Source organism: Aeromicrobium sp. Leaf272, assembly GCF_001422865.1.
Classification (GTDB): Bacteria; Actinomycetota; Actinomycetes; order Propionibacteriales; family Nocardioidaceae; genus Aeromicrobium.
Genome location: NZ_LMMY01000013.1, coordinates 703,196 through 758,195 on the forward strand (window position 1 = coordinate 703,196; position 55,000 = coordinate 758,195).

General features: G+C 72.3%; 47 protein-coding genes. 20 read left to right on the top strand and 27 right to left on the bottom strand.

Features of this window, described 5'->3' with window-relative positions; all coding sequences use genetic code 11:
- Positions 1-250: 250 nt before the first annotated feature.
- A complete protein-coding gene (polA, locus tag ASF38_RS12645; protein ID WP_055965877.1) occupies positions 251-2,914 on the top strand; it encodes a DNA polymerase I in 2,664 nt (887 codons plus the stop codon).
- A gap of 33 nt (positions 2,915-2,947) precedes the next feature.
- Here polA and ASF38_RS12650 read toward each other — a convergent pair whose 3' ends face one another.
- Entirely contained in the window at positions 2,948-4,150 is a 1,203-nt protein-coding gene (locus tag ASF38_RS12650; protein ID WP_055965879.1) for a hypothetical protein, read from the bottom strand.
- 95 nt (positions 4,151-4,245) lie between these two features.
- Between ASF38_RS12650 and ASF38_RS12655 the strand changes: the two genes are divergently transcribed.
- On the top strand, positions 4,246-5,973 hold the full coding sequence (locus ASF38_RS12655) for a hypothetical protein (protein WP_056576418.1): 1,728 nt from the start codon (positions 4,246-4,248) through the stop codon (positions 5,971-5,973).
- Here the strand turns inward: ASF38_RS12655 and ASF38_RS12660 are convergent.
- From ASF38_RS12660 to ASF38_RS12670, 3 genes are read right to left on the bottom strand one after another with little or no spacing between them, the layout of a single operon-like run.
- Entirely contained in the window at positions 5,923-6,675 is a 753-nt protein-coding gene (locus ASF38_RS12660) for a decaprenylphospho-beta-D-erythro-pentofuranosid-2-ulose 2-reductase (RefSeq protein ID WP_055965883.1), read from the bottom strand. The genes ASF38_RS12655 and ASF38_RS12660 overlap by 51 nt on opposite strands.
- A gap of 7 nt (positions 6,676-6,682) precedes the next feature.
- The gene (locus tag ASF38_RS12665) at positions 6,683-8,032 is read right to left on the bottom strand and encodes an FAD-binding oxidoreductase (RefSeq protein ID WP_235493023.1); all 1,350 of its coding nucleotides are present in this window, start codon (positions 8,030-8,032) and stop codon (positions 6,683-6,685) included.
- Positions 8,029-8,907 carry a decaprenyl-phosphate phosphoribosyltransferase gene (locus ASF38_RS12670; protein WP_056576421.1) on the bottom strand — a complete coding sequence of 293 codons (879 nt, stop codon included), beginning with the start codon at positions 8,905-8,907 and terminating at the stop codon, positions 8,029-8,031. Before ASF38_RS12670 ends, ASF38_RS12665 begins: the two co-directional genes overlap by 4 nt.
- 87 nt (positions 8,908-8,994) lie before the next feature.
- Between ASF38_RS12670 and ASF38_RS17615 the strand changes: the two genes are divergently transcribed.
- Entirely contained in the window at positions 8,995-9,141 is a 147-nt protein-coding gene (locus tag ASF38_RS17615) for a hypothetical protein (protein ID WP_156364839.1), read from the top strand.
- 84 nt (positions 9,142-9,225) lie between these two features.
- Here the strand turns inward: ASF38_RS17615 and ASF38_RS12675 are convergent, their stop codons facing one another.
- Positions 9,226-10,311, bottom strand: a complete 1,086-nt coding sequence (locus ASF38_RS12675) for a glycosyltransferase family 4 protein (RefSeq protein ID WP_056576426.1) — start codon at positions 10,309-10,311, stop codon at positions 9,226-9,228.
- Between the two features lie 141 nt (positions 10,312-10,452).
- Here ASF38_RS12675 and ASF38_RS12680 point away from each other — a divergent pair, with 141 nt between their 5' ends.
- Positions 10,453-11,184, top strand: a complete 732-nt coding sequence (locus ASF38_RS12680; RefSeq protein ID WP_235493025.1) for a class I SAM-dependent methyltransferase — start codon at positions 10,453-10,455, stop codon at positions 11,182-11,184.
- Positions 11,181-15,191 carry an alpha-(1->3)-arabinofuranosyltransferase family protein gene (locus tag ASF38_RS12685; RefSeq protein ID WP_162237356.1) on the top strand — a complete coding sequence of 1,337 codons (4,011 nt, stop codon included), beginning with the start codon at positions 11,181-11,183 and terminating at the stop codon, positions 15,189-15,191. Before ASF38_RS12680 ends, ASF38_RS12685 begins: the two co-directional genes overlap by 4 nt.
- Here the strand turns inward: ASF38_RS12685 and ASF38_RS17265 are convergent.
- From ASF38_RS17265 to ASF38_RS12710, 4 genes are read right to left on the bottom strand one after another with little or no spacing between them, the layout of a single operon-like run.
- Positions 15,092-16,261, bottom strand: a complete 1,170-nt coding sequence (locus ASF38_RS17265; protein WP_255353830.1) for an acyltransferase — start codon at positions 16,259-16,261, stop codon at positions 15,092-15,094. The genes ASF38_RS12685 and ASF38_RS17265 overlap by 100 nt on opposite strands.
- Complete coding sequence (locus tag ASF38_RS12700) at positions 16,254-18,080, bottom strand: hypothetical protein (protein ID WP_056555706.1); 1,827 nt, start codon at positions 18,078-18,080, stop codon at positions 16,254-16,256. Before ASF38_RS12700 ends, ASF38_RS17265 begins: the two co-directional genes overlap by 8 nt.
- Positions 18,077-20,059 (bottom strand): hypothetical protein, encoded by a 1,983-nt coding sequence (locus tag ASF38_RS12705; protein WP_056576431.1) that lies wholly within the window; start codon positions 20,057-20,059, stop codon positions 18,077-18,079. Before ASF38_RS12705 ends, ASF38_RS12700 begins: the two co-directional genes overlap by 4 nt.
- Positions 20,056-21,822 (bottom strand): hypothetical protein, encoded by a 1,767-nt coding sequence (locus ASF38_RS12710; RefSeq protein ID WP_156366913.1) that lies wholly within the window; start codon positions 21,820-21,822, stop codon positions 20,056-20,058. The genes ASF38_RS12705 and ASF38_RS12710 overlap by 4 nt, the downstream gene beginning before the upstream one ends.
- Positions 21,823-21,955: 133 nt before the next feature.
- Between ASF38_RS12710 and ASF38_RS12715 the strand changes: the two genes are divergently transcribed.
- The 3 genes from ASF38_RS12715 (at position 21,956) to rpsA (ending at position 25,982) form a co-directional block, all read left to right on the top strand.
- Positions 21,956-22,948: a DUF3068 domain-containing protein gene (locus ASF38_RS12715; protein WP_055965900.1), complete on the top strand. Its 993-nt coding sequence runs from the start codon at positions 21,956-21,958 to the stop codon at positions 22,946-22,948.
- Positions 22,949-23,061: 113 nt separating this feature from the next.
- On the top strand, positions 23,062-24,327 hold the full coding sequence (locus ASF38_RS12720) for a M18 family aminopeptidase (RefSeq protein ID WP_056576437.1): 1,266 nt from the start codon (positions 23,062-23,064) through the stop codon (positions 24,325-24,327).
- 209 nt (positions 24,328-24,536) lie between these two features.
- The gene (rpsA, locus tag ASF38_RS12725; RefSeq protein WP_055965904.1) at positions 24,537-25,982 is read left to right on the top strand and encodes a 30S ribosomal protein S1; all 1,446 of its coding nucleotides are present in this window, start codon (positions 24,537-24,539) and stop codon (positions 25,980-25,982) included.
- A gap of 92 nt (positions 25,983-26,074) precedes the next feature.
- On the opposite strand, the gene ASF38_RS17620 is transcribed toward rpsA, so the two are convergent.
- The gene (locus ASF38_RS17620) at positions 26,075-26,224 is read right to left on the bottom strand and encodes a hypothetical protein (protein ID WP_156364841.1); all 150 of its coding nucleotides are present in this window, start codon (positions 26,222-26,224) and stop codon (positions 26,075-26,077) included.
- Between the two features lie 93 nt (positions 26,225-26,317).
- Between ASF38_RS17620 and ASF38_RS12730 the strand changes: the two genes are divergently transcribed.
- Positions 26,318-27,271, top strand: a complete 954-nt coding sequence (locus tag ASF38_RS12730; RefSeq protein ID WP_056555716.1) for a GlxA family transcriptional regulator — start codon at positions 26,318-26,320, stop codon at positions 27,269-27,271.
- A gap of 22 nt (positions 27,272-27,293) precedes the next feature.
- Here the strand turns inward: ASF38_RS12730 and ASF38_RS12735 are convergent, their stop codons facing one another.
- Positions 27,294-28,601, bottom strand: coding sequence for a class I adenylate-forming enzyme family protein (locus tag ASF38_RS12735; RefSeq protein WP_082480748.1), 1,308 nt, complete (start codon positions 28,599-28,601; stop codon positions 27,294-27,296).
- 288 nt (positions 28,602-28,889) lie between these two features.
- Here ASF38_RS12735 and ASF38_RS12740 point away from each other — a divergent pair, with 288 nt between their 5' ends.
- Entirely contained in the window at positions 28,890-29,651 is a 762-nt protein-coding gene (locus ASF38_RS12740; protein WP_055965908.1) for an SH3 domain-containing protein, read from the top strand.
- Between the two features lie 17 nt (positions 29,652-29,668).
- Positions 29,669-30,259: a dephospho-CoA kinase gene (gene coaE, locus ASF38_RS12745; protein WP_056576440.1), complete on the top strand. Its 591-nt coding sequence runs from the start codon at positions 29,669-29,671 to the stop codon at positions 30,257-30,259.
- A 117-nt stretch (positions 30,260-30,376) separates the two neighbouring features.
- Here the strand turns inward: coaE and ASF38_RS12750 are convergent, their stop codons facing one another.
- On the bottom strand, positions 30,377-31,321 hold the full coding sequence (locus ASF38_RS12750; RefSeq protein ID WP_056576443.1) for an RNA polymerase sigma factor RpoD/SigA: 945 nt from the start codon (positions 31,319-31,321) through the stop codon (positions 30,377-30,379).
- Positions 31,322-31,519: 198 nt separating this feature from the next.
- On the opposite strand from ASF38_RS12750, the gene ASF38_RS12755 reads away from it, so the two are divergent.
- The gene (locus tag ASF38_RS12755) at positions 31,520-32,023 is read left to right on the top strand and encodes a hypothetical protein (protein WP_055965913.1); all 504 of its coding nucleotides are present in this window, start codon (positions 31,520-31,522) and stop codon (positions 32,021-32,023) included.
- A 12-nt stretch (positions 32,024-32,035) separates the two neighbouring features.
- On the opposite strand, the gene ASF38_RS12760 is transcribed toward ASF38_RS12755, so the two are convergent.
- Entirely contained in the window at positions 32,036-33,334 is a 1,299-nt protein-coding gene (locus ASF38_RS12760) for a geranylgeranyl reductase family protein (RefSeq protein ID WP_304438622.1), read from the bottom strand.
- Here ASF38_RS12760 and ASF38_RS12765 point away from each other — a divergent pair.
- The gene (locus ASF38_RS12765) at positions 33,333-34,055 is read left to right on the top strand and encodes a queuosine precursor transporter (RefSeq protein ID WP_056576447.1); all 723 of its coding nucleotides are present in this window, start codon (positions 33,333-33,335) and stop codon (positions 34,053-34,055) included. The two genes, ASF38_RS12760 and ASF38_RS12765, sit on opposite strands and share 2 nt — an antisense overlap.
- A 12-nt stretch (positions 34,056-34,067) precedes the next feature.
- On the opposite strand, the gene tgt is transcribed toward ASF38_RS12765, so the two are convergent.
- From tgt to ASF38_RS17625, 4 genes are all read right to left on the bottom strand, one after another.
- On the bottom strand, positions 34,068-35,324 hold the full coding sequence (gene tgt / locus ASF38_RS12770) for a tRNA guanosine(34) transglycosylase Tgt (protein WP_056576560.1): 1,257 nt from the start codon (positions 35,322-35,324) through the stop codon (positions 34,068-34,070).
- A gap of 49 nt (positions 35,325-35,373) precedes the next feature.
- A complete protein-coding gene (locus ASF38_RS12775) occupies positions 35,374-36,033 on the bottom strand; it encodes a M50 family metallopeptidase (RefSeq protein ID WP_235497683.1) in 660 nt (219 codons plus the stop codon).
- A 38-nt stretch (positions 36,034-36,071) separates the two neighbouring features.
- Complete coding sequence (locus ASF38_RS12780) at positions 36,072-36,476, bottom strand: tetratricopeptide repeat protein (protein WP_056576449.1); 405 nt, start codon at positions 36,474-36,476, stop codon at positions 36,072-36,074.
- A 63-nt stretch (positions 36,477-36,539) separates the two neighbouring features.
- Positions 36,540-37,217, bottom strand: coding sequence for a hypothetical protein (locus tag ASF38_RS17625; RefSeq protein WP_055965917.1), 678 nt, complete (start codon positions 37,215-37,217; stop codon positions 36,540-36,542).
- 133 nt (positions 37,218-37,350) lie between these two features.
- Between ASF38_RS17625 and rmuC the strand changes: the two genes are divergently transcribed.
- Positions 37,351-38,865: a DNA recombination protein RmuC gene (gene rmuC / locus ASF38_RS12790; RefSeq protein WP_056576452.1), complete on the top strand. Its 1,515-nt coding sequence runs from the start codon at positions 37,351-37,353 to the stop codon at positions 38,863-38,865.
- Positions 38,866-38,883: 18 nt separating this feature from the next.
- Here the strand turns inward: rmuC and ASF38_RS12795 are convergent, their stop codons facing one another.
- From ASF38_RS12795 to ASF38_RS12810, 4 genes are all read right to left on the bottom strand, one after another.
- The gene (locus tag ASF38_RS12795; protein WP_055965920.1) at positions 38,884-40,053 is read right to left on the bottom strand and encodes a cystathionine gamma-synthase; all 1,170 of its coding nucleotides are present in this window, start codon (positions 40,051-40,053) and stop codon (positions 38,884-38,886) included.
- Positions 40,050-41,426, bottom strand: a complete 1,377-nt coding sequence (locus ASF38_RS12800) for a cystathionine beta-synthase (protein ID WP_055965922.1) — start codon at positions 41,424-41,426, stop codon at positions 40,050-40,052. The genes ASF38_RS12795 and ASF38_RS12800 overlap by 4 nt, the downstream gene beginning before the upstream one ends.
- A gap of 93 nt (positions 41,427-41,519) precedes the next feature.
- Positions 41,520-43,811 carry a protein translocase subunit SecD gene (secD, locus tag ASF38_RS12805; protein ID WP_055965925.1) on the bottom strand — a complete coding sequence of 764 codons (2,292 nt, stop codon included), beginning with the start codon at positions 43,809-43,811 and terminating at the stop codon, positions 41,520-41,522.
- A gap of 42 nt (positions 43,812-43,853) precedes the next feature.
- Complete coding sequence (locus tag ASF38_RS12810; protein ID WP_056576454.1) at positions 43,854-44,177, bottom strand: hypothetical protein; 324 nt, start codon at positions 44,175-44,177, stop codon at positions 43,854-43,856.
- A gap of 87 nt (positions 44,178-44,264) precedes the next feature.
- On the opposite strand from ASF38_RS12810, the gene ASF38_RS12815 reads away from it, so the two are divergent.
- Positions 44,265-45,236 carry an aldo/keto reductase gene (locus ASF38_RS12815; RefSeq protein ID WP_056576457.1) on the top strand — a complete coding sequence of 324 codons (972 nt, stop codon included), beginning with the start codon at positions 44,265-44,267 and terminating at the stop codon, positions 45,234-45,236.
- Between the two features lie 198 nt (positions 45,237-45,434).
- Here the strand turns inward: ASF38_RS12815 and ASF38_RS12820 are convergent, their stop codons facing one another.
- The 4 genes from ASF38_RS12820 to ASF38_RS12835 are packed head-to-tail and all read right to left on the bottom strand — an operon-like array spanning position 45,435 to position 48,773.
- On the bottom strand, positions 45,435-46,025 hold the full coding sequence (locus tag ASF38_RS12820) for a hypothetical protein (RefSeq protein ID WP_055965930.1): 591 nt from the start codon (positions 46,023-46,025) through the stop codon (positions 45,435-45,437).
- A gap of 60 nt (positions 46,026-46,085) precedes the next feature.
- The gene (gene efeU, locus ASF38_RS12825) at positions 46,086-46,907 is read right to left on the bottom strand and encodes an iron uptake transporter permease EfeU (RefSeq protein ID WP_055965932.1); all 822 of its coding nucleotides are present in this window, start codon (positions 46,905-46,907) and stop codon (positions 46,086-46,088) included.
- Between the two features lie 55 nt (positions 46,908-46,962).
- Positions 46,963-48,198, bottom strand: coding sequence for an HRDC domain-containing protein (locus ASF38_RS12830; RefSeq protein WP_055965935.1), 1,236 nt, complete (start codon positions 48,196-48,198; stop codon positions 46,963-46,965).
- A complete protein-coding gene (locus ASF38_RS12835) occupies positions 48,195-48,773 on the bottom strand; it encodes a DUF3000 domain-containing protein (protein WP_055965937.1) in 579 nt (192 codons plus the stop codon). The genes ASF38_RS12830 and ASF38_RS12835 overlap by 4 nt, the downstream gene beginning before the upstream one ends.
- A 99-nt stretch (positions 48,774-48,872) precedes the next feature.
- Between ASF38_RS12835 and hemE the strand changes: the two genes are divergently transcribed.
- Genes hemE through hemQ form a run of 3 tightly spaced genes read left to right on the top strand, consistent with a single transcriptional unit; the run spans position 48,873 to position 51,977 of the window.
- Positions 48,873-49,922: a uroporphyrinogen decarboxylase gene (hemE, locus tag ASF38_RS12840; protein WP_055965939.1), complete on the top strand. Its 1,050-nt coding sequence runs from the start codon at positions 48,873-48,875 to the stop codon at positions 49,920-49,922.
- Positions 49,922-51,244 (top strand): protoporphyrinogen oxidase, encoded by a 1,323-nt coding sequence (gene hemG, locus ASF38_RS12845; protein ID WP_056576461.1) that lies wholly within the window; start codon positions 49,922-49,924, stop codon positions 51,242-51,244. Before hemE ends, hemG begins: the two co-directional genes overlap by 1 nt.
- 22 nt (positions 51,245-51,266) lie before the next feature.
- Positions 51,267-51,977, top strand: coding sequence for a hydrogen peroxide-dependent heme synthase (gene hemQ, locus ASF38_RS12850; protein WP_055965944.1), 711 nt, complete (start codon positions 51,267-51,269; stop codon positions 51,975-51,977).
- Between the two features lie 116 nt (positions 51,978-52,093).
- On the opposite strand, the gene msrB is transcribed toward hemQ, so the two are convergent.
- Entirely contained in the window at positions 52,094-52,516 is a 423-nt protein-coding gene (gene msrB / locus ASF38_RS12855) for a peptide-methionine (R)-S-oxide reductase MsrB (protein WP_056576463.1), read from the bottom strand.
- Positions 52,517-52,580: 64 nt separating this feature from the next.
- Here msrB and ASF38_RS12860 point away from each other — a divergent pair, with 64 nt between their 5' ends.
- Complete coding sequence (locus ASF38_RS12860; RefSeq protein WP_235497685.1) at positions 52,581-53,435, top strand: SGNH/GDSL hydrolase family protein; 855 nt, start codon at positions 52,581-52,583, stop codon at positions 53,433-53,435.
- Here the strand turns inward: ASF38_RS12860 and ASF38_RS12865 are convergent.
- Positions 53,410-54,060, bottom strand: a complete 651-nt coding sequence (locus ASF38_RS12865; RefSeq protein WP_056555731.1) for a dihydrofolate reductase family protein — start codon at positions 54,058-54,060, stop codon at positions 53,410-53,412. The two genes, ASF38_RS12860 and ASF38_RS12865, sit on opposite strands and share 26 nt — an antisense overlap.
- 27 nt (positions 54,061-54,087) lie before the next feature.
- Between ASF38_RS12865 and ASF38_RS12870 the strand changes: the two genes are divergently transcribed.
- Complete coding sequence (locus tag ASF38_RS12870; protein WP_056555733.1) at positions 54,088-54,915, top strand: PPK2 family polyphosphate kinase; 828 nt, start codon at positions 54,088-54,090, stop codon at positions 54,913-54,915.
- Positions 54,916-55,000 lie beyond the last annotated feature (85 nt).

Here is a 55,000-nt window from a genome sequence, read left to right on the forward strand (position 1 = left end):
AGACCGATCGGGGCGCGAGCCGCGGCAGCGCAGCAGCGAGCCGAAGCTCCGGCGGGCGACGCGGCAGCGAGCCGAGGCCCTCGCAGGCACCGCAGCAGCTCACCGAAGCCCCGCAGGTGCTGCACCGAGCAGCTGCGCGATGACCGCGACCGGCGCCGCAGCAGGCCCGAGACGCGCGCACCACCGGTGGCCGCCATCGCCCGCCCCCGCACCCCGAGCCGTGTCGGTCCGAGCGTCTAGAGTCGAGCGCGTGGATCGACTGCTGCTGATCGACGGTCACTCCGTCGCCTACCGTGCCTTCTTCGCCCTCCCCGTGGAGAACTTCTCCACCACCACGGGCCAGCACACCAACGCGGTGTTCGGGTTCACCTCGATGCTCATCAACGTGCTGCGCGACGAGCAGCCCACGCACGTCGGCGTGGCGTTCGACGTCTCGCGCCGGACGTTCCGCACCGAGGAGTACGCCGAGTACAAGGGCAACCGCGCCAAGAGCCCCGACGAGTTCAAGGGGCAGGTCACGCTCATCAAGGACGTGGTCGCCGCCCTCGGGATCACGAGCTTCGAGAAGGACGGCTTCGAGGCCGACGACATCATCGGCACCCTCGCCACCCAGGCGCAGGCCGCCGGCATGGAGGTGCTGATCTGCACCGGCGACCGCGACGCCCTCCAGCTGGTCACCGACACCACCACGGTGCTGTACCCGCGCAAGGGTGTCTCCGACCTCGCCCGCATGACCCCGGCGGCTGTCGAGGAGAAGTACGGCGTCACGCCCGAGCACTACCCCGAGATCGCCGCCCTGGTGGGCGAGACGAGCGACAACCTCCCCGGCGTCCCCGGCGTGGGTCCCAAGACCGCCGCCAAGTGGATCAACCAGCACGGCTCCCTCGAGGCGCTCGTCGCCGACGTGGACGCGGTGCCCGGCAAGGCGGGGGAGTCGCTGCGCGAGCACCTCGACTCCGTCCTGCGCAACCGGCGCATCAACGCGCTCGTCCGCGACCTCGAACTCCCGGCCAAGCCGGCCGATTTGGCGTTCAGCACCGAGTGGAACCGCGACGCCATCCACCAGGTCTTCGACGCGCTCGAGTTCGCCGCGCTGCGCACGCGACTCTTCGAGTACCTCGGTGGCGGCGACGAGGCCACCACCGACGCGGCCTCGGTCGAGGTCGAGGTCGACCTGCCGGGCGAGGGCGGGCTCGCGGCCTGGATCGACGAGCACCTGGGCGAGGAGGCCGTCGGCGTCGAGGTGGCGGGAGTCCTGCGACCCGTCGGCCCCCGCGTCGACACCGTCACGATCGCCACGCCCGGCGGCCGCGCCGTCTCGTTGTCCCCGGAGTCCCTCGGACCCGACGACGACGCCGCCCTCCAGGGCTGGCTGGCCGACCCGGCCCGGCCCAAGGTCATGCACGACGCGAAGGGGCAGCTGCACGCGCTCGCCGCGCAGGGCTGGACGATGCAGGGCCTCGTCGCCGACACGGCGCTCGCGGCCTACCTGGTGCGTCCGGACCAGCGCTCCTACGACCTCGCCGACCTCGCCCTGCGCTCGCTCAAGCGCGACATCGCGGTGAGCGACGACTCCGGGCAGCTCGCGTTCGACGACGACACGGCCGGCGCCGAGGGTGCCGCGCAGCGGGCACGCGCCACCCTCGACCTCTGGACCGTGCTGCGCGAGGAGCTGGAGCAGCAGGAGTCCCTCGGCCTGCTCGACGACCTGGAGCTGCCGCTCGTCGACGTGCTCGCGCGGGCCGAGACCGCCGGCATCGCGGTCGACACCGACCACCTCGACGCGCTGCACGCCGAGTTCACCGAGCGCATGGTGGCCGCGGCCGACGAGGCCTACGCAGCGATCGGCCGTGAGGTGAACCTCGGCTCGCCGAAGCAGCTGCAGGAGGTGCTCTTCGACCAGCTCGACATGCCCAAGACCAAGCGCACCAAGACCGGCTACACCACCGACGCAGAGGCGCTGCAGCAGCTGTTCGTCAAGACCGAGCACCCGTTCCTCGAGCACCTGCTCGCGCACCGCGACGTCACCCGGCTGCGGCAGACCGTCGAGGGTCTGCAGAAGACCGTGCAGCCGGACGGGCGCATCCACACGACCTACTTCCAGACCATCGCGGCCACGGGCCGGCTCAGCTCGGCCGACCCGAACCTGCAGAACATCCCGATCCGCACCGAGTCGGGCCGACGCATCCGCGAGGCCTTCACCGTCGGCGAGGGCTACGAGACGCTCCTGACCGCCGACTACAGCCAGATCGAGATGCGGATCATGGCCGACCTGTCCGAGGACGCCGACCTCATCGAGGCGTTTCGGTCGGGCCACGACTTCCACACCGTCATGGCGGCCAAGGTCTTCGAGCGCGAGCCCACCGACATCGACGGTGGGCTGCGGGCCCGCATCAAGGCCATGAACTACGGCCTGGCCTACGGGCTCTCGGCCTACGGGCTGAGCCAGCAGCTGCAGATCTCCACTGGTGAGGCGCAGGGCCTCATGGACGACTACTTCGAGACCTTCGGCGGGGTGCGCGACTACCTGCACGGCGTCGTCGAGGAGGCCCGCCAGACCGGCTTCACCGCGACGATCCTCGGCCGACGCCGCTACCTGCCCGACCTGGTGAGCGACAACCGCCAACGGCGGGAGATGGCCGAGCGCATGGCCCTCAATGCTCCCATCCAGGGGTCCGCGGCCGACATCATCAAGGTCGCCATGCTCGGCGTCGACGCCGCCCTGCGCGAGCAGGGCCTGCGGTCGCGGCTGCTGCTGCAGGTCCACGACGAGCTCGTGCTCGAGGTCGCCGCCGGGGAGCGCGACACGCTCGAGGCGCTGGTCCGTGAGCAGATGGCCGCGGCGGCCGACCTGTCCGTCCCGCTCGACGTGTCGGTCGGCACCGGACGCACGTGGCACGAGGCCGCGCACTGAACCCTGCGTGGCCCCTCGCGGGGTGGAGGACCGTCAGTGGTCCTGGGTGGTCGTCCGCCCCGGGACGAACCAGACGATGACCGCCAGGACGGCCGAGACCGAGGCCACGGTGGTCACCAGCCCGGTCAGGTGCACGTCGAGCCCGTAGGCGACGCCCACCACCACGGCGGCGCCGGCCCACACGAGCACGACCACTCCGTGCGCGTGGCGGGCGAGAGCGTCGAAGACCAGCAGGTGCACGACGGCCAGGCAGGACCCGGCGAGGGCGAAGAGCCACAGGCGGCCGGCGATCTCCTCGTACTGCTCGCCGCCGACGAGCACGAGCGCGAGTCGTGGCAGCAGTGCCGTCGCGGCGACGGCCACGGCTCCGAGGCCCGCCACGGCCAGCACCGCCTGGGTCCGGGCCCGGCGGGTCTCGTCGCGCGCGAGGTCGGGGAACAGGACCACGCTGACGAACTGCGGGGCGAACAGGGCGGCCTTCGAGAGGATGAGCCCGGCCGCGTAGAGCCCGGCCTCGCCGGCCTCGAACCGGTTGCGGGCCACCAGGGCGTCCAGGCTGCTCAGCACGAAGTAGGCGAGCAGCGCGTGCGAGCCGAGGACGGCCTCGCGCACGAGCGGGCGGCGGCTGATCCCGCGCGGGTGCAGCACGTGGCCGCGCAGGAGCGGGGCGCCCACCAGGACGGGCACCCACGCACCGAGGGCGATGCCCACCATCGCCGACGTCGCCGAGGGCTCCACGAGGAGGGCCGCCGTCCCGAGGACGAGGCGGCCGAGCCCGTTCGCGAGGTAGATCGCCGTGAGCGACCCCCACCGCTCCGAGCCCTGCGCGACCCCGGCCTGCGCGCCCATCACGGTGAGGGGCACGAGGGTCAGCCCGGCGAGGACGATCGGCCACGGCGAGTCGAGGCGCAGCAACGGCACCAGCACCACCGAAAGCAGCGCCACGACGGCGCCCACCGCGAGCGCTGCGGCGGCCGTCACCCGCACCACGACGCCGACGACGTCGGCGCGATCGTCGGGGGCCACGGCGATGCGCCGCGCCGTGACGGCCTGGATGCCGAGCGACACCACGTTGCCCATGAGCAGGATGCCGAGGAGGGCCACCAGGGCGCCGAGCTCGGCAGGCACCAGGTTGCGGGCGGCCGCGACGGTGAACCCGTAGATCGCGACGTTCATCCCCATCATGCCGAGCGCCACCGTCGATCCGCTCGAGAGGCGGTGGCTGGTGCTCGTCACCGGGCAACCCTAGCGACGGCCTGGTTCCCGCGCCTCGCCGAATCGTCCGGCGGGGGGAGGTTGCTCACCTAGTCTGTCCTCGACAAGGGAGGCACATGGCCGCGTGGCGCCGCACGATCGTCCTGCAGTGGAGCCTGCTGCTGGCGGTGCTCGTGGGGCTGCCCTGGTTCCGGCCGGGCTTCGTGCTGTCCTACGACATGGTCTGGGTCCCGCGTCTGGACCTGGGGCGTCCGGACCTGTGGGGGCTCGGTTCGGCCCTGCCGCGCGCCGTGCCCTCCGACGCCGTGGTGGCCGTGCTCGGGGCGGTGGTGGACCCTCAGCTCGTCCAGAGACTGGTCCTGCTCGGTGCCCTGTTCCTCGCTGGGGTGGGCGGCGCCCGGCTGGTCGCGACGGCGGGCCTCGCCGGGCGCACGGCCGCGGCGACGATCGCGATCTGGAACCCGTACGTGCTGGAGCGGCTGGCCATCGGCCAGTGGCCCATGCTGCTCGGCTACGCGGCGATCCTGTGGCTCGTGGCCGAGCTGCGCCGCGACGACCCACGGCTGCGCACGGTCGTCCTGGCGCTGGCCGGGACCGCGCTCACGCCCGCAGGCGGGCTCATGGGTCTCGCGGTCGCCGTCCTCGCCGGTGCGCGGTTCGGTCTGGTGCGGATCACCGTGCTGGCGGCGCTGCTCAACGCACCGTGGCTGGTCTCGTCGTTCCTGCGCGGATCGGTGCGGGCGGACCCCGGCGGCGTCGAGGCCTTCGCGCTGCGCTCGGAAGGACTGCTCGGCCACGTCGGCACGGCGTTCTCGCTCGGGGGCATCTGGAACGCCGACGTCGTGCCCGAGGGCCGGGGATCGACCCTCGTGGTGGTCCTGACGGTGACGGTGTGGGCCCTGGCCCTGCTCGGGCTGGGTGTGCTGGCCCGGACCGCTCGTCCCGACCTCGTCGCCGTGCTCCTGGTGGCGGTGGCCGGTCTCGCCGTCGCGTTCACCGGGTGGCTCGCGCCGACGGCCCTGGCGGACCTGGTGGCTGCGTTCGGGCCGGCGGCGGTGCTCCGCGACGGGGCCCGCTACCTCGCACTCGTGGCCCCCGCACTGGTGGTCGGCTTCGGCCTCGGCGCCGACCGGCTCGTGGCCCTGTCCCGGCCGCGCGGGCTCGCGGCGGCACCGGCCGTCGCAGGCCTGCTGCTGCCGCTGGCCGTCGTCCCCGCGCTGGCCGACGGGATCGGGGGCCGCCTGGAGCCCGTGCAGTACCCCAGGTCGTGGGAGACCGCACGGCTGGTCGTCGAGCGGTCGACGGTGCAGGGCGACCTCGCGGTGCTGCCCTTCACCGCCTACCGTGCGCCCTCGTGGAACGCGGGCCGCCCGGTGCTCGACCCGGCGGGTCGCTTCTTCGACCGGCCGACGGTGACCGACGACCGGCTCGTCGTGTCCGGCCGCACGGTCGCGGGGGAGGACCCGCGGGCCGCCGCCGTGCGACGCGCCCTGGCGTCCGACGACGTGCCCCGCGCGCTGGCGCGGCTCGGCATCGGGCTCGTCGTGCTCGACACCACGGCTCCCGACGCCGATCGTGCCGCCCGGTCGGTGCGGGGCCTGGAGCTCCTGGGTGGCACCGACCTGCGGGTGTACGCGGTCGAGGGTGCGAAGGAGGTCGGGGTCGACGACACGGACCGGGCCGTGATGACCGCGGTCTGGGTGGTGTGGGCCGTGGTGGTGGGCGCAGCCCTCGCGGGCAGCGCCACCGGCGCGGCCCGTCGCCTGGGGGGCCTCCTGACGTCGAGCCGCGGCTCAGAGGGGCAGCCGGCGGAACAGCGGCCGCGGCACGTGCCGGAGCCCTGACATGACGCCTCGGAGCGGCTTGGGCACCCACACCTGCTCCCGACCATCCCGGACCGCGTCGACGATCGCCGCAGCCACGGCCTCCGGCGTCGTGGCCAGGGGAGCCGGCTCGAGTCCGTGCGTCATCGTCGAGTGCACGAATCCCGGACGCACCACGACGACCCGCCCGCCGTGCTCGCGCACGGCCTCCCCGAGGCCCGTGTAGAACGTGTCCATCCCGGCCTTGCTCGAGCCGTAGACGAAGTTCGAGCGGCGTGCCCGCTCACCGGCGACGCTGGACAGCGCCACCACCACACCGTGTCCCTGACGCCGGATCCGTGCCCCGAGCGCCACCCCGACCGTCACGGCGGCGACGTAGTTCACGGTCGCGATCTCGTGCGCGAGACCGACGTCCGTCCAGGCGCGCTCCTGGTCACCGAGCACCCCGAAGGCCACCAGGGCGACGTCGACGTCGCCGGGGACCGCGTCGACCACGGCAGCGTGGCTCGAGGTGTCGGCCGCCTCGAAGTCGACCGGGGTCACCACGCACCCGCGGGCGCGGAGCCGCTCGACCGCGTCGTCGCGCCGCTCACCTGGTCGGGCGGCGAGCGTCACCTCGAGACCGGGCGAGGTACGCGCCCACGCCTCGGCCGTGGCCATCGCGATGTCGGACGTGCCTCCGAGCAGCAGGACGGAGGTGGGGATGCCGAGGGCGTTGATCACGAGGGCCTCACAGGTCGAGTCGGCGGGACAGGTCCGAGCGCAGGACGCGTCGGGGGTCGACGGTGTCACGCACGGCGCGGAACTCGTCGAGCCGGGGGTACATCCGAGACAGCGTGGCCGCCGAGGTGCGCGAGTCCTTCGCCAGGTACAGGCGTCCTCCGGCGTCGACGACGATCCCGTCGAGCCGGTCCAGGAGGGGCTGGAGACCTCGTCGGACGGGCAGGTCCACCGCGACCGTCCATCCCGGGGTCGGGAACGACAGCGGGGCCGGGTCGGCAGCGCCGAACCGCTTCAGGACGTTGAGGAAGGAGGCGTGACCGGACGCCGCGAGCGTCGTGACCATGTCCCGCAGCGCCGACTCGGCGCCGAACGGCACGACGAACTGGTACTGGGCGAAGCCTCGGGGCCCGTAGACCCGGTTCCAGTCGGCGACCACGTCGAGCGGGTGGAAGAACTGGGTCACGTCCTGCAGCTCGTCGACCCGGTGCCGCGGCGCCTTGCGGAACCAGAGCTCGTTGAAGACGCGGACCGTCACCGGGTTCACCAGGCTCGTGGGGGGCACGAGCGGGAAACGGCCCAGCTGGGGAGCGGCCAGCTCGAGACGGCCCGCGGATCGGGCGGCGTCGAGGTCCTCTCGCCGTGCGGCGCGGCCACGGGTGATGACGGAACGGCCCGTCGCCGACCCTCGGGCAGCGGCGTCGAACCACGCGACGGAGTACGGGTACGCGGCGTCGCGCTCGGCCAGTGAGGCCAGCAGGGTCCGGAGGTCGTCGGTGCGCTCGGTGTCGACCACGAACCATGACGTCTCGGCGCGGTGCAGGGCGATCGTGGCCTGCGTGACGATGCCGGTGAGACCCATGCCGCCGACCGTCGCCCAGAACAGCCGGGGATCGGCGTCGTCGGGACGCACGGTCAGCACGTCGCCGGAGGGCAGCACCAGCTCGAGCTCGGTGACGTGCCTGCCGAAGCTGCCGTCGCGGTGGTGGTTCTTCCCGTGGACGTCCGCGGCGATGGCGCCACCCACGGTGACCTGTCGGGTCCCGGGGACGACCGGGAGCCACAGACCGAGCGGCAGGAGCAGTCTCATGAGGCGGTCGAGACTGCACCCGGCCTCCACCGTCACGGTCGCCGCGGCGACGTCGACGTCCAGGACGCGGTCCATGCCGGTGAGGTCCAGGACCGTGCCGCCGGCGTTCTGCGCCGGGTCGCCGTAGCTGCGTCCGAGCCCACGGGCGATCGCGCCGCGTGGACCGCCGGCCCCGAGGGCGGACCGGACGTCGGCGACCGACCGGCACGTCTCGACGGTCGAGACCGTCGGCATGGTCCGGCCCCAGCCGGTCAGGCTGCGCGGCGTCACGAGACGTAGACCCCGACGGCGAAGAGCACGATCCAGGCCGCGGCCAGGACGAGCAGCACGGGATCGCGCATCACCGCGTCCTCGGGCTCCCCGGCGAGGCCACGGTCGATGTCCACCGCGTAGCGCAGCATGCCCAGCACGAAGGGCGCGATGGAGAGGGCCTGCCAGTTCACCGTGGCGTCGGAGGGGATCTCGAAGGCCCACAACGAGTACGCCGTGACGGCGACGGCCGCGGCCGTGCTCCACACGAAGCGCAGGTAGGACTCCGAGTAGAGCGCGAGCGACGGCCGGGTGCCCCCCTCGGCGCCGACACCGAGCAGCTCGGAGTACCGCTTGCCCGCGACCATGAAGAGCGATCCGAACGAGGCGACGAGGAGGAACCACTGCGACAGGGGCACGTCGGCGGCGACGCCCCCTGCGATCGCCCTCAGCAGGAACCCCGAGGAGACGACGGCGAGGTCGAGGACCGGCTGGTCCTTGAGCCAGTAGGCGTACGCCACCTGGACGACGAGGTAGACGAGAAGGACCACGGCCAGCATGGGTCGCACGGCGACGGCGAGTCCCACTCCTGCCACGGCGAGCACGGCCGCGGAGACGACGGCCGTCGACCTCGACAGCTCCCCGGACGCCACCGGACGGTGACGCTTGCGGGGGTGACGACGGTCGTCCTCGACGTCCACCACGTCGTTGAGCAGGTACACGGCCGCGGCGCACGCCGTGAAGGCCACCAGGGCCGTCGAGACCGATCGGAGCACGGTTCCGTCGGTCAGCACCCCGGCAGCGAGGGGTGCCGCGAGCACGAGGAGGTTCTTGGTCCACTGGCGCGGACGGGTCGCGCGCAGGAGGGGCGCTCGCCGGCGCGTGGAGGTCGTCATGGCACCGCCCAGGGTAGGCGCAGCGAGGTTCGCGCCCTGACCCCGACCGGCTGGTAACATGGTGACGTCTTGAGGGAGGACATCACTGTGGGAACTTCAGCCATCGGCGGCATCGTCGCCTTCTTCGTCGGGTGCGGTCTGGCAGCGGCCACCGCTGTCGGCGTCGTCCAGTCTCAGCAGAGTGCCGGCACCGAGCCGGTGGAGACGTCGAACGTCAACTACGGCAACAACTGACGAACTTCCGACGGGACGGCCTTCGCCGCTCGTCCGACAGGGTCCGGTCCGTGAGGATCGGGCCCTCTTCGTCGTGGTGGGTGCTCAGCCGTCCAGCACGTCGGCGAAGCGCTGTTGCGCCCCCGGCCAGGTGAAGGTCGCCGACTTCGCCCGCGCACCCTCGCCGAGGAAGGTCCGCCACTGGACGTCGCCCACGACCTCGCACGTCGCCGCGACCAGCTCGTCGTGGTCGTCGACGAGAAGTCCGGAGTCCTTGTGGTCGATCGACTCGGTCGTCCCGCCGGCCGACCGGTAGGCGATGGTGGGGGTGCCGTGGGCCCCGGCCTCGCCGACGACCAGGCCCCAGCCCTCCTTGAGCGAGGGGAGCAGCATCACCCAGGCCTCGGCGAGGAGCTCGTGCTTGCGGAGGTCGTCGACGTGGCCGTGGAACGTGACGGCGTCGGTGAGCCCACGTCGTGCGACGTAGTCGTGCAGCTCCTCGGACCACCATCCGTCGCCGACGACGTCGAGCGTGGCGCCGGGATGACTCGTCCGCACGGCCTCGAGGGCGTCGACGGCGTGCTCGACCTGCTTGTGCGGGACCAGCCGTCCGAGGACGCAGAGCCGGGCGAGCTCGCTGCGGCCGGCACGAACCTGCGGCGGCGCGGCGGTGCCGTTGTGGACGACCGTGATCCGGTCGTCGTCGACACCCAGCTCGACGAGCTCACGTCGGCTGGCCTCGGACACCGTGACGTACCGGCTGCGCCGGTACAGCCGCGGCGAGAGTCGGCTCTCGATCCACCAGCCCAGGCGGCCGACGACCCCCGGGTACACGACGGGCCACTGCTCGCGGTGCACGTGGTGCACGAGCACCACGACCGGTCGGCGGGTGGCCAGGCGGGTGAAGAACGGCAGGCCGTTCTGCACGTCGACCACGAGGTCGACCCGACCGTAGCGACGCAGGAGCAGGCGCAGCACCGTGACGAGGTAGATGTCGAGCTTGGTGCCCCGACGGACGTAGCGCACACCGTCGACGACCTCGTCGTCCGCCGCCGCGGGGTGCTTGGCGCAGGCGATGGTGACGTGGTGCCCGCGCGCGACGAGGCCACGGGCCATCTGCTCGACATAGAGCTCCGACCCGCCGCCCTCGGGGTTGCGGGTGTCTCGCCAGTTGCAGATCAGGATGTGCACGTCATGCCCGGCCGGGGCCGGTCCTCCCTCGACGCCGACCGAGGTCGGCGCTTCGACGACGCCGAACGGCGCCCCGCGTCCCTCACGCGGTCTCCCGAGTGTACTCGGCCGCTGGTCCAGGGGCTGGGCTATCGTGCCCGGGTGCCTGCGCCGTTCCGACCGTCGACGAGACGATCCTGGAGGCTGTTCCAGGCGTTCCGCGTCGAGCAGACCGATCCCGACCGGTTCTACGGGGCACTCGCCGCCGACTCCGTCGCCCACGTGGCGCACCACACCGACCTCGACGGTGCGTGGGTGCTCGACGTGGGAGGAGGACCGGGCTACTTCGCCCGGGAGTTCCGGGCGGCCGGCGCCCGCTACACCCCCCTCGACGCAGACCTCGGAGAGCTCAGCGGACTCGGGGCGCCCGAGCCGGGGACCGTGCTGGGCAGCGGCATGCAGCTGCCTTTCGCCGACGGCAGCTTCGACGTCACCTACTCCTCCAACGTGCTCGAGCACGTGCCGCAGCCATGGCTCATGGCCGACGAGATGGTCCGTGTGACCCGGCCGGGCGGCCTCGTGTTCTGCTCCTACACGCTCTGGTGGGGGCCGTGGGGCGGTCACGAGACGGCGCCGTGGCACTACCTCGGCGGTCGTCGTGCCGCCCGGCGCTACACGAGGCGGCACGGACGGCCGCCGAAGAACGTCTTCGGCACCTCCCTGTTCGCCGTGACCGCCGCCGCCGGGCTGCGCTGGGCCCGGGGGCGTGACGACGTCGAGGTCGTGGCCCTCCAGCCTCGTTACCTCCCGCGATGGGCCTACGGGGTGCTGCGCGTCCCGCTGCTGCGCGAGGTCGTCACGTGGAACCTCGCGATCGTCCTGAGACGGCGATGACCACACCACTCACCGCGGTCCAGCGGTGGCGCATGGTGGCCGTCTCGGGAGCGCTCGTCGCGCTGGCGTTCGTGCAGGCCCCGGACCGGATCCTCAACGACACCAAGATCGACCTGGCCCTCGCGCCGGGGCGCTTCCTCGAGCGAGCGCTGAGCCTCTGGGACCCGGCCGGCTCGTTCGGGCAGGTGCAGAACCAGGCGTACGGCTACCTGTTCCCGATGGGACCGTTCTTCTGGCTCGGCGACCTGCTGGCGGCACCACCCTGGGTCGTCCAGCGAGCCTGGTGGGCCCTCCTGCTCGTCCTGGGGTTCTGGGGCGTCGTCACGCTGGCGCGGGTCCTCGGCATCGGGACGCACGGGACCCAGATGCTCGGTGCCCTGGCGTACGTGCTGTCGCCCCGCATCCTCACGGTCATCGGGCCCAGTTCGGTCGAGGTGTGGCCGATGGCCACCGCGCCCTGGGTCCTCGTGGCGCTCGCGATCGGGTTGACGCGCGGTGACCCACGTCGGTGGGCCGCGGCGGCGGCCCTCGCGGTCGCGGCGACCGGCGGGGTGAACGCCGCCGCCACGGCCGCGGTCCTGCCCCTGGGCGTCCTGCTCGTCCTGCTGGCCGATCCGGGCCCTCGGCGCCGAGCTCTCATGCTGTGGTGGCCGGCGCTGACGATCGTGGCCACGGCCTGGTGGTGGATCCCGCTGATCCTGCTCGGAAGGGTGAGTCCCCCCTTCCTGGACTTCATCGAGAGCGCGACGACCACGACGTTCGCGGCTCACCCCTTCGACGCGTTGCGGGGCACCACCAACTGGTTGCCTTACCTGGACGGGACGCAGGTCGCCGGCAACGCGCTGGTCACCGAGCCGCTGCTCATCCTCAACGGCACCCTGGTGCTCGCGCTCGGCGTGTGGGGCCTTGCCCGTCGCGACGTGCCGCATCGATCCTGGCTCGTCGGCGGCACCCTCCTCGGCCTGGTGCTGGTGACGGCAGGCCAGGGCGACGGCGGCTGGGGGAGCGGGACGGTGGCGGGGTGGCTCGACGGCGCCCTCGCACCCCTGAGGAACACGCACAAGTTCGACCTCGTCCTGAGGATCCCGCTGGTCCTGGGCCTCGTGCACCTGGTCGCCCGGGCCCAGCCGGTCACGGTGCGAGGTCTCCGTGTCTCGGGAGTCGCGGTCCTCGCAGTCGCCTCCCTGGCGTCGGCGACCACCCCTGCCTGGACGGCCGAGCTGCCGCGGACCGGTGGCTTCGTCTCCGTGCCGGGCTACTGGGACGACGCGACGCGGTGGATGACGGCCAACACGTCGGGGGAGAACACGCTGGTCCTGCCGGGTTCGGCGTTCGGCGACTACCTGTGGGGCAGGCCGCGGGACGAGCTGGTGCAGGCGCTCGGCACGACGCCCTGGAGCCTGCGCAACGCGGTGCCGCTCGTGCCGCCCGGAGCCATCCGCTCGCTCGACGCGCTCGAGGAGGCCTTCGCCTCCGGGCGCGGTTCCCCGGCCCTCGCCGACCTGCTGAGACGCTCCGGCATCCGGTTCCTCCTCGTCCGCAACGACCTCGCCGCGACCGGCGCCACCGATCCGGAGCTGGTCTACTCCACCTTGTCCTCCACACCGGGCGTGCAACGACGGGCCGGGTTCGGTCCCCGGGTCGGCAGTCCTGCCAGCCAGGAGACCGACGAGGGGGAGACGGTGTTCGTGAACGGTGGACGCCAGTCACGCCACCGTGCCGTCGAGGTCTTCGAGGTCGCCGAGACCTCGGCGTCGACGGCCCGCAGCCAGCAGGCGGACGCGACACCCGTCGTGGTCGGGAGTCCTGCGGCACAGCTGTTGGGCCTGCTGCCGACGGGTGTCGACGTGCTGATGGCCCGCGACGTCCCCGACACCCTCACCCCGCGGCAGGTGGTCCTGACCGACACGGACCGGCGGCAGGAGGTGGCGTTCGGCCGTGTCGTGGACAACCGCTCCGCCTCGCTGGCTCGAACCGATCCCTACCGGATCGAGCGGCCCGTGCACGACTACGTCACCGGCGACGACGAGGCCTGGCAGACCGTGCCCGAGCTCGAAGGTGCCCGGGACGTCGCGGTCTCCTCGTCGGCCTCGGACGTCACCCAGGGTCGGATCGACCAGACGGCTGCGCCGTGGGCGGCGCTCGACGGGGACCCGAGCACGGCCTGGACCGCCGGCGACCTCGACGGGTGGCTGGAGGTGCGTTACGGCCGCGCCGTCTCCACGGAGGGCGCGACGGTCACCCTGCCCAGAGGGGCTGAGCCGAGGACGGTCGAGGTCCGCACCGACCGTGGCGTCCAGACGCTCAGGCTGCGGCCCGGTCGTCCCGCCTCGATCGACGCGGGGACGACACGGACGCTGCGCATCGGGCTGCCCCGACCGGACCTCGATCCGTTGTCCCTCGCCGAGGTCGACGTGCCGCGTGCTCCGCTGTCGCGCCCCCTTCGGCTGCCCGACCTGCCCAAGGCATGGGGCACGCCCACCGACGTGGTGCTCACCGCCGACCCCGGTGACGCCTCGTGCTGGCGCGTCGAAGGTGTCACCCGGTGCGTCCCGGGCCGCGACGGCCGCGGCGAGGACGCATCGATGCTCGACCGCGTGGTGCCGATGGGGGCGGGAGCGGTGTTCGCCTCGGGCATGAGCGTGCTGCCCGTGAACGGCACGGACCTCCAGAGGCTCCTCGCCGGTCCGGTGGAGCCGACGACGAGCTCGTCGGCCTCGTCGGATCCCGCGGCCGGGCCGTTGGCGATGGTCGACGGTGATCCGCAGACCGGCTGGGTGGCCTCGCTCGGCGACAGCGACCCGACGATCACCCTGCGTCTGGACGAGGACGCCGAGGTCTCGCGGGTCAGGTTGCGCACCGATCCGACGCTGGCGGCCTCTGCGCCGCGGCGAGGGGTGGTCGAGCTGGACGACGGCGCCCGACAGCGCGTGCGGTTCGACGTCGACGGGCTGGCCGAGCTCGAGCGCCCGGGCGACGCACGACTGGTGAAGGTGACGGTCACCGACGTGTACGTCCGGTCCACCCTCGGTTTCGACGGATCGGGCAGCGGTCTGCCCGTCGGCGTCAGCGAGGTGTCACTGCCCGGCAGCGGGATCGATCCCGCCGAGGGAGCCGCCACCACGGTCGACCTTCCGTGCGGCTCCGGTCCCGACCTCCGGGTGAACGGTGCCCGGTACCCCACCTCCGTCCGAGGGTCGCGCGCCGCCGTCGCGGCGCGAGCCGAGCTCCCCGCCACCGTGTGCGAGGACGGCGGTTCGATCGCGCTGCAGGAGGGTGACAACCGGATCGTGGTCCGGGGCGGCGAGGCCTTCCGACCCACCCTGCTGCGCCTGTCGCAGGGGCCGCGTGCCGACGCTGCCGGCTCCGAGAGCGCCATCGGGCGCAACGGCAGCGGCACCCTGCGGGTCGACGACCTCGGGGAGGGGACGGAGCGCCTCGTCGCCGTCCCCCAGACGGCGAACCCGGGCTGGACGGCCGACGACGCCACGGCCGTGACCGTCAACGGCTGGATGCAGGGGTGGATCACGGACCGGGGAAGCGTCCAGGCGTCGTTCGGCGCCGGCACGGTGTACCGCCTCGGCCTGGCCCTGGGCGCCGTCTCCGTGCTCGGCCTGGTCCTCTGGTGGTGGCGCTCGAGCCCTCGAGGCGCGCCGGGATCCGCGGCGCGACCGCGACCACGGCAGCGCCTGCGCGCGACGGTCCTGGGCCTCGCGACCGTGGTGTCGGTCGGACTCCTCGGGGGATGGACGGGGCTGGCCGCGGCTGGCGTCGGTGCCGTCGTGACCGGACTGCTGCGGGCGCGAGGGACCTGGGTCGCGCCGCTGGCGGTGACGGCGGCGGGGACGGGGTACGTGCTGGCGCCGTGGGGCTCGGCGGGCGGCTGGGCCGGGGCAGAGGCGTGGCCTCAGCTCCTGGTGCTGCTGGCGGTGGGCGCGCTCGTGGGGACGGTCGTGCCGCGTCCCCGGTCCTTGAGCCGCATCGCGGGCCTCTCCACCAGCCGGTAGGCGACCTCTGCCGCGACGACGCTGCCGAGGACCGTCAGGCCGAACAGGGTCCAGCCGTTGCCCTGGTAGAGCGGCAGGTCGAGGGCGGCGGCCACGCCGTGCACGACCAGCAGGTGCAGGCAGAAGATGCCGTACGAGATGTGTCCCAGGTGCCGCAGTGGCCTCCAGGCCATCGCGCGGGCGTACCGGGTGTCGGTCGGACCGAGGACCGACGGCAGGACGAGGAGCCCCGACGCGGTGGCGTACAGGACGCTCTTGACGACCGCCTGGCCCGCCGTCGGCTGCTCGAGCAGCGTCGGCCCCGCCAGCGGCGTCGCCGAGACGGCGAAGGCGGCGGCGGCGAGGGTCCAGCAGACTCCGGGCTGACCGGCGAGTCCTGCGAGGGTCGCGAACCGAGGAGCAGTGCGGCGCTCGAGGTCCACGACCGCGAGCGCGAGCCCCACGGCGAACCAGCCGAGGAACGCCGGGAGCCAGAGGTTCGAGCCGTCCACGCGCGGGGCGACCAGCCCGAGCCAGCACCAGGACGCGAGGCCCGCCCCCGCCAGCACCAGGAGCACGGCCCTCGGGTTCCAGCCACGACGGGCGGACCAGCGGTGCAGGGGCCACAGGAGCAGGGGGAGGGCGAGGTAGAACGCGACCTCGACGCAGAGGCTCCACATGTGCGTCAGGCCGGCCACGAGGTCGGCGGGTGGGTAGACCTGCGTGAGGGTGAGCTGGCGGATCCAGGTGCCCGGCCCGGCGGCGTCGTTCTCCGGCAGTGCGAGGAGCGCCACGACCACGGTGACGACATAGAGGGGGACGATCCGCAGGAAGCGTTTCCAGAGGTAGCGTCCCGCGCGCGGCGAGGAGGTGCCGTCGGCCATGGCGGCGAGGAACGGCTGGCCCAGGAGGAAGCCCGAGAGCACGAAGAAGATGGCGACGCCGATGTCGAGCCGTGCGGTCATCGCCCCGAGCAGACCCTGGGGGTAGAAGCCTGCCCAGAAGCTGGTGTGGGTGGCCAGGACCGCGAGAGCCGCCATGGCCCGGACGGTGTCGAGTCCTGGATAGGTTCGACGCGTGGTCTCAGGCACCGGGCACCACCAAGGGCTCGATGCCGCCGACCGACACGGTGTCGATGCACAGGGCGGCGGTCCCGTCGTTGCGGACGACGAGCTCGTCGAACGCGCCGGCCGACGGCAGGAAGGCGGTGTGGGCTCCCCGGGCGAGATCGAGCTCGCGCGTCACCGTCCCTGCGCGGACCGTGACGTCCAGGTCGGCGCCGGCGAGGTAGCCGAAGGACAGCATGAACGGGAAGTCGAGCACGGGCTGCAGGGGCACCCGACCGGTGGAGCCGGGCTGGATCAGGTACCCGCATCCCTCCCGGGGTCCGGGCAGACTCCTGGGGCCGCCGCCCACGGCCGCGTCGACGACCCGTCCTGCGGGATCGATCATCTCCAGGTCCACGCCCTGGTCGACGAAGTCCAGACGGTCACCCAGCGGCGCCAGCACGTGGGACGCGAGGTTCTTCGGGAACGCCGCCGACCACAGCACGACGTCCGGCACGCCGGTGTCCAGGACCTGACGCGGGGTCGTCGGCGACGTCTGGGACTCGACCGTGGCCAGGTACTCCCGCTGCGGCATGGTGGCCTCCTCGTGCCACGGTCGCACGTAGAGCACGGAGCTGACCAGACCGGAGACCAGCACCACTGCTGCCGTGGCGACGACCCAGCGTCGACGCAGCGGGACGACCAGCACCGCGGGCTCCCGCGGCTCGAGGGACTGGTGCGCTCCCCGGACCGGCATGGTCGCCAGGCCGACGCCGAGTGCGGCCACGGCAGCCAGGTCCGCGAAGTACCGGAGCTCCAGCGCCGCCGACTCCGGACCGAAGGCCGTCGCGCGACCGATCGCGATGATCACGGCGCCGAGGACGGCGTAGCCGAGGACGATCAGCACCGGCCACCAGGCGCGGCGATGCCGCAGACCCTGCCAGACGGTCAGGCCGCCCAGGACGAGCCAGGCCAGCACGGTGAGCAGCAGCGGCGTGTCGACGAAGAGCCTGGGGCCCACGCCACCGGGCTGGCCGAGAGTCGTCCACCACCAGGGACCTCCGAGGAGCGAGGGGACGGCTGATCGGACGAGTGACAGGTCGATGGTGTCCAGCACGACCGACGGTGAGGGAGCAGGCGAGCTCGGCGCGACCGTGAGGTAGATCCACAGGTAGGTCACGGTGAGTCCGCCGGTCACCAGCCAGGCGTGCCAGTAGCGTCCCACCGTCTCGCGGAGTCGCGGGACGAGTCGACGGCTCGAGGCGAAGTAGCAGAACGTGACGACGAGCAGCAGGACCGGGATGAGGACCGACTTGGTGTAGCTCGCGTAGCCGAGGGCGAGGAATGCGCCCGTGAGGACGGCCCGAGACGGCGTCCGGTGCCGCAGGTAGCCGACGTGTGCCGCCACCGCACCCATGAGGGCGACCTGGTGGGGGAGCTGGTTGATGGCCGCGGCCCACCACACCGTGGTGGGGACGGTGGCCGGCGAGAACAGGTAGAGGGCCAGGGGCAGGAGGATGCCGGGTCGGTCGCCGAAGAGCGTCCGGAGCATCCACCAGCAGCTCCCTGCGGCCGCGAGCTGCAGGGTCATGACCTGGACGACGACCGCCCACCACGGGAAGGTCCCGCTGTGACCGACGAGGGTCGTCAGCCATCGGCTGAACGGCATGAAGTGGACGTTGTGGGGCTCCAGGTACCAACCACCTCGATCGATCCCGGTCGCCGTGTCACCGAGGAAGATGAAGTCGTCGGAGTAGAACCAGCTCCCGGTGACGGCCCAGAGACGGAACAGCAGCGCGACGAGCACGAGGGCGAGCGAGGCGATGACCACCCATTCCTCGCGGTCGAACGGACGGCGCCTCATGCCGGGGGCTCCTGGCCGCGGGGGGTGACGAAGCCGACGCGGACGTTGTCGATGCAGACGCTGAGGTTCGCGGAGGCGACCAGCTCGACCTCGGAGAAGTCGCCGTCGCTCAGGAAGAGCATCGTGTGCAGCCCGGACTCGACCTCGACGCGTCGGAACATGTCGCCGACCGTGACGTCGACGAACCCGTCGGCGTTCGCGAGGTAGTCGAGTCGTACCCAGAAGCCACCGGGGACCACCTCCGCCACCTCGATCGTGCGCCGGGCCTGCTGGACCAGGTATCCGCAGTTCTCGACCTCGCCCGGGGCGGCTCGCGGGCCGGCCTCGACGGTGGCGGGGCGGAGCCGGCCCTGCTGGTCGAGGACCTCCAGGTCCGTGCCCTGCGTGACGGCACGCAGCTTCGGTGCCAGAGGAGCCAGCTTCCGCGAGGGAAGGTTGTAGGGCGCGATGACCGGGTTGGCGACCTTGGGCGGGAACGGGACGTCGGCCACCGTGACCGTGCCCTCACGTTGGGCGAGTGAGCGCTCGACCTGTGCGACGAACGCACGCTCGGGGAACGCCGTCTCGTCGTCGCGAGCGTGCCACGGCAGCACGTAGGTGACGGTCGAGACGAGCGAGCCGGCGACGAAGAGCACGCCGAGCGTGCGCACGAGGCCCGTCGGGAGCGGAAGCGTGATGCGAGGCACCTCGCGCGGCTCGGGTCCGGTGCGGGCGCCACGGATCGTCAGGAACGCCGCAGCGATGCCGAACGCCCCCACGGCGGCGAGGTCGGCGAAGTAGCGGACCTCGCGGGCGCCCACCTGGCTGCCGAAGGTGGCGGCGCGGCCGGCGAAGACCAGGACGACCGAGGCGAGGCCGTAGGGAACCAGGATCCACAGCACGAGCAGCGCGTTGCGGTGTCGGGCCCACCGGTGCACGACGAGCAGGACGATCACGACCCACGACAGGGCCACGAGCGCGAGTGGCGCCGTCGCGAGGGACTGCGGCGCGCCGCCGACGACGAGGTCAGGGCTGCCACGGTAGGCCAGCGGCGCGCAGTCGGAGGCGGCGATGAACGGGTCGATGCCGCCGGTCCACAGGCGCCATGACCAGGGCCCTCCGGCCAGTCCGCTGCCGATGGTCTCGAGGACGGACGTCTCGACCAGTCGAGGTGCTTCGCAGGCTTGTCGAGGCGGAGCCGCGGTCTGCCGGGAGAGCCAGAGTGCGACATAGCCCGCGAGCAGGAGGCCGAGACCGAGCCAGGCGGGCCACTGCCGCCCGAGATCGCGGAGCCGCTCGCGCCACGGACCCGCGGTGAACCACAGCAGCGAGATGCCGACCAGCACGGGAACCAGCAGAGGTGCCTTGATGTAGGAGCCCAGGGCGAGCGCCGTGAAGGCGAAGGTTCCGAGCAGTGCGGGCGGGCGTCGTCTGCGGAGCCACACCACGTGGCAGGTGACGGCGCCGAACAGCCCGATGTGGAAGGGGTACTGGTAGATGGCCACGGACCACCAGACCGAGCCGGGCACGGTGAAGGGACTGGCCAGGTAGAAGGTCAGCGGCACCAGCAGGAGTCGTCGGTCGCCGAACAGCACCCGCAGCATCACCCAGCACGCCACCGAGGCCGCGACCTGCATGAGGAGGATGTGGGTGGCGTAGGCCCACCACGCGAAGCCGGCCTTTCCGACGAGCAGAGCCATGGCGAAGCCGACGGGCTGCAGAAGGCTGAAGTGGCTGCGGAAGAGCCAACCCACGCCGGTCTCCCCCCGAACGACGTCGGCGATGAAGATGTAGTCGTCCCACATGAACCAGCTGCGTGAGGTCGCCCAGCCCCGCAGCAGCGCCTGAGCGCCGATGAGTGCGACCGCGAGCCACGTGGTGGTGCCCACGCGGGGGAGCCGCCGTGCCACGCGACTGCGAGCCGGACGGCTGGCTGCGACGCGCTCGCGTGCTCGTCCCAGCAGGCGGGCCACCGGGTCCGCGGGCAGTGGTTCGTTCATGACGGCGCCACCAGTCCGTACTCGACCCGGGTGACGCACAGAGACGTCCCGGCCGACGCGGTGACCACGACCCGGTCCAGCGGGCGCGGTGCGGCCGCCAGGATCCTGTGCCGCCCGGCGGGTGCCGCGATGCCCACCCTCGTGACCCCGATCCCACCCACGGACACCGTTCCGGGTCGGGCCGAGACGTAGTCGACCGCCACCCACGGACCCAGGACCGTCGGCGGCGTCAGCCTGAAGTCTCGACCCGTCGTGCCCACGGGACGACATCCGCGGACGGCCGGCGCGGCGACGGCCCCCTCGACGGGGACCACGTCCGCGGGGCGGAGGCGACCCGCGTCGTCGAAGGTCTGGAGGTCGGCTCCGGCGAGGGAGGTCGTGTACCGGTCGTCGAGCAGGGCGAAGTAGTTCCTCAGGAGCGCCTTGTCGCCGAGCACCGGCGCCACCACGGTGGACGGGGCGAACACGTCGGCGAGTCGGGTCGCGGAGTGGGACCTCAGGTCCGCGATGGCCCGCTGGTTGACGGAGCGTTCGTCGAACGTCCGCCACCCGTCGGCGTACACCGCCGAGCTGATCAGTCCCAGGAGCACGACGAGACCGACGAGCGTCGCGCGCACCGGGACGGCCGGGACGAGGTCGACCAGGGGGACCGGCCGTCGGCGCGGCGGGTCGGCGACGTCGACGGGGCTGCGCACCAGCGACACGCCGGCGAGCAGCAGCAGCGGCGCTGCGTCGGAGAGGTACTGGACGTGGATGCCGATGCCTTCGCCGCCCAGGAGGCCGATCGTGTAGGCACGTCCGGTGTAGACCAGCACGGCGGAGGCGAACAGGTAGAGGCCGACGGGCCAGAGCACCAGCAGCGAACGCTCGTAGGTGCCCCAGCTGTGCAGCAGGACCACGGCGACGAGCGTCGTGGCCACGACCACCATGACCACGGGGGGGTCCGCGAACTGCACGGGACCCGTCCCGAAGTCGACCCACCGCAAGGGACCGCCGACCAGGGTCGGCAGGAGCGCCTCGAAGAGCTGCGCCTGTGCGAGCTCGACGAACTGGCTCGCCCTCGCCGGCACCGCCGCCTGCGGCCGGGTGACGTAGACGACGAGCCAGGCGACGCTGAGGGCGCCGTAGACCACCCAGGCGACCCGGAAGTCCCGGACGGCCCTCCAGAAGCGGTCCCACGGCCGACCCTCGACCAGCCAGATCAGCGTGAGGGCCGCCACGGTGACGACCACCAGTCCCGTCTTGGCGTACGAGAGGTAGCCGACCGTCAGGAAGACGCCGGCGACGGCGACCCACCGCACTCGACGGGTGCGCGCGTACAGGACGTGCGCCGTCACGACGCCGAAGAAGGCGATCTGGTGCGGGTACTGGTTGATGGCGACCGCCCACCACATGAGGGCCGGCACGGTGAGAGCGGTCGTGCCGTAGACGGCCAGGCCCACCAGCGCGACGCGCCCCGGTCCGAACACCGTGCGCAGCATCCACCAGCAGGCCAGGCTCGCGAGTGCCTGGAGCACGACGATCTCGACGGCGACGGGCCACCACGCGTACGGCTCACTGACGGCGACGACGAGCTTCACCAGGAGGAAGGACAGCGGCATGAAGTGACCCTGGTGCAACCGGGTGTACCAGGCGAGGTCGTCCTCCCCACGCGCGATGTCGGCCATGAAGATGTGGTCGTCCACGAGGAACCAGCTGCGCGAGACGAACACACCCCGGACGACCAGCTGCGCGAGGATGATCAGGAGGGCCGCCGAGGTCACCGCGGAAGGCGGTCGGAGGCGCAGGGTCACAAGGGAGGATCCTGCCACGTGCCCGGGTCCGGCGCGGGCGGCGAGTCGTGACCCTACGGACTGGTAACGTGCCGCTGATCACAACGGCGGAGGGAGCCCCACTGTGGGAAAGAAGCTGGGACTGGTGGCGCTCGTGCTGGGCGCCTTCCTGGTGGTACTGGCAGGTCTGAGCAAGTTCTACATGTACGACCGCCTCGCGGTCGTGCCGGACAACAACCAGACCACGAGCATCTCGCAGACCGCGTCGGGCGAGGACGGTGAGTACCTCGACGTGGGGGCCGAGGGTGGGCCGGCCATCGTGACGGGTCCGCTCAAGTCCACGCGCATCGTCGAGGGCAACGTCGAGCTGAGCGAGGAGGCGTCCGACGAGCTGAACCGCGACGTCGCCGTGTGGGACACGTTCACGTGCACCGACACGCCCGACTTCGACTGCGGCAGCGGCGAGACGCCGCTGAGCAGCACGAAGGACACGGTCGCCTTCGACGCCCACACGGGCGAGACCGTGGACTGGGCCAAGTCGCGCACCGAGTCCGGTGGCACCAAGACGCGTGGTGCGTTCAAGGGCCTCTACTTCAAGTTCCCGTTCGGGACGGAGAAGAAGGACTACATGTTCTGGGACGGCACCCTGAAGGAGGCCACGCCCGCGACCTACCAGGGCGAGACCACCATCAAGGGCCTCGACGTCTACGAGTTCGAGCAGGTCATCGAGCCGACGAAGACCGGGACCATCGCGGTCCCGGGGTCGCTCATCGGCGAGGATCGGCCCACGGTCGTCGCCGACCGGATCTACTCCAACACCCGCACCTTCCTCGTGGAGCCCGTCACGGGGGTCATCATCCGCGGTGGGGAGTCGCAGGACGGCTACCTGGAGCTCGACGGCGAGCGCAAGGCCACGACGACGAAGGCCACGCTCGGCTACACCGACGCCTACATCCAGGAGACGGTCGACGAGTACAAGGGCAAGGCCACGCTGCTGAAGGCCGTCAACTCGACCTTCCCGATCGTGGGTGGGCTCGTGGGACTGCTGCTGCTCGTCCTCGGTGCGGTCGCCCTCGCCCGCGGGCGCAAGGAGAACGGCACGCACACGGCGGCGTAGTCACGCCACCACCGCCTCCGGCGCGCCACCCTCACCGGTGGCGCGCCGGAGGCGTTCGTGCACGGCAGTGGTGGGGTCCCGAGCCCGGGCGACCGGCTCGATACGGTGAGGCCATGCCTGCCGCCGACGACCTCTGCCGCTTCGTGGACGCCTCGCCGTCGCCCTTCCATGCCGTGGCGACGGCGGCCGCGGCGCTCGACGCCGCAGGCTGGTCCCGCGCCGACGAGCGCGACGCGTGGCCCGCCTCGGGCGGACGCGGGTACGTGGTGCGTGGCGGCTCGCTCGTGGCCTGGGACGACACCGCGGCGACCGGGCCGGCCGACCCGTTCCGCATCGTCGGTGCCCACACCGACAGCCCGAACCTGCGCCTCAAGCAGCACCACGACCGCCGGTTCGAGGGCACCGACGTGCTCGCGCTCGAGCCGTACGGAGGACCGCTGCTCACGACGTGGCTCGACCGCGACCTCGGCGTCGCCGGCCGGGTCGTGCTGCGCGACGGATCCGAGCGGCTCGTCCACGTCGACGAGCCCGTCCTGCGCGTGCCCAACCTGGCGATCCACCTCGACCGCGACGCTGCCGGGGCGCCCGACCGCCAGCGTCACCTCGACGCGGTGTGGTCGCAGCGGGGCAGGCCGTTCCTGGCCTGGCTGGGGGAGCGGGAGGGCTTCGCGGCCGAGGACGTCCTCGGCCACGAGCTCATGACGACCGACGTGGTGCCGAGCGGGCGGGTCGGGGCCGACGGCTGGCTGGTCGCCGCCCCACGTCTGGACAACCAGGCCACATGCTTCGCCGGGCTGGAGGCTTTCCTGGCTGCGGGGGCGTCGGGGTCCGGCCCGGTGCCGGGTCAGCGCTCGGTGCTCGTGCTGTTCGACCACGAGGAGGTCGGCAGCTCATCGGAGCGGGGAGCGGCCTCCGACCTCCTGCTCACCGTGCTGGAGCGCATCGTGCTGGCTGCAGGCGGAGCGCGCGACGACCTGCACCGCGCCGTGGCCGGGTCGATCTGCGCGTCCGGCGACATGGCGCACGCGACGCATCCCAACCACGCCGAGCGCCACGAGCCGCTGCACCACGTCGTGCTCGGGGGAGGGCCCGTGCTCAAGGTCAACCAGAACCTGCGCTACGCGACCGACGCCGCCGGCGCGGCGGTGTTCGCGCGAGCCTGCGAGAGCGTCGGCGTCCCGCTGCAGCGGTACGTCCACCGGGCCGACCTGCCGTGCGGGTCGACGATCGGGCCCATCAGCGCCGCCCGCACCGGCATCTCCACCGTGGACTTCGGAGCGCCGCAGCTGGCCATGCACTCGGCGCGGGAGACGATGGCCGCCGCCGACGTGGAGCACTACGTGAAGGCCCTCACGGCCTTCTTCGAGCTCGCCGACTGACGGTCCGGCCGGCTCGCGACCGGCCTGGACGTCACAGGGGCCCCGCCACCCCGGAGCCGAGGAAGATCGCGTACCCTGAGAGATGCGCTGGTGACCTGTGCGTTCCTCGGGACGAGCAGGAGCGTCCTCGGCATGTCCGTCCTGCGGGCTCCGCGGCGCCGTCCACCGGCCGTTCCCGACATCATCCATCCATCGGAGTCCATCTACCTATGAGCATCGCTCCCTCTGCGGCACCGCAGGTTGCGGTCAACGACATCGGCAGCGAGGCCGACTTCCTCGCCGCCATCGACTCGACCATCAAGTACTTCAACGACGGCGACATCGTCGACGGCACCATCGTCAAGGTGGACCGTGACGAGGTCCTCCTCGACATCGGCTACAAGACCGAGGGCGTCATCCCCTCGCGCGAGCTGAGCATCAAGCACGACGTCGACCCCAACGAGGTCGTCAGCGTCGGCGACAGCGTCGAGGCCCTCGTCCTCCAGAAGGAGGACAAGGAAGGCCGTCTGATCCTGTCCAAGAAGCGTGCTCAGTACGAGCGCGCCTGGGGCGACATCGAGAAGATCAAGGCCGAGGAAGGCGTCGTCGAGGGCACCGTCATCGAGGTCGTCAAGGGCGGCCTCATCATGGACATCGGACTCCGTGGCTTCCTGCCCGCCTCGCTCGTGGAGATGCGTCGCGTCCGCGACCTCGACCCGTACATCGGCCAGAAGCTCGAGGCGAAGATCATCGAGCTCGACAAGAACCGCAACAACGTGGTCCTGTCGCGCCGTGCCTGGCTCGAGCAGACCCAGTCGGCCGTGCGCCAGAAGTTCCTCGACGAGCTCAAGAAGGGGCAGGTCCGCAAGGGCGTCATCTCCTCCATCGTCAACTTCGGTGCGTTCGTCGACCTCGGCGGCGTCGACGGTCTCGTCCACGTCTCCGAGCTGTCCTGGAAGCACATCGACCACCCGAACGAGGTCGTCCAGGTCGGCGACGAGGTCACCGTCGAGGTCCTCGACGTCGACCTCGAGCGCGAGCGCGTGTCGCTGTCGCTCAAGGCGACGCAGGAGGATCCGTGGCAGCAGTTCGCCCGGACCCACCAGATCGGTCAGATCGTGCCCGGCAAGGCCACCAAGCTCGTCCCCTTCGGCGCGTTCGTGCGCGTCGAGGAGGGCATCGAGGGCCTCGTGCACATCTCCGAGCTGGCCGAGCGTCACGTCGAGATCCCCGAGCAGGTCGTGCAGATCGGCGACTCGGTCATGGTCAAGATCATCGACATCGACCTCGAGCGTCGTCGTATCTCGCTCTCGCTCAAGCAGGCGAACGAGACGCAGGCGGCCGAGGGCGACGACTTCGACCCGACGCTGTACGGCATGACCTCCTCGTACGACGAGCAGGGCAACTACATCTACCCCGACGGCTTCGATCCGGAGACCGGCGAGTGGCAGGAGGGCTTCGACGAGGCCCGCGCCGCGTGGGAGAAGCAGTACGCCGAGGCTCACGAGCGCTGGGAGGCGCACAAGAAGCAGATCGAGGAGGCCGAGAAGGCCAACGTCGAGGCCGGCGAGGTCAGCAACTACTCCGCCGGTGGCGAGGTCGAGACGACCGAGGGCTCCCTCGCGTCCGACGAGGCCCTGCAGGCCCTGCGCGAGAAGCTGACCGGCGGCGAGTGATCCACACTCCCACCGCACGACGCTGATCCAGCACACGAGACCCCCCGACCGTCAGGTCGGGGGGTCTCGTCGTGTCCGGGGGTGTGGCGGCATCACCGGACGGTCAGGTGCTGGTCGGGCTCGAACGCGTCCTGGTGGTGGCTGCGGGGCGGGGGACGCGTGCCGTAGCCGTCGAAGGACACGAGGACGGCGAGGGTGATGACGAGGGCGGACAGGGCGAGGAGGAGCAGGAGGATGATCATGGCAGCAATTCTCGCCACATCGGGAACCTGCCACCAGTGGCAGCATCGCCAGTATCAGTCGATTTACTGCCACACCTGTGGCACGCTGGTCCCATGAAGAAGGTCGCGGTCATCGTGCAGGACGGGGTGGAGGCGTTCGGGCTGGGCTCCATCTGCGAGGTGTGGAACGAGCCGTACCACCCGGACGACGACAACCCCGTGTTCGAGTTCTCCGTGTGCACGCCCGAGCCCGGACGGGTCCGCGGCTCGAGCTACGACCTCTTCGTCGAGGAGTCGCTCGACGCCGCAGCCGACGCCGACCTCGTCTGCATCGCCCCCAAGCGCGGCTACCGGGCCCACCACCCGGCGGCCATCGAGGCCGTCCGTGCCGCGGCCGGTCGCGGAGCCTACGTCTCGGCGCACTGCACCGGGGCGTGGCTGCTCGGCGAGGCCGGGCTCCTGGACGGGCGGGAGTGCACGACGCACTGGCGCTACGGCGCCGAGCTCCAGGAGGCGTTCCCGGAGGCGGTGGTCCGCCCCGAGGTCCTCTACGTGCTCGACGACGGCGTGCTGACCGGCGCCGGCTCCGCTGCCGGCATCGACGCCTCGCTGTACCTGATGCGTCGAGTGTTCGGGGCCCGCACGGCCGCGACGGCGGCACGACGCATCGTCATGCCGCCGCACCGCAGCGGGGGACAGGCGCAGTTCGTGCGCACCCCCGTCGGCCAGGTGGAGGCCGAGACGTTGTCGCCCGTGCTCGCCTGGGCGCTCGAGCACATCGACGAGCCGCTGCCCGTCGACCGCCTCGCGGCCCAGGCGCACATGTCGCCGCGCACCTTCGCGCGACGGTTCCGCGACGAGACGGGCACGACGCCGCTGCAGTGGCTCACGAGCCAGCGCATCGCCCTGGCCGAGGAGCTGCTCGAGAGCTCGCCGCTGTCGATCGAGCAGATCGCCGGCCGCGTGGGGTTCGGCAACGCCGCCACCCTGCGCCACCACTTCACCCAGGCGCTCGGCACCACGCCGCAGGAGTTCCGCCGGACCTTCACGTGCCTCGAGGCCGGCTGACCGACCACCGCGGCGCCCAGGGTCACAGCTCCGTGCGCCGCACCTTGCCCGTGGCCGTGCGGGGGAGCGCGTCGAGCCGCTCGTACTCCTTCGGACGCTTCGGGGGCGCGAGCCGCTCCGTCGCGCGCCCGCGCAGGACGTCCTCGTCCACGTCGCCGACGTAGGCCGCCACCACACGCTGTCCCCACCGGTCGTCGGGTCGTCCGAACACGGCCACCTCGACCACGCCGGGGACGTCCTCCAGCGCGGCCTCGACCTCGGCCGGGTAGACGTTCACGCCACCGCTGATCACGAGGTCGCTGCGCCGGGCGTCGAGGTGCACGTAGCCGTCCTCCACCCGCCCGAGGTCGCCGACGGTGAACGCCGGCCCCGCGGCCGTCTCGCGCCACGCGTCGGCCGTCTTGTCGTCGTCGCGCCAGTAGGTGAAGCGTCCCCACGGCGGGACGACGCACCAGAGCAGGCCGTCGTCGTCGACCGTCACGACCCGTCCCGGCCGCGCACGACCGACCGTGCCGGGGTGCTCGCGCCACTCCTGCGCACGGCAGGCGGTCCACTGTCCCTCGGTCGATCCGTAGAACTCCCAGACCGCGTCGACGCCGAAGCGGTCGTGCGCCCACCGGCGGACCGGCTCGGGGCAGGGGGCCCCGGCGTGTGCGACGAGGCGGAACGAGGAGAGGTCGGGGTGGCAGCCGGTGTGGTCGACGTGCTGCCGCAACCGCTGCAGGTGCGCCGGGACGCAGAACATCGTCGTCGGGCGCACCGTCTCGACGGCGTCGAGGAACGCGGCGGGCTCGAAGCGCGGCAGCACCGCGATGCCGCCCCCGGCCAGCAGGGTCCCGGTGGCGAAGCGCAGGGGAGCGGAGTGGTAGATCGGCGACACCACGAGGTCGACGTCGGTGGCGCAGAACCCCCACAGCTCGCGCTCCTCGGCCACCAGCTGCGCCGCGTCGCCCGCGTCGAGCAGGCCCGACCACACGCCCTTGGGTCGGCCGGTCGTGCCCGACGTGAAGTGCATGGGCCGACAGCGCGGGGCGGCGTCGAGCTCCGTCGGTTCGCCGTCGAGCAGGGCGTGCAGCTCGTCGGCGCTCTCCACGACCAGCGCGGCATCGAGGTCGTCGAGGATGCGCGACCGCTCCCACGGGGTGAGTCGCGGGTCGAGCGGCACCGGCACGACGCCGCTCCGGCAGGCTCCGAGCACGACGCTCGCGTAGTCCGGCTCGCCAGGGCAGAGCAGCACCAGGCGGTCACCCTCGCGCAGCCCACGCCCCCGGAGCGCGCCGGCCACGCGGGCCTGGTCGTGCCGGCTCCGCTCGGCCGTCAGCACCTCCACGTCGCTCTCCCTTCGTGAGAGGTCGGTCACAGCCCCCGCGGGGCGACGGGTGTGGATCGTCACGAGTGCGTGAACTCAGGCACAAAGTATGCTTCAGTGGTTGATCGGTCTTGTCCCCCCTCCGTCTGAAGGTGATCGTCTGTGGCTTCTTCGCGCCACAAGCACGCCGTCCCGCGGCGTGCCGGACGCGGAACCACGTCCCCCGCTCCCCGCTCCACCGCCCCCGCTCGACACAGCAGCCGGCACTCGGCGCCGTCCCCCTGGCGCCGTCAGGTCATCAAGGTCGCCATGCCCACCGTCGGCGCCCTTGCGGTGCTCGGTGCCGCGGTCGCCGTGGTGTCCTCCGACGCCGAGGTCGCGCCGGCCTCGGCCAGCGTCGCCGCCCCGGCCGACGACATCATCACCGAGGCGCTCGCCGACACCCCCGAGGTCAACCGCAGCGCCGAGCGTCCCGAGCTGCCCGACGAGGACACGGTCGCGGTCGACGTGACCGGCCAGAAGGTCGCCCTCGAGGACGGCGTGACGATCCACGCCGACGCCGACTCCGACTCCCCGGTGCTCAAGAAGGTCGACCAGGGCGACGTCCTGGACGTCACCGGCGAGAAGAAGGACGGCTGGAGCGAGGTCGTCTACAAGGGGCTTCCGCGCTGGGTCAGCACGAAGAAGATCGCCGACGACCTCCCGCTCGGCACCGAGCCGTGCCCCAAGCTCTCCGAGAGCGGCATGCAGCCCGACACCGTCAAGGTGTTCCGGGCCGTGTGCGCCAAGTTCCCGGAGATCTCGTCGTACGGCGCGATCGCCGGCCGAGGTGAGCACGCCACCGGCCACGCTCTCGACATCATGGTCCGCGGTCCGCTGGGCGACCAGATCGCCGCGTTCCTGCAGGAGAACCGGGCCGAGCTCGGCATCGAGTACCTCATCTGGGAGCAGCGCATCTGGCGTCCGGCCACGTCGAACAGCTGGCGGGGCATGAGCAGCCGCGGTGGCGACACGGCCAACCACTTCGACCACGTGCACGTCACGACCTACGGCAACGCCGCCACCGGCTGAGCCCGGCTCGTGCACGCATGACGCTCCAGGTCGGTCTCACCGGCGGCATCGGCTCGGGCAAGAGCACCGTCAGCGCGCGGCTGTCCGAGCTGGGCGCCGTGGTGGTGGACTACGACCTGTTGGCGCGTGAGGCCGTCGAGCCCGGCTCCACGGCTCTGGCGGCCATCGGCGCGCGCTTCGGTGACGACGTGATCGCCCCGGACGGGACGCTGGACCGGCCGGCCCTGGGGTCGGTCGTCTTCGCCGACGAGCAGGCCCGGCGCGACCTCGAGGCCATCACCCACCCCGCCATCCGCGAGCTCGCCGCCGCGCGGGTCGCCCAGGCTCCCGCAGAGTCGGTCGTGGTGCACGACCACCCCCTCCTCGTGGAGATGGGGATGGCCGGGCAGTGCGACACGGTGGTCGTGGTCGACGTCCCGACCGACGTCCAGGTCGAGCGGCTCGTCGAGCAGCGCGGGATGACCGAGGCCGACGCCCGGGCCCGTCTGGCTGCCCAGACGTCGCGGGAGGAACGCCTCGCCGTCGCGGACGAGGTGCTCGACAACAGCGGGACCCGCGAGCAGCTCCTCGACGCCGTCGACGCCCTCTGGGAACGCCTCGCCGGCTGACCCGCGTCCGGCACGGTGCGAGGCTCACGCCCGTCTCCGCGACCGTCCGCACATGACGAAGCCGCCCTGTCGGGGGAGGCAGGGCGGCTTCGCGTGGGGTGGCGGTCCCTGAGCGTGTCAGGCCGCCAGGTCGGGGTCGGCGATCTTGCGCAGCGTCACGAGCGCCTGGCGCTCGAGCTGGCGGACCCGCTCGGCGGAGATGCCGTGGCGCTTGCCGATGTCGGCGAGCTTCTGCTGACGGCCGTCGAGCAGGCCGTAGCGGGCTCGCACGATGTCGGCCTCGCGCGGACCGAGGTGGTCGATCAGCGTGCTGATCAGGTGCTTGGTCTCGTCGTCGAGCACCGCCAGGTCGGGACCGGGCGACGTGTCGCGGGCGATGAGGTCACCCAGCGAGGTGTCGCCGTCGTCGTCGACCGGGGTGTCGAGGCTCACGTGGTCGCGACCCCAGGACAGCAGGTCGATCACGCGGTCGACGTCCATGCCGAGCTCCTCGGCGATCTCCTGCGGCTCCGGGTCGTAGCCGAGGGTCCGCTCCAGCGTGCGGCGAGCGGCCGTCACCTGGTTCAGCTCCTCGACCACGTGCACGGGCAGCCGCACGACGCGTGCCTGCTGCGCGATGCCTCGGGTGATCGCCTGACGCACCCACCACGTGGCGTAGGTGGAGAACTTGAAGCCCTTGGCGTAGTCGAACTTCTCGACCGCGCGGATCAGGCCGGTGTTGCCCTCCTGCACCAGGTCGAGCATCGGCATGGCCGAGCGCCCGTACTTGCGGGCGATGGAGACGACCAGACGCAGGTTGGCCTGCACGAACTCCTGCTGCGCACGCTCGCCCTCGGCGGCGATGAACTCCAGCTCCTCGCGGGTAGCGCGCTTGGGCGCACCGCCCTTGGCGCGGCCGACGCGTCCCTCGTGGAGCAGGTGCTGGGCGTACAGCCCGGCCTCGATGCTCCGGCTGAGCTCGACCTCGCGGGCGGCGTCCAGCAGCGGCGTCCGGGCGATCTCGGCCAGGTACATGCCGACGCTGTCCTTGCCCTCGGCGCTCTCGTGCCTCGTTGACGTCATCTGAATACGCCTCCCATCGTGTCTGTACCAGTGCAACGCACCGGATCGCCCTCTGATTCCGCTCTCAGGGTCTTCTTGGCAGGTGTTGGCCGGGGTCTCAGTCCCAGCACGGCGGTCGGTCCGGCACGGGGTGGTGCGCGGGAGGCGCGCGGACGGCTAGGTTGTCCTTACCCAATTCTCAGCATGAAAGGTCTACCCATGGCAGCCGACTTCAAGGCGCTCTCCCGCAACGATCAAGGTGCACTCGTCGCCGGGGTGCTCGCGCTCCTCTTCTCCTTCTTCGGGGCGTACGTCGTGGCTTCCGTGGACGGTGGCGACGACCTGCCGATCTCCGTCGACACGTCGAGCGGGGTGAACGCCTGGAACAGCTGGGCGACCCTCGGCATGCTGCTCATCCTCGTCGCGGTCGCGGTCGTGGCGATCAAGGCCTTCGCCGCGCAGAGCCTGCCGGACACCGTGCCGTGGCGACTCGTGGCCCTCGCAGCCGCTGGTCTCGGCACCTTGCTCGTGATCCTGCGTGCCCTGACCGCCGACGGCGGCGGCAGCTTCGGCAGCGTCAGCGTCAGCGTCGGTCCCGGCTGGTCCGGCTGGCTGCTCTTCATCGCCGCCATCGCGCTCACCGTGTTCACGGCGCTCGCGTTCAAGGACTCCGGCGAGAAGCTTCCCGAGGTCAACAAGAAGAACGACCCGCCGGCGGCCTGAGCCGACCGGTGGTCAGGCGGTGAACGGTGGTCGGTCGTCCAGGGCGACCGACCGCCGTCCCGCCCAGCGCCACACCCGCGCAGTGAGGTCACGGTCCTCGTCGGTGACGAGGTTGCCCATGACCCGCAGAGCGATCGTCATGAGCGTGTGGGACCGCATGCCCAGCGGGCCGAGCGTGGGCAGCAGGCGCGGGACCGTGATGAGCCCCGCGAGGCGCCGTGCGATGGAGAACGCCTCGCCGTAGTGGCCGACGAGGAGCTCGGGCCAGGCCGTCGAGAGGTCGGCCCCCGAGGTCATCAGCTCCGCCCCCACCCGGCCGGTCTCGAGGCCGTAGTCGATGCCCTCGCCGTTGAGCGGGTTGACGCACCCGGCGGCGTCGCCGACCAGGATCCAGTTGGGTCCGGCCACGCCGGAGACCGCGCCGCCCATGGGCAGCAGCGCCGACGTCGGCATCCGCAGCTCGGGGCCGAGCTCCCACTCGTCACGTCGCAGCTCGGCGTAGTACTGCATGAGCGGTCGGATCTGCAGCGCCGCGGGTCGCTTGGCCGTGGCCAGGGCGCCGACGCCGAGGTTCACCTCGCCGCCCTCGCCGGCGGTGCCGAGCGGGAAGATCCACCCGTACCCGGGCAGGAGTGAGGAGTCCTCGTCACGCAGCTCGAGGTGCGAGGAGATCCAGGGATCGTCGGCGCGGCCGGACTTCACGTACGACCGGCCGGCGACACCGTAGGCGGTGTCGCGGTGCCACTCACGGCCCAGCACCTTGCCCAGGGGGGAGCGGACGCCGTCGGCCACGACGAGCCGGTCGCACCGGACCACGTGGCGCTGCTTGTCCGGTCCCACGGCGAACACGACGCCCGTGACCCGACCCGAGCTGTCGCGCTCGGCGTCGACCGCGCGCGCGTGGTCGAGGGGGCGGGCGCCGTCGGCCAGCGCGACGTCGCGGATCCGCGCGTCGAGCTGGGTCCGGGGGACCGCCGAGCCGTGGTCGGGCAGCGAGCCACCGGGCCAGGGCAGCAGCAGCTCCTGGCCGAAGCCGGCGGCCCGCAGGCCGCGGTTGGTGCCGAAGGAGCGCGTCCACGTGCCCAGGCCCAGCCGGTCGAGCTCGGCGATCGCCCGGGGGGTGAGTCCGTCACCGCACGTCTTGTCGCGCGGGAAGGTGGCGGCGTCGGCCAGCACGACGTCGGCGCCGGCCCGTGCGGACCAGGCGGCGGCAGCGGCTCCGGCCGGCCCCGCGCCGACCACGAGGACGTCGGTGCGCTCGGGCAGGGTCATGCCCCCGATCATCCCACCCCGTGCCAGGATGGCGCGCATGGCCTCACCGTCGTCCGCTCCGTCCGCGGGCCCCGGCACAGTCCGTTTCGCGTCGTCGGGCTCGTCGTACTACGCCGTGGTGCTCGCGCTGTTCTGCACGATCATCGTGGTCTCGAACATCGTGGCCGCCAAGCCCATCGAGATCGGCACGGGCTCGTTCAGCCTCGGCCCGGTCCAGGTCTGGCCCCTGCTCGTGGACGGTGGAGCCGTGCTGTTCCCCCTGGCCTACGTCCTGGGCGACGTCGTGGCCGAGGTGTACGGCTTCCGGGCAGCCCGCCGGGCCGTGCTGGTGGGCTTCGCGTGCGCGGTCCTGGCCGTCCTGACGTTCGCGGTCGTCCAGCGGATCCCGGGCGCATCGTTCTACGCCAACCAGGACGCGTACGAGGCGGTGCTGGGCCCGATCGGCCAGATCGTCCTGGCCAGCGTGGTCGGCTACGTCTGCGGGCAGCTCACGAACGCCTGGGTGCTCACCCGCATGAAGGCCCGCACCGCAGAACGCGCGCTCGTCGTGCGGCTGGCGTCGTCGACCGGCGTCGGCGAGCTGGTCGACACGTTCCTGTTCTGCGCCATCGCCGCGTCGGCCATCGGCATCACCGGGTTCGGCGGCTTCCTGAACTACTTCGTCGTGGGCGTGCTGTTCAAGTGCGCGGTCGAGCTGCTCGTCATGCCGGTCACCGTGACGGTCATCGCGCGGCTGAAGGCGGCCGAGCCGACGTACTGACGGCCGGTCGGTTCAGCGCGACGCCGCGATGCGGCCGAGCGTCTCGTCGCGCAGGTCGTCGAACGTGCCGTCCTCGATGGCGCCGCGCATCCGGTCGACCAGCCGCACGACGTAGCGCTCGTTGTGGATCGTGGTGAGCGTGGCCGCCACGTACTCCTTGGCCTTGAACAGGTGATGCAGGTAGGCGCGGGTGTAGTGCGCGCAGGTGTAGCAGTCGCAGCCGTCCTCGATGGGCTCGAAGCGACGCCGTGACGCGGCGACCAGCAGGTTCTCGCGTCCGTCGGCGGTGTACACGCGCGACGACCGCGCCACCCTGGACGGGCCCACGCAGTCGAAGGTGTCCGCCCCTGCCTCGACCGCCGCGAACAGGTCGTCCGGCTCGCCGATGCCCAGCAGGTGTCGGGGCCGGTCCTCGGGCAGCTCGTCGGTGACCCATCCGACGATGGTCGCGAGGTTCTCCTTCTCGATGGCGCCGCCGATGCCGAAGCCGTCGAAGCGGGTGCCGTCGACCTCCAGGGCGGCGAGGTCGCGGGCCGCACGGCGGCGCAGGTCCTCGTGCTGGGCGCCCTGGACGACGCCGAACAGGGCCGGGGCGGGGGTGCCGGGCCCGGGGCCGCCGGAGGGGCCGGACCGAGACGCGCGTTCGGCCGCGAGTCGGCCGTGCTCGGCCAGGCACCGGGCCGCCCAGGCCTGCGTGCGGGCGAGGGCCTCCTCCTGGTAGGTCCGGGAGTCGAGCAGGGTCGTGAGCTCGTCGAAGGCGAAGATGATGTCGGCGCCCAGGCGGTGCTGGATGCCCATCGACACCTCGGGCGTGAAGCGGTGCGTGGATCCGTCGAGGTGACTGCGGAACGTGACGCCCTCCTCGTCGACGTGCGCCAGGCGGTCCTTGTCCGTGGCGATCACGTCGGCGGCGTCCGTGGACGCGTCCATCGACAGGGTCTTGCGATAGCCGGAGCCGAGGCTCATCACCTGGAACCCGCCGGAGTCGGTGAAGGTGGGGCCGTCCCAGCCCATGAAGCGGCCGAGTCCGCCGGCGGCCTCCACGACGTCGTCGCCGGGCTGGAGGTAGAGGTGGTAGGCGTTCGCGAGCAGCGCCTGCGCGCCCAGCTCGGCCATCGCCTCCGGCAGGACCGCCTTGACCGTGGCCTTGGTGCCCACGGGGACGAAGGCCGGTGTCCGGATGGCGCCGTGGGCGGTCGTGATGGTGCCGGTGCGTCCGGCCCGCCCGTCGAGTCGGGCCTCGACCTCGAAGAAGGATGGGGTCGTCATGGGTCCGTCGGTCACCGCCTCATCCAAGCACCCCGACGACGGCGTGGTCTCAGCCCAGCCCGTCGAGGCCGCGCAGCAGGTGCCATGCGGGCAGGAGGGCCGCCGTGGTGACGACCACGAACACGGCGTTCCAGAGCGCCGCGGGAAGGTGCGTGAGGCGGGCCAGCACGTCGGCGTCCGACGTGGCGGAGCGGGAGCGACGGCGGCTCGACCACAGCTCGACCGTCGTGCGCGGCCCGCCCACGAGCAGGAAGGAGGCGAGGGCCACGACGGCGAGCTGCTGGACCCCCTCGTCGGTGCGCCAGACGAGGTAGCCCACGACCAGGGCGGCGAGGCCCACGACGAGCAGGCCGAACCAGTTGCGGATGAAGACCAGCATGCCGGTCACGACGGCCAGGGCGATCCACAGCGCCCAGGCGGTGCTGCCGAGCGCGGCCGTGGCGAGCATCCCGAGGCCCAGGGCGGTGGGGGACAGGTACCCGGCCGCCGCCGTCGCGACCATGCCCGGCCCGCGCGGACGTCCGACCGACGTGGTGAGCCCTGAGGTGTCACGGTGCAGACGCACGCCGTTGAGCCGGCGTCCGGTCAGCACCGCGACGAGGGCGTGCCCGGCCTCGTGCACGAGGGTGACGACGTGTCGGCCGGGCCCCCAGCCCCACGGCAGCAGCGCCGCCGCGGCACCGACCGCGACGGGCACCCACGGACTCACGGGTGCCCGCCGGACGGAGGGTTCGGGGCGGCCACGACTCAGGTGGCCGGCCGGTCGACCAGCTCGACGCGGGTGGCGTCGCGCGCCGACTCGCCCAGGGCCGCGGCGAGGCGGTGCATCGCCGCCCCCTCGCGGTGGCGGCTCTGCCGGTCCAGCGTCAGACCGAGGGCCGTGTGCGCCCAGCCGCTCGTCGGCTCGAGCGCGATGAGCCGACGAAAGGCGGCCTCCGCGGGTGCCAGCTGCGCCGCGGCGAAGTGCGAGCGCGCGAGCAGCTCCCAGGCCGACGCGTTGTCGGGCACCTCGTCGACCACACGCCGCAGGACCCGCACGGCGTCGCGGGGGTAGCGCGAGTCGAACAGCTCCTCACCCAGGCGGAAGGCCTCGAAGGCGTCCATCGCGGCGATCTTCTCGTCGGACAGGTTCGGGGTCAGGTAGATGGTCATGGGGTCCTCCTCCCAGAGGTCACGGGGTCGTGATCGCGCTGGTCAACGTCGGGTCGGGTCCGTTCATTCCTGGTCGACGGGTGGCTCGGTGGTGGCCGTGGCGGTCGGTGCGGGCGTGGGCGTGGGGGTGGCCGTCGGGGTGGGCGTCGCGGTGGCCGTGGGGCGGCGGGTCGGCGTCGGCGTGGCGGCCGGGTCGGGCGACGAGGACTCCCGCGGCTCGGCGTCCTCGGTGGGCTCGGCCTTGCTCCCACCGCCGAACGGGTTGCCGATCCGGGCGTTGTCGGGATCGGAGCCGTAGGCCTTGTCGGTGACGATCTCGTAGGCGCCCATCGCGAGGCCGGACACCGCCAGGATGATCGCCGTGGTGAGCGCGACCGTCCTCCAGCGGATGGACCGACGAGGGTCCTCGACCACCTCGGCGCCCTTGACCTGCTCGTGGGTGGCCTCGCTCACGGCGGCGAGCGCCTCGGCGGTGTGACCGGGCTCGACGTCGGTCTCGACGAACGTGCCGCTGTCGGTCTGGACGATGAGGGTGCGGCCACGGTCGAGCGTGCTGGCGTAGAAGGTCGACGTGATCGTCACGACGAGGCTGCCGAGCGCCGCGCCGATGATCGTGCCGCCCACGCCCAGCGCCGAGGCGACCCAGGCCGACGTCATCGCGGCGAGAGCGCCGGCCAGGACCTGGAACCACGACAGTCCGCTCAGGAACGAGCGCTCGCGGGTGTCGGGGGAGTCGGGCATGGCGTCCAGGGTAGAGGGGCCGACCCACCCGTCCGAGCCCCGCGAGGACGTTCGGGTCGCGTCGGGCGGGTCCACGCGCCGGGCCACGGCACGCCTCCACGCTTCTGTCGGTCCTGGTTGGGAGACTCGGGCCATGGCTTCCTCGACGGCACTTCTGCTCGGTCTGCTGGTGGGCATCGCGCTCGGTGCGGTGGTCGGTGCCCTGGTGGATCGTGCGCGTCGGCAGGACGTGGTCTGCGGTCACGAGGACCCCGTCGTGGTCGAGGCGCGGCACACCGCCGAGATCAGCGAGCTCCGGCACGACGCCCAGGTGCAGCTGGCCGAGGTCCGGCACGCGGCCGCCGTCGAGCAGGCGCAGCTCGAGAGCTCGCTCGCCTCGGCACGTGCCGCGGTGGAGGCGCGTCTGGCCGCGGTCGCGGCGGAGGCCAAGGAGCTGCGTGAGCAGGTCGGCGTCGCGCAGCAGCAGTACCGCGACGCGGTGGAGCGTCACCGGCGCGAGGAGCAGAAGCGTGAGGCCTCCGGTGCCGCCGAGAGCAAGGTGCTGCAGCAGCTGGCTCCCGTGGCCGCCCAGCTCAAGGGCATGCAGGCCAAGGTCGACGAGCTGGAGCAGCAGCGCGCCGAGCAGCACGGCCAGCTGGCCGAGCAGCTCCGGGTCACCCGCGAGACGGCGGCGCAGTCCAAGCAGGCGGCCGAGGCGCTGTCCGCCGCCCTGAGCAACAACGCCGTCCGCGGCACCTACGGCGAGACCCAGCTGCGCACGCTCGTGGAGTCGGCCGGGCTGCTCAACCGCATCGACTACTCGGTGCAGGAGTCGATCACGGCCGACAGCGGTGCACGCCGCCCCGACATGGTCATCAACCTGCCCGGGGGCAAGCGCCTGGCGATCGACGCCAAGGTGCCGTACCGCGCGTTCATCGAGGCCTACCGCGACGAGCTCGACGACGACCGGCGCAAGCAGGTCCGCCTGCAGCACGCCCGGGCCGTCAAGTCGCACGTCGACACCCTCGCCTCCAAGCAGTACTGGACCGGGCTGGAGGAGAGCCCCGAGTTCACGATCGCGTTCATCCCCAACGAGGCGATCCTCAACGACGCGCTCGACGCCGATCCCGGTCTCATGGAGCACGCCTACAGCCAGGGCATCGCGCTGGCGACCCCGGTCAACCTCTGGGCCGTGCTCAAGACCGTCGCGCTCACCTGGAAGCAGGAGCAGATGGCCGAGAACGCGCTCGAGCTCGTCGCGCTCGGCCGCGAGCTCTACAAGCGCCTCGGCACGCTCTCGGGCCACGTGTCCAAGCTCGGCCGCACGATCGAGCGCTCCGTCGACGACTACAACAAGCTCGTCGGCTCGCTCGATCGCCAGGTCATCTCCACCGCCCGCAAGCTCGACGCCGTCGACGAGGCCGCCCAGCTCGGCAGCATCGCCACCATCGAGGACACGCACGTGCGGAAGCTGAACGCCCCCGAGCTCGCCGCCGACACGGCGCCGCAGGTCGGGCCTGTCGCGGCGGCGCCCGAGCCGGAGCCGGCCGTGCCCGCACCGCCGGCGGCGGTCGACGAGCAGGACCTCTTCGCCGACCTCGAGCGCGAGGAGCTCGAGGTCGACATGGTCACGCCCTCCGACGCCGAGCGGGGCCGCGACGTCGGCTGACCCGACGTCACGGCTCGATCAGGCGAGTGCCTGCTCGAGGTCGGCCAGCAGGTCTGCGGTGTCCTCGATGCCCACGCTGAGACGCACCAGGTCGTCGGGGACCTCGAGCACGGAACCGGCCGTGGAGGCGTGGGTCATCGCGCCGGGGTGCTCGATGAGCGACTCGATGCCGCCGAGGCTCTCCGCCAGGGTGAAGATGCTCGTGCGGGCGCACAGGTCGAGCGCGGCCTGACGTCCTCCGGCCAGGCGCAGCGACACCATGCCGCCGAACCGGCGCATCTGGCGCGCGGCTGCCTCGTGGCCCGGGTGGTCCGGCAGACCCGGGTACAGGACCGAGGCCACGGCGGGATGGCCGACGAGCAGGTCGACGACCGCCTCGGCGTTGGTGCAGTGCTGCTCCATGCGGACCGCGAGCGTCTTGGCGCCGCGCAACGTCAGGTAGGCGTCGAACGGCCCGGGGACCCCGCCTGCACCGTTCTGCAGGAAGCCGAACCCGGCGTCGAGCTCGGCGTCGTCGGTCACGAGCGCGCCACCCACGACGTCGGAGTGGCCGCCCAGGTACTTGGTGGTCGAGTGCAGCACCACGTCGGCACCGAGCCTCAACGGCTGCTGCAGGTAGGGCGAGGCGAACGTGTTGTCGACCACGAAGCGTGCGCCTGCGTCGTGGGCGACCTCGGCCACGCGCTCGATGTCGGCGATGTTGAGCAGCGGGTTGGTGGGCGTCTCGACCCACACGACCTTGGTGGCGGACGTGATCGCGGCGCGCACCGCGTCGACGTCGTTGACGGCCACCGGGGTGTAGGAGATGCCCCACTGCGTGAACACCTTGTCGATGAGCCGGAAGGTCCCGCCGTAGGCGTCGTCGGGGATCACGAGGTGGTCGCCGGGACGAAGCAGGGTCCGCAGGGCGGCGTCGGTGGCAGCCATGCCGGACGAGAACGCCCGGCCGTGCCGGCCGTCCTCCAGCGACGCGAGGTTGGCCTCGAGGGCCGCGCGCGTGGGGTTGCCGGTGCGGGCGTACTCGTAGCCGCCGCGCATGCCGCCGACGCCGTCCTGGGCGAAGGTGCTGGAGGCGTAGATCGGGACGTTGACCGCACCCGTGGCCGGGTCGGGCTCGTGGCCGGCGTGGATCGCACGGGTCGCGAAGCCGCGCGGGTCGAGCTCGTGCTGGCTCTTCTCGTCGCTCATACGTGAACCCCCAGGAGGTCGTGACGGGTGAGGACGCCCAGCGGCTTGCCGTCCTCGATGACCATGACGGCGTCGCTCTCGCCGAGCGCCTCGAGGGCCGCGTCGAGGTCCTCGTTGGCGCCCAGCAGGGGGAGCGGCGCCTCCATGTGCTTGGAGACCGGGTCGGTGAGGGCGGCGCGGCCCTCGAAGACGGCGCTGATGAGCGTGCGCTCGCTGACGCTGCCCGCGACCTCACCGATGACGACGGGCGGCTCCGCGCCGACGACGGGCATCTGGGAGACCCCGTACTCGCGCAGGATCTCGATGGCGTCGCGGATGGTCTCGGACGGGTGCGTGTGCACGAGTGCCGGCAGGTCGCCGCTCTTGCGGCGCAGCACGTCGCCGACGCTGGGGCGGTCGGTCCGGCCGTCGAGCGGCTCGCGCAGGAACCCGTACGACGACATCCAGTCGTCGTTGAAGATCTTGGACAGGTACCCGCGGCCCCCGTCGGGCAGCAGCACGACGACGACGGCGTCGGGACCCTCGCGCTCGGCGACCTGGAGGGCGGCGACGACGGCCATGCCGCAGGAGCCGCCGACGAGCAGGCCCTCCTCGCGGGCGAGGCGCCGCGTCATGTCGAAGGCGTCGGCGTCGGAGACGGCGATGATCTCGTCGGCGATTTCGGGGTCGTAGGCGCTCGGCCAGAAGTCCTCGCCCACGCCCTCCACGAGGTACGGGCGGCCCGTGCCGCCGGAGTACACCGATCCCTCGGGGTCGGCGCCGACGACCTTGACTCGGCCGCCGGAGACCTCCTTGAGGTACCGCCCGGCGCCGGTGATCGTGCCGCCGGTCCCGACGCCTGCGACGAAGTGGGTGACCGTGCCGTCGGTGTCGGCCCAGATCTCCGGACCGGTCGTCTCGTAGTGTGAGGCGGGCCCGGCCGGGTTCGAGTACTGGTCGGGCTTCCAGGCGTTCGGGGTCTCGCGCACCAGGCGGTCGGAGACGTTGTAGTAGCTGTCGGGGTGCTCGGGCGGCACGGCCGTGGGGCACACGACGACCTCGGCCCCGTAGGCGCGCAGGGTGTTGCGCTTGTCCTCGCTGACCTTGTCGGGGCAGACGAAGATGCAGGTGTACCCGCGCTGCTGGGCCACCAGCGCGAGCCCGACCCCGGTGTTGCCCGACGTCGGCTCGACGATGACCCCGCCGGGCTTGAGGGCACCGGAGGCCTCGGCCTCGTCCACCATCTTGACGGCGATGCGGTCCTTGGAGCTGCCGCCGGGGTTGAGGTACTCGATCTTCGCCGCCACCAGGGCAGATCCTGCCGGGACGACGCTGGACAACTTCACGAGCGGGGTGCCGCCCACGAGGTCGACCACGTGATTCGCGATGCGCATGCTGCTCATCCTGCCACCCGGCCGATGCGGGCGACCCCGAGGCGCTGCCGCCGTCACCACGTGGGCGGGCGGCAGCTCCTCACCGGGGTCGGCTCAGACGACGGCGCCGTCGGCGCTGCGTCCGTCGTCGATCTGGGCGTACTTGTCGACGACCTTGGGCTTCCGCTCCGGGTCGTGCGGCCAGCGCTCCTCCAGCACGACCGCCAGGGCGGACGCGGTGAAGATCGTCGACAGGATGCCGATCGACAGGCCGAGGAGCAGGGCGATCGCGAAGTCGGTGAGCGAGTCGCCGCCGAGGACCGCGAGCGCAGCCAGGATGAACATCGCGCCGAGGCCGGTGTTCACGGTGCGGGGGATCGTCTGCAGGATCGCCTCGTTCACGACCTCCCGTAGCTTGCGGCCGCGGTTGTCGCCGGTGTGCTCACGGATGCGGTCGAACACCACGATGGTGTCGTTGACTGCGAGGCCGATGATCGAGAGGACCGCAGCCAGGAACACGCCGTCGATCGGCTTGCCCCACCAGGCGAAGATGCCGACGACCGTCAGCACCACCGACGACATGGACAGCTGGGCCGAGACCGCGTAGGTCCAGCGGAACCGCCACGCGAGGTAGAGCATCTGGGCGGCGATCGCGATGCCGAAGGCGATGAGCGCCTTGTCGCGCAGCTCCTTGCCCAGGCTCGGGCCGATCAGCTCGTCCCTCTCCTTGGTGGCCTCGCCGGCCACGGTCTCGACCGCCTCCTCGACCTGGACGGCCTCCTCGTTGGAGATGTCGTCGAGCCGGACGGTGACGTTCTCGCTCTGTCCGTCGCCGGAGGACTCCTGCACGACGGCACGCGGGAAGCCCGCGTCGGAGACGGCCGTGCGGACGTCCTCGACGTCGGCCGTCTGGGCGGTGGAGAACTCCAGGATCCGGCCGCCGGTGAACTCGACACCGAGGTTGAGACCGCGCAGCAGGATGCCGCTGACCGACACACCGGCGACGACCAGCGTGATCGCGATCCACGTGCCGCTGCGCTTCATCAGGTCGGGACCGCGCTCGTTGAGCCACTTGCGCACGGGTCCGGTGTTGGCGATGCCGGTGACGCCCGGACGCTTGCGCAGCACGGACCGCTTCACGGCCCACTCGGTGAGCACCCTCGCGACGACCAGCGCCGAGAACATCGACGCGATCGTGCCGATGGTCAGCGTCACGCCGAAGCCCTTGACCGGGCCGGATGCCAGGACGAACAGCAGGCCCGCCGCGAGGATCGTGGTGACGTTCGAGTCGAGGATGGCCGACCACGCCTTGTTGAAGCCGGTCGTCAGCGACAGGTGGAGGTTGCCGTTCTTCTCGTACTCCTCACGCGCTCTCTCGAACACGAGCACGTTGGCGTCGATCGCCAGTCCGATGGCCAGGACGAAGCCGGCCAGTCCGGGCAGGGTCAGGGTCGCCCCGATCCAGACGAGCAGGCCGTAGGAGATGGCGGCGTACGTGGCCAGGCCGAGCGTGGCCATGAACCCGATGGCGCGGTAGACGAGCACGATGAACAGGCCGGTCAGGATGATGCCGATGATGCCGGCCTCGATGGAGGCGTCGATGGCGGCGGCACCGAGGGTGGCGCCGACGGTGCGCTGCTCGATGACCTCGACCGGCACGGGGAGCGCGCCGCCCTTGATGAGCACGGCGAGGTCGTCGGCCTCGGCCTGCGTGAAGCTGCCCGTGATGCTGGTGCTGTTGCCGCCGCCCGACGTGCACAGGTCGGGCTGGACGGCGGGGGAGGAGATGATGTCCTCGTCGAGCAGGATCGCGACCCGGTTCCCGCCCGCGGTGTTGGCGCAGGCCGCGGCGACGAGGTCGCGCCAGCCCGAACGTCCCTCGCCGGCGAAGTCGACGTTGACGACCCACTGGCCGATGCTCTGCTGCGGCTGGGCGGCCTGCGCGTCGGAGACGCCCTCGCCGTCGATGACCGTGGGTCCGAGCAGGAGCGGCTGGCCCTGCTCGTCGGCGGCGACGACCTGGCCCTCCTCGGGCTCCTGGCCCTCGGTGGCCGGGCTCAGCACCTCGTGGAACGACAGCTGGGCGGTCTGGCCGATGACCTCGGCCGCCTCACGGGGGTCCTGGACGCCCGGCAGCTCGACGATGATGCGCCGGTCGCCCGACTGCGCCAGCGTCGGCTCGGCCACGCCGAGGGCGTCGACGCGGCCGCGGATGACCTCCAGCGCTCGGGCGGTGGACTCCGCGTCGGCCTCGATCCGGTCGGTGCTCTGGGTCTCGAGGACGATCTGGGTGCCGCCCTCCAGGTCCAGTCCGAGGTTGGCCGGCTTGAAGTACGCGAAGGCGAGGGAGGCGGCGAGGACGGCGAAGGCCGTGATCGCGCGCCACAGAGGTGCACGGTTGCTCATGGAAGGACTTTCGAGGTGGTGGCGGGCTGCTGGACGGGGACCTCAGGCAGCCGGAGGACCTCGTACGAGCGGGCGCACCGCCTGCCCGGGCACGGGCACGACGGCGTGGACCGGGGCCGCGCCGCGCTCGAGCTCGGGAACCTGGTCCGCCTCGACCGGCGGGAGGGACCACAGGTCGAGGTCCCGGTGGTCGGTGTGGTCGCCGGTGGACCGCACGTGGGCGGCGTGGTGCGTGGCCGACGACGCGTGCACCATGGTGGCCCGGTGCTGCGGCGACGCCTGCGCGACCCCGACCCCGGCCACGAGGAACAGCCCGACCACGGCGGCGCACACGGCGGCGGCCAGCGTGCGACGGGGTCCAGGCATGCGCTGCAGTCTAGGCGACGTGCGCGTGGAGCCGGTGGACGCGGCCACGGGGGTCACCCGCCTGGTCGGGGTCCTAGTCTCGGTGGCATGGATCTCGCGCAGCGTCCCCTCGGTCATTCCGGCATCCAGGTGCCCGTCGTCGGCATCGGGTGCAACGCCTTCGGCAGTCGGATCGACGCCGACCAGGTGCAGGAGGTCGTCGACGCCGCGATCGACCGCGGCGTGACGTTCTTCGACACCGCCGACACCTACGGGCTGGGAGCGAGCGAGGAGCTGCTGGGCGCCGCGCTGGGCTCGCGACGCGACGACGTCGTGGTGGCCACGAAGTTCGGCATGGACATGCAGGGCCGCAACGGCGACGACGGCGGGCGGCGGGGGAGCGCCGCGTACGTGCGCACGGCCGTGGAGGCCAGCCTGCGTCGGCTCGGCATCGACCACGTCGACCTCTACCAGCTGCACACCCCCGACCCGCTGACGCCGGTCGAGGAGACCCTCGAGGCGCTCGACGCCCTGGTGCAGGCGGGCACCGTGCGCGCGATCGGCTGCTCGAACTTCCAGGCCTGGCAGCTGGTCGACGCCGACTGGCGCAGCCGGTCGGCGGACCTGGCCCGCTTCGCGACCGCGCAGAACGAGTACTCGCTGTACAACCGCACGGCGGAGGTGGAGCTGGTCCCGGCGTGCGAGCAGCTCGACGTCGGGCTGCTGCCGTACTTCCCGCTGGCCTACGGACTGCTCACCGGCAAGTACCGGCGCGGCGAGGACGCTCCGTCCGGGTCCCGTCTCGCAGCGCAGACGGAGCGGCTCGCCGGGGCCGACTGGGAGCGGATCGAGGCACTGCAGACCTTCGCCGACGAGCGGGACCTCACCCTCCTGCAGGTGGCCATGGGCGGACTGGCGGCCCAGGACGCCGTGACGAGCGTGATCGCCGGTGCGACCCGCCCCGAGCAGGTGCGCGCCAACGCCGACGCGGTCGGCTGGCTGCCGTCCGGGGACGACCTCGCGGCCCTGTCCGAGATCGGGGCCGCACGTCAGTCGTACACGACCTTCGCGCCCGCCTGAGGCGTCGGGGACGGGCCGAGGAGTGATGCGCCGGGCCGGGAAGCGCCTCACGGCGCGTGGCCGCTCGTAGCGGCTTCATTTGGGACCCGGGGCTTGCACCGACCCGGCGCGTGGACCAGCCTAACTCGCTCGCCGGCCCACACAAGCGACGAGCCGACCTGACCTCGTGACACATCCCACGCAGGGCTGCGGTGCCCGTCAGTGCAGGGAGCCGGACCGCTCCAGCGCCGCCGAGCGGCGCAGGTGCTGGGCCATGTCGAGGAGCCGGGCCGCGCTGTGCGCATCGCCGTCGTCGAGCTGTCCGCGACCTACTCCCACGATGTGGGCGAACGCGGCCGCCCGGTCGAGGACGACGTCGAGGTCGGTCACGACGATGCCGCGCACGACGGTGTCGACGAGCGCCACCACCTCGTCGGCGCCTGGGGGCTCGACGACGCCGGCGAGCACCTCGTGGACCGGGGCGAAGCCGCGGCCGGCGGCGAACTCCGCGGCGGCCTGCCGTGGCTGGCGGTGCACCCACTCACGCAGCAGGTACAACCGCCACAGGGCTCCCGAGAGCGTGTCGGGCGCGGCGTGCGACCAGAGCTCGGCGATCACGCCGAGTCCCTCGGCGTCGGAGAGGTGCAGCACTCGATCGACCAGCTCGCGGTCGTCGCGGTCCAGCGGGCCGCGCACCAGCAGGTGCGCGATGCGGTGACCGGCAGCAGCCACCTCGGCGGGATCGGTGTCGTGCGCGAGCGCCTCGAACAGCTTCTGCCCCGGCAGGGACGGGCGATGGAAGTCGCTCATCGTGGACACCGGGCTGGCATGGGCACCACCGTATCCGCCGGGGCGTAGCCCGCCACCGGATCAGGCCGCCGAGCCGACCGTCGCCGCCGTGCGACGCGGACGCAGGTAGATCCACAGCACCGGGACCAGGTACGCGACCCAGGCCACGACCTGCAGCACGGTGGGGTTCGGCTGGAAGTTGACGGTCCCCTTCAGCAGGGTCCCGTACCAGCTGTCGGGCGGGATGGTGCTGGACACGTCGAACGCGAGCGTGCCGAGACCGGGCAGGATGCCGGCCTCCTGCAGGTCGTGGATCCCGTAGGCCAGGACCCCGGCGGCGACCACGACCAGCAGCGCGCCGGTGACGGTGAAGAAGGTCGCCAGGTTGATGCGCACGGCTCCCCGGTAGATGAGGTAGCCGAGGCCCACCGCGACGAGGATGCCGCTGATCGCCCCGACGAACGGCTCCGCCGTGTAGCTGCCCGAGATGGTGGCCCAGATGATGGCGGCCGTCTCCAGGCCCTCGCGACCCACCGTCAGGAACGCCACCGTGGCGATCGCCAGGGGTCCGAGCTCGACGGCGGTGGCGAGCTCTCCCTCGAGCTCGCGCTTGAGCCCCCGTGCGGTGCGCCGCATCCAGAAGATCATCCACGTGACCAGCGCTGCGGCCAGGATCGACAGCGTTCCGCCGACGGCCTCCTGCCAGACGAAGGGCAGCTGCTCGAACACGAGCGTGACGACCGTGAACACCACGACCACGAGCGCGATGGCGCCCCCGACGCCGAGCCAGATGTACCGGGCGTCGTGGCGACGGTCGGTCCGCACGAGGTAGGCCAGCAGGATGCTGACGACGAGGCTGGCCTCGAGTCCCTCGCGCAGGCCGATCAGGAAGTTGGCGAGCACAACGACATGCTACTCAGGTTCGCCTTGCCTGACAGGGCTGCGCCTGTGAGATCGCCTACGGCTGCAGGGCGGCGGCCAGGTCGGTCGCGACGAGCTCGACCTGCCACGGGCGGGCGCCGGCCTCGGCCAGCGCATCGCCGACGTGGGCGACGTCGGGGGTGCTCGGGGGCTCCCAGGCCAGGGCACGGACCAGCCCGGGGGAGATGAGGTTCTCGGTCGGCAGGTCGTTCTGCTCGGCGATGCGCGCGACGGCCTCGCGGGCGGCGGCCAGGCGTGCCGCGGCCTCGGGGTGCTTGTCGGCCCAGGCGCGCGGCGGAGGCGGTCCCTCGCGGTTCGGCGTGGAGTGTGGCAGCTCGTCCTCCGCCAGGGCCAGACCCTCCTCGACGGCGTCGAGCCACTCCTGGACGAAGCGACGCGGACCGCGCGAGCGCATGACCGAGAGCTGGCGGAGCGCGGAGGCGTCGCGCGGTGCCTCGCGGGCGATCTCGAGGATCGAGGCATCGGGCAGGATGCGGCCCGGGGTGGTGTCGCGCTGCTCGGCGATGCGGTCGCGCGCCTCCCAGATCGCTCGGACGAGACCCAGGGTGCGTCGACCACGGGCGCGGTGGATGCCGGAGGTGCGACGCCAACGCTCCTCGCGCTGAGGTGCCCCGGTGAACGACAGCAGGGCCTCGAAGTCCTGGGCGGCCCACTCCCGCTTGCCGGTCCTCTCGAGGTCGGCCTCGATCAGGTTGCGCAGCTCGATCAGCACCTCGACGTCGAGCGCCGCGTACTCGAGCCACGGCTCGGGCAGCGGGCGGGTGGACCAGTCGGCCGCGGAGTGCTCCTTGGCCAGGCTGAGCCCGAGGTAGTGCTCCACGAGCGAGGCCAGCCCGACCCGGGGCAGGTTCAGCAACCGCCCGGCGAGCTCGGTGTCGAACAGGGCGGTGGGACGCAGGCCGATCTCGGCCAGGCACGGAAGGTCCTGGGTGGCGGCGTGCAGGATCCACTCCGCGTCACCGATCGCCTCGTCGAGGTCGGTGAGGTCGTCGAACGCGATCGGATCGACGAGACCGGTGCCGCTGCCGTCGCGTCGCACCTGGACCAGGTAGGCGCGCTGGGAGTAGCGGTAGCCGGAGGCACGCTCGGCGTCGAGGGCGACGGGCCCGGAGCCGAGGGAGACCCGGGCGCAGTAGTTGACGTAGTCGTCGACGGTGTCGATGACCGGAGGGAGCGGATCACGCAGCTGCAGGCGCGGCAGCGGGGGAGCGACCTCCTCGCTCCCGGGCGTGTCCGACGCGGACGAGCTCAACGACGTCCTCGACGTCGCTGCAGCGGGACCACCCCGGGGCTCAGCGGGGGGAGCCCGGCGAGGGTGCACAGCAGCTCGGACCAGGCCGCGACGTGGGCGCCGACCTCGGAGGTGGGCGTCCACGAGGCGCGCACCTCGACCTGGGCGGACCCGGCGTCGTCGGCCATCTCGCCGAACGTCTCGGTGGTGACGACCGTGACGCTCCCGCTGGCCGCCGTGTGCGTGCCGCCGTGGGTCGCGAGCGCGTCGACCAGCCAGCTCCAGCCGACGCTGGCCAGGGCGGGGTCGGCGGCCATCTCGGCCTCGACCTCGGCGCGGGCGAAGGTGACGCAGCGGAACTCGCCGTTCCAGGCGTCGTTGCCCGCGGGGTCGTGGAGCAGGATGAAGCGCCCGGTGGCGACGTCGTCGCCGGCGACCTCCACGTCGCCGCTGAGCGCGTGGGCGTGCGGGGCGATGCGCTGCGGTGCCGGGATCTCGTCGATCGCGACCTCCGGGCGCAAGGGTGCGGCGTGCAGCTGCTCCAGGGCAGCCAGGAACGCTGGAGGAGTGTGATCGATCTCGCTGCGGACGCCCACAGGCCGATCGTAGGCACTCCGGGCCGCGTCGGGGTCCCGACACGCAGGGCCCGGCACCGCGGCTGCACCCTTCGGCCCTGTCCCTGCGAGAATCGGCCGGTGAGCACCTCCCCCTCCGACATCACCGCCGACAGCGACTTCCTGCGCGCCTGCCGTGGCGAGCCCACGAGCCGCGTCCCCGTGTGGTTCATGCGTCAGGCGGGCCGGCACCTGCCCGAGTACCTGAAGATCCGCGAGGGCGTGGCCATGCTCGACTCGTGCTTCTCGACCGACCTGGTCGTGGAGATCACGATGCAGCCGGTGCGGCGCTACGGCGTCGACGCCGCGATCTTCTTCTCCGACATCGTCGTGCCGTTGAAGGCCATCGGCGTCGACCTCGACATCGTCCCCGGGACGGGGCCGGTCATCGCCGACCCGATCCGCCGCCGGGGTCAGCTCGAGCAGCTGCGCCGGCTCGAGCCCGACGACGTCGAGAGCATCGCGGCCGCGGCCCGCGCCCTCGTCGGCGAGCTGGGCGCGACGCCGCTCATCGGCTTCGCCGGGGCGCCCTTCACGCTGGCGTCCTACCTCGTCGAGGGCGGGCCCTCGCGCGACCACCGCATCACCAAGCAGCTGATGTACTCCCAGACCGGCCTGTGGAACGACCTGCTGGAGCGGCTGTCCCACATCGCGGCGGACTTCCTGCGGATCCAGGTGGAGGCCGGCGCGTCGGCCGTGCAGCTGTTCGACTCGTGGGCCGGGACGCTCTCGCCGTCGGACTACGAGACCTACGTGGCGCCCCACTCGCGCCGGGTGCTGGAGTCCGTGGCCGACCTCGGCGTGCCGCGCATCCACTTCGGTGTCGGCACGGGCGAGCTGCTCGACCAGATGGGTGACGTCGGCGCCGACGTCGTGGGCGTGGACTGGCGGGTTCCGCTCGACCGCGCCATCGAGAAGGTCGGCCCGGGCCGGTCGGTGCAGGGGAACCTGGACCCGACGCTGCTGTTCGCGCCGGCCGACGTGCTGCACACGAAGGCCGCGGCGGCCATCGAGCGCGGGCGCAGCGCCCGTGGCCACGTCTTCAACCTGGGGCACGGGGTGCTGCCGCAGACCGACCCCGACGCCGTGAAGGGCCTGGTGGACTTCGTGCACGGGTACGAGCGGGTCTGATGCGCGTCGCGGTGGTGGGCGCCGGCATCGCCGGGCTGACGGCGGCGCTCGACCTGGTCGAGGCCGGGTGCGACGTCGTCGTGCTCGAGGGATCGGACCGGATCGGCGGGAAGCTGCACGTCGACCGGGTGGGCGACCTGCGGGTCGACGTCGGGGCCGAGTCGCTGCTCGCGCGACGTCCCGAGGCCGTCGACCTCGCGACACGGGTGGGCGCCGAGCTCACCCACCCCGCGACCACGTCGGCGTCGATCTGGACCCGGGGGGCCCTGCGGCCCCTGCCGCCGACCGTCATGGGCGTCCCGGCGGACCTCGACGCCCTCGAGGCCTCGGGCATCGTCGCCGAGCGGCCCGTCGGGCACGCCCTTCCCGTGCCCGAGGACGACGTCTCGGTGACCGCCTTCCTGGAGCCGCGTCTCGGCCGGGAGGTCGTGGACCGGATGGTCGAGCCGCTCCTCGGTGGGGTCTACGCCGGGCACGCCGACCGGCTCTCGCTGCGGGCGGCGGCGCCGCAGGTGCTGGCCCTCGGCGAGGACCCCCTCGCGGGCGCCGCTCGGACCCGGGCGCAGACCCGCACGCTGGAGACCCCGGTGTTCGCCGGGATCGTCGGCGGGGTCGGCACCCTGCCGCACCGCGTCGTCGAGCACGGCGGCCTCGACGTCCGGCTGCGGTCGACCGTCCGCGCGATCACCTCCGTCGACGGCGGCTGGGAGCTCCACGTCGGGCCGACGTCGGCCATCGAGACCCTGGCCTTCGACGCCGTCGTCGTGGCCGCACCCGCGCCGGCCGCTGCGCGCCTGCTCGCGGAGGCCGCGCCGCCGGCGGCGTTCTCCCTCGCGGCGATCGACTACGCCTCGATGGCCATCGCGACCTTCGTGCTCGACGGCCCCATCGACGTCGAGGGGTCCGGGTTCCTCGTGCCGCCGATCGACGGCACGGTCGTGAAGGGCTCCACCATCTCGACCCACAAGTGGGCCTGGCTGGCCGAGGTCGCCGGGGACCGCACGGTCGTGCGGGCGTCGATCGGCCGCGCGGGCGACACGGGGGTGCTCCACCAGGACGACGAGCAGGTCGCCCACCTGGCGCTGACCGACCTCGCTGCGGCCTACGGGTCGCTCCCGTCCGTGCAGTCCGCCCACGTGCAGCGCTGGGGCGGCGGGCTCCCGCAGTACGACGTCGGTCACCTGTCACGGGTGGCGACCGTCGAGGCCGCGGTGGCCCGGGTCGACGGCCTCGAGGTCTGCGGAGCGGCCTACCGCGGCGTCGGGGTGCCCGCCGTGATCGGGTCGGCACGAGAGGCCGCAGCCCGCCTCCTCGCCCGGTAGACGAGCGGGGGAGGATGGTGCCATGAGCGATCGTCTGCCGAACCAGGGAAAGCTGGCCAAGGAGATCAACGAGACCATCCGCTACACGATGTGGTCGGTCTTCAGGCTCGAGCGGGTGCTCGGCGACGCCGACCGTGCCGCCGAGGCGGCGGAGGTCGACGCGCTGGTCGAGCGTCTCGCCGGTGACGACGTGGTGGTCCGTGGCTTCTACGACGTGAGCGGCATGCGTGCCGACGCCGACCTGATGGTCTGGTGGCACGCCGAGACCGCCGAGGCGCTCCAGGCCGCGTACAACGCCTTCCGGCGGACCGCCCTCGGCTCGCGCATGGCGCCGGTGTGGTCCCAGACCGCGCTGCACCGCCCGGCCGAGTTCAACAAGTCGCACGTGCCCGCCTTCATGGCCGACGAGACGGTCCGCGACTGGGTGTGCGTGTACCCGTTCGTGCGGTCCTACGAGTGGTACCTGCTCCCCGACGAGGAGCGCCGCGCGATGCTGAAGGAGCACGGCATGCAGGCCCGCCCGTACCCCGACGTGCGCGCCAACACGGTGGCCTCGTTCGCGCTGGGCGACTACGAGTGGCTCCTGGCGTTCGAGGCCGACGACCTGCACCGCATCGTCGACCTCATGCGCGACCTGCGCGCCAGCACCGCCCGCCGCCACGTCCGCGAGGAGATCCCCTTCTACACCGGCCGTCGCCACGACCCTGCCGACCTCACGGCCCTCTGGCCCTGACCCGTGATCGTGTCTCCCATCAGCTGATGGGAATCACGAGCCCACCACGGTCTTCACCCACTCACCATCGCGTGCACGCCAGGGTGAGTGGGTGAGAACCAGGGTGAGCGAGCAGATCAGTCGGGGACCTGGGTCAGGCTGATGCCGTTGATGCAGAAGCGCTGGTCGGTCGGGGTGGGGAAGCCCTCGCCCTCGAACACGTGGCCGAGGTGCGAGCCGCAGCTCGCGCAGCGGACCTCGACGCGGCGCATGCCCATCGAGCGGTCCTCGATGTACTGCACGCGGTCCTCGGCCAGGGGCGCGTAGAACGCCGGCCAGCCGCAGTGCGCGTCGAACTTGGTGTCGCTGCGGAAGAGCTCGGAGCCGCACGCCCGACAGGCGTACGCCGCCTTCGTCGTGTCGGTCTCGAAGGAGGAGCTGAAGGGCCGCTCGGTGCCCGCCTCGCGGAGCACGTGGTACTCGGCGGCGCTGAGCTCGGCGCGCCACTCCTCGTCGGACTTCTCGACGTCGTAGCTGGTCTGTTCCACCTGGTCGGACATGTCTCCAGCCTACGTTCAGGTGCAAGTGTCCACGCGTTCACGAACGTGTGGGAGGAACGACCCTGTGGACGTGCGACGTGTGGTGACGACCGGGCTGCTGGTGACGACGACGGCCGCGGTGGCGGCTGCACTCGGTGCCCGGGCGGTGCTGCAGCACCAGGCGGCGACGGCGCGCGCGGCCATCGGCAAGCCCCTGGGCGAGGACGCGCCGCAGGCCGACCGGGTCTTCAAGAAGCGGCTCGGCGCCACGATCGACCTGCTGGTCCTCGGCGACTCGATCGCAGCCGGGCTGGGTGCCGACGGACCGCGGGGCACCCTGGGGGCGCGGCTGGCGCGTCAGGTCGCCAAGCGGACGGACCGTGCGGTGCGCCTGCGCACGGCCGCTGTGGTCGGGTCCGAGAGCAGCATGCTGGACGCGCAGCTGGCCACCCTTCCGCTCGACTACGTCCCCGACGTCGCGATCGTCGTGGTGGGCGGCAACGACGTGACGCACCGGGTGCCGGTGGCGGAGTCGGTCGGGCACCTCGAGAAGTGCGTCGTGGACCTGCGGGCGAAGGGCAGCGCCGTCGTGGTGGGGACGTGCCCGGACCTCGGCGCACTGACCCCGGTGCCGCAGCCGCTGCGCGCGCTCGGTGCCCGCGCGTCACGCCAGCTGGCGTCGGCCCAGCGCGAGGTGGCCCTGCGGCACGGCGCCTACGTGGTGTCGCTGGCCGACGTCGTCGGTCCGTTCTTCGTCACGAACCCGGACGAGATGTTCAGCCTCGACCGGTTCCACCCCAGCTCGCTGGGCTACAAGCGCACGGCGAAGGCGATGCTGCCGTCGGTGCTGGCAGCGCTGGGCGAGCACGACGAGGTGCCCTTCGGCCACGCCTGGCCGGTCCTCGCCGATCCGGTCAGCGGTCGCGCACCCACCGGGTGAGCAGGGTCCCCTGGACGTCGAGCGCGTGCGCGAGGCGGAGGGGGACGTCGGTGGTCTCGTCCCCGACGGAGATCCGTCGGCCCTCGCCGACCACGAGCACGGGCGAGAGTGTCAGGCACAGCTCGTCCACGAGGTCCAGGGTGGTCAACGTGCCGAGCAGGGACGGCCCGCCCTCGCACAGCACGCGCCGAAGTCCGCGCCGGCCGAGCTCGTCCAGCACCGCGGGCCAGTCGATGTCCGTGTCACCGGTCGTGAGCACCTCGACGCCGGCCGCCTCGAGCGCGTCGACCTTCTGCCCGTCGACGTCGGCCGGCGCCACGACCAGGACCCCGGGCACGCGCAGACGATCGGGGACGTCGAGGCTGCGGCTCACCAGGGCCAGCACGCCGTCCTCGATCGGGCCGTAGTCCTCGGCGCGCGCCGTGCCGGCGGACACGAGGACGACGTCGCAGAGGTCGCGCAGGAGGTCGAAGGCGGCCTGGTCGGCGTCGGTCCCGAGCATGCCGGAGACGCCGTCCGGGCCCTGGGCCGAACCGTCCACGCTCGACACGAAGTTCACGCGGACCCAGGCCCGGTCGACGTCGGGGTAGGCGTAGAGCGCGGGGTCGATCGTCGGCAGGGCCATGACGCACAGCCTAGGTACGGTGACGCCATGACGCAGACCCTGAGCAGCACGCTGTCGGGCACCACCTCCCTCGCCGACGTCGACTCCAGGTCGACACCCGGCTTCGACGGTGCGAAGGACGACGCCCTCGAGGCCCTCGCTGCACTGGGCCCCGAGCTGGCCGACCTGCAGGAGCGGCTCCACGCCGAGGGCGCCACCGGGGGTGAGCGGTCCGTCCTGCTCGTCCTCCAGGGGATGGACACCTCGGGCAAGGGAGGCGTCATCGAGAAGGTGGTCGGGCTGGTGAGTCCGCTCGGCGTGCGCATCGCCTCGTTCAAGAGACCCACCGAGGAGGAGCTGGCGCACGACTTCCTCTGGCGGATCGAGCAGCAGCTCCCGGCCGGCGGCGTGCTGGGCGTGTTCGACCGGTCGCACTACGAGGACGTCCTGATCGGTCGGGTCCGGTCGCTCGCGGACGCCGACGAGATCGAACGGCGCTACGACGCCATCAACGACTTCGAGCGTCGCTACGTCGACGCCGGGGGCACGCTCCTGAAGTGCCTGCTGCACATCAGCCCGGAGGACCAGGCGGAGCGCCTGGCTGCGCGCCTGGACGATCCCACCAAGCACTGGAAGTTCAACCCGGGCGACATCGACGAGCGTGAGCTCTGGGACGAGTACCAGGCCGCGTACGACCTGGTGCTCCAGCGGACGTCCACGGAGCACGCACCGTGGCACGTCGTGCCCAGCGGCCGCAAGTGGTACCGCAACTGGGCGGTCGGCAGGCTCCTGCTGGAGGCGCTGCGCGGCCTCGACCTGACCTGGCCGGAGGCCGACTACGACGTCGCCGAGCAGAAGCGACGTCTCGGGGAGTGACCTCCCTCAGCCCGTCTTCTTCGCGGTGAGGGTGGCGTCGAAGGTGAGGTCGGGTGTGCCGCGGTAGTTGAGGTGGACGCTGGCG

Bases quoted from the DNA above. Each gene is read 5' to 3' on its own strand.
- ASF38_RS12655 (WP_056576418.1), top strand. From the start codon at position 4,246: ATGGCCGCGTGGCGCCGCACGATCGTCCTGCAGTGGAGCCTGCTGCTG.
- ASF38_RS12670 (WP_056576421.1), bottom strand. From the start codon at position 8,907: ATGACGACCTCCACGCGCCGGCGAGCGCCCCTCCTGCGCGCGACCCGT.
- ASF38_RS12685 (WP_162237356.1), top strand. From the start codon at position 11,181: ATGACCACACCACTCACCGCGGTCCAGCGGTGGCGCATGGTGGCCGTC.
- ASF38_RS12700 (WP_056555706.1), bottom strand. From the start codon at position 18,080: ATGAGGCGCCGTCCGTTCGACCGCGAGGAATGGGTGGTCATCGCCTCG.
- ASF38_RS12705 (WP_056576431.1), bottom strand. From the start codon at position 20,059: ATGAACGAACCACTGCCCGCGGACCCGGTGGCCCGCCTGCTGGGACGA.
- ASF38_RS12720 (WP_056576437.1), top strand. From the start codon at position 23,062: ATGCCTGCCGCCGACGACCTCTGCCGCTTCGTGGACGCCTCGCCGTCG.
- rpsA (WP_055965904.1), top strand. From the start codon at position 24,537: ATGAGCATCGCTCCCTCTGCGGCACCGCAGGTTGCGGTCAACGACATC.
- ASF38_RS17620 (WP_156364841.1), bottom strand. From the start codon at position 26,224: ATGATCATCCTCCTGCTCCTCCTCGCCCTGTCCGCCCTCGTCATCACC.
- ASF38_RS12730 (WP_056555716.1), top strand. From the start codon at position 26,318: ATGAAGAAGGTCGCGGTCATCGTGCAGGACGGGGTGGAGGCGTTCGGG.
- ASF38_RS12740 (WP_055965908.1), top strand. From the start codon at position 28,890: ATGCCCACCGTCGGCGCCCTTGCGGTGCTCGGTGCCGCGGTCGCCGTG.
- coaE (WP_056576440.1), top strand. From the start codon at position 29,669: ATGACGCTCCAGGTCGGTCTCACCGGCGGCATCGGCTCGGGCAAGAGC.
- ASF38_RS12750 (WP_056576443.1), bottom strand. From the start codon at position 31,321: ATGACGTCAACGAGGCACGAGAGCGCCGAGGGCAAGGACAGCGTCGGC.
- ASF38_RS12755 (WP_055965913.1), top strand. From the start codon at position 31,520: ATGGCAGCCGACTTCAAGGCGCTCTCCCGCAACGATCAAGGTGCACTC.
- ASF38_RS12765 (WP_056576447.1), top strand. From the start codon at position 33,333: ATGGCCTCACCGTCGTCCGCTCCGTCCGCGGGCCCCGGCACAGTCCGT.
- ASF38_RS12760 (WP_304438622.1), bottom strand. From the start codon at position 33,334: ATGCGCGCCATCCTGGCACGGGGTGGGATGATCGGGGGCATGACCCTG.
- tgt (WP_056576560.1), bottom strand. From the start codon at position 35,324: ATGACGACCCCATCCTTCTTCGAGGTCGAGGCCCGACTCGACGGGCGG.
- ASF38_RS12780 (WP_056576449.1), bottom strand. From the start codon at position 36,476: ATGACCATCTACCTGACCCCGAACCTGTCCGACGAGAAGATCGCCGCG.
- ASF38_RS17625 (WP_055965917.1), bottom strand. From the start codon at position 37,217: ATGCCCGACTCCCCCGACACCCGCGAGCGCTCGTTCCTGAGCGGACTG.
- rmuC (WP_056576452.1), top strand. From the start codon at position 37,351: ATGGCTTCCTCGACGGCACTTCTGCTCGGTCTGCTGGTGGGCATCGCG.
- ASF38_RS12795 (WP_055965920.1), bottom strand. From the start codon at position 40,053: ATGAGCGACGAGAAGAGCCAGCACGAGCTCGACCCGCGCGGCTTCGCG.
- ASF38_RS12800 (WP_055965922.1), bottom strand. From the start codon at position 41,426: ATGCGCATCGCGAATCACGTGGTCGACCTCGTGGGCGGCACCCCGCTC.
- secD (WP_055965925.1), bottom strand. From the start codon at position 43,811: ATGAGCAACCGTGCACCTCTGTGGCGCGCGATCACGGCCTTCGCCGTC.
- ASF38_RS12810 (WP_056576454.1), bottom strand. From the start codon at position 44,177: ATGCCTGGACCCCGTCGCACGCTGGCCGCCGCCGTGTGCGCCGCCGTG.
- ASF38_RS12815 (WP_056576457.1), top strand. From the start codon at position 44,265: ATGGATCTCGCGCAGCGTCCCCTCGGTCATTCCGGCATCCAGGTGCCC.
- ASF38_RS12820 (WP_055965930.1), bottom strand. From the start codon at position 46,025: ATGAGCGACTTCCATCGCCCGTCCCTGCCGGGGCAGAAGCTGTTCGAG.
- hemG (WP_056576461.1), top strand. From the start codon at position 49,922: ATGCGCGTCGCGGTGGTGGGCGCCGGCATCGCCGGGCTGACGGCGGCG.
- hemQ (WP_055965944.1), top strand. From the start codon at position 51,267: ATGAGCGATCGTCTGCCGAACCAGGGAAAGCTGGCCAAGGAGATCAAC.
- msrB (WP_056576463.1), bottom strand. From the start codon at position 52,516: ATGTCCGACCAGGTGGAACAGACCAGCTACGACGTCGAGAAGTCCGAC.
- ASF38_RS12865 (WP_056555731.1), bottom strand. From the start codon at position 54,060: ATGGCCCTGCCGACGATCGACCCCGCGCTCTACGCCTACCCCGACGTC.
- ASF38_RS12870 (WP_056555733.1), top strand. From the start codon at position 54,088: ATGACGCAGACCCTGAGCAGCACGCTGTCGGGCACCACCTCCCTCGCC.